Source organism: Amycolatopsis sp. ATCC 39116 (assembly GCF_000231075.2).
Taxonomy (GTDB): Bacteria; Actinomycetota; Actinomycetes; order Mycobacteriales; family Pseudonocardiaceae; genus Amycolatopsis_E; species Amycolatopsis_E tucumanensis.
On sequence record NZ_AFWY03000041.1, the window covers coordinates 1 to 54269 of the forward strand.

59 protein-coding genes and 2 pseudogenes (1 of these 61 running past the window's edge) are annotated in these 54269 nt (G+C 71.9%); 33 read left to right on the forward strand and 28 right to left on the reverse strand.

What is annotated here, in order from left to right:
* The 7 genes and pseudogenes from AMY39116_RS0330365 to AMY39116_RS0330390 form a co-directional block, all read left to right on the forward strand.
* Positions 1-554: pseudogene (locus AMY39116_RS0330365) on the forward strand (hypothetical protein); the annotation flags it as partial.
* On the forward strand, positions 551-1282 hold the full coding sequence (locus AMY39116_RS0330370) for an ESX secretion-associated protein EspG (protein ID WP_020421378.1): 732 nt from the start codon (positions 551-553) through the stop codon (positions 1280-1282). The pseudogene AMY39116_RS0330365 and the gene AMY39116_RS0330370, both read left to right, overlap by 4 nt.
* Positions 1283-1349: 67 nt before the next feature.
* Positions 1350-1694 (forward strand): hypothetical protein, encoded by a 345-nt coding sequence (locus tag AMY39116_RS0330375; RefSeq protein ID WP_235716251.1) that lies wholly within the window; start codon positions 1350-1352, stop codon positions 1692-1694.
* A 1-nt stretch (position 1695) separates the two neighbouring features.
* Complete coding sequence (locus AMY39116_RS44860) at positions 1696-2238, forward strand: WXG100 family type VII secretion target (RefSeq protein WP_051123629.1); 543 nt, start codon at positions 1696-1698, stop codon at positions 2236-2238.
* Positions 2239-3671: 1433 nt separating this feature from the next.
* Positions 3672-3887: pseudogene (locus tag AMY39116_RS45735) on the forward strand (transglycosylase SLT domain-containing protein); the annotation flags it as partial.
* A gap of 557 nt (positions 3888-4444) precedes the next feature.
* Positions 4445-5632: a pyridoxal phosphate-dependent aminotransferase gene (locus tag AMY39116_RS0330385; RefSeq protein ID WP_027936349.1), complete on the forward strand. Its 1188-nt coding sequence runs from the start codon at positions 4445-4447 to the stop codon at positions 5630-5632.
* A gap of 97 nt (positions 5633-5729) precedes the next feature.
* On the forward strand, positions 5730-5915 hold the full coding sequence (locus AMY39116_RS0330390; protein ID WP_017985728.1) for a hypothetical protein: 186 nt from the start codon (positions 5730-5732) through the stop codon (positions 5913-5915).
* On the opposite strand, the gene AMY39116_RS0330395 is transcribed toward AMY39116_RS0330390, so the two are convergent.
* Together AMY39116_RS0330395 and AMY39116_RS0330400 are read right to left on the reverse strand one after the other, a co-directional pair.
* On the reverse strand, positions 5912-6490 hold the full coding sequence (locus AMY39116_RS0330395) for an HAD family phosphatase (RefSeq protein WP_020421381.1): 579 nt from the start codon (positions 6488-6490) through the stop codon (positions 5912-5914). The two genes, AMY39116_RS0330390 and AMY39116_RS0330395, sit on opposite strands and share 4 nt — an antisense overlap.
* A complete protein-coding gene (locus tag AMY39116_RS0330400) occupies positions 6487-7500 on the reverse strand; it encodes a low specificity L-threonine aldolase (RefSeq protein ID WP_123687169.1) in 1014 nt (337 codons plus the stop codon). The genes AMY39116_RS0330395 and AMY39116_RS0330400 overlap by 4 nt, the downstream gene beginning before the upstream one ends.
* A 126-nt stretch (positions 7501-7626) precedes the next feature.
* On the opposite strand from AMY39116_RS0330400, the gene AMY39116_RS0330405 reads away from it, so the two are divergent.
* The 6 genes from AMY39116_RS0330405 (at position 7627) to AMY39116_RS0330430 (ending at position 12670) form a co-directional block, all read left to right on the forward strand.
* Positions 7627-8136, forward strand: a complete 510-nt coding sequence (locus AMY39116_RS0330405; RefSeq protein WP_020421383.1) for a SigE family RNA polymerase sigma factor — start codon at positions 7627-7629, stop codon at positions 8134-8136.
* Positions 8129-8815, forward strand: coding sequence for a hypothetical protein (locus tag AMY39116_RS0330410; RefSeq protein WP_020421384.1), 687 nt, complete (start codon positions 8129-8131; stop codon positions 8813-8815). Before AMY39116_RS0330405 ends, AMY39116_RS0330410 begins: the two co-directional genes overlap by 8 nt.
* 18 nt (positions 8816-8833) lie before the next feature.
* Positions 8834-9424, forward strand: a complete 591-nt coding sequence (locus AMY39116_RS0330415) for a TetR/AcrR family transcriptional regulator (RefSeq protein WP_020421385.1) — start codon at positions 8834-8836, stop codon at positions 9422-9424.
* Positions 9421-10845 carry an adenylosuccinate lyase gene (gene purB / locus AMY39116_RS0330420; RefSeq protein WP_020421386.1) on the forward strand — a complete coding sequence of 475 codons (1425 nt, stop codon included), beginning with the start codon at positions 9421-9423 and terminating at the stop codon, positions 10843-10845. The genes AMY39116_RS0330415 and purB overlap by 4 nt, the downstream gene beginning before the upstream one ends.
* Positions 10846-10933: 88 nt before the next feature.
* Complete coding sequence (locus AMY39116_RS0330425; RefSeq protein WP_020421387.1) at positions 10934-11128, forward strand: hypothetical protein; 195 nt, start codon at positions 10934-10936, stop codon at positions 11126-11128.
* A gap of 576 nt (positions 11129-11704) precedes the next feature.
* Positions 11705-12670: a YafY family protein gene (locus AMY39116_RS0330430; protein WP_020421388.1), complete on the forward strand. Its 966-nt coding sequence runs from the start codon at positions 11705-11707 to the stop codon at positions 12668-12670.
* Here the strand turns inward: AMY39116_RS0330430 and AMY39116_RS0330435 are convergent.
* Complete coding sequence (locus AMY39116_RS0330435) at positions 12661-13578, reverse strand: SDR family oxidoreductase (protein WP_020421389.1); 918 nt, start codon at positions 13576-13578, stop codon at positions 12661-12663. The genes AMY39116_RS0330430 and AMY39116_RS0330435 overlap by 10 nt on opposite strands.
* 96 nt (positions 13579-13674) lie before the next feature.
* Here AMY39116_RS0330435 and AMY39116_RS43890 point away from each other — a divergent pair, with 96 nt between their 5' ends.
* Complete coding sequence (locus AMY39116_RS43890) at positions 13675-14421, forward strand: DUF2334 domain-containing protein (RefSeq protein WP_020421390.1); 747 nt, start codon at positions 13675-13677, stop codon at positions 14419-14421.
* Here the strand turns inward: AMY39116_RS43890 and AMY39116_RS0330445 are convergent.
* Together AMY39116_RS0330445 and AMY39116_RS0330450 are read right to left on the reverse strand one after the other, a co-directional pair.
* On the reverse strand, positions 14340-14978 hold the full coding sequence (locus AMY39116_RS0330445) for an MBL fold metallo-hydrolase (RefSeq protein WP_020421391.1): 639 nt from the start codon (positions 14976-14978) through the stop codon (positions 14340-14342). The two genes, AMY39116_RS43890 and AMY39116_RS0330445, sit on opposite strands and share 82 nt — an antisense overlap.
* A gap of 21 nt (positions 14979-14999) precedes the next feature.
* Positions 15000-15935 carry a DUF5937 family protein gene (locus AMY39116_RS0330450; RefSeq protein ID WP_020421392.1) on the reverse strand — a complete coding sequence of 312 codons (936 nt, stop codon included), beginning with the start codon at positions 15933-15935 and terminating at the stop codon, positions 15000-15002.
* A gap of 268 nt (positions 15936-16203) precedes the next feature.
* Here AMY39116_RS0330450 and AMY39116_RS0330455 point away from each other — a divergent pair, with 268 nt between their 5' ends.
* The 4 genes from AMY39116_RS0330455 (at position 16204) to AMY39116_RS0330475 (ending at position 20724) form a co-directional block, all read left to right on the forward strand.
* Complete coding sequence (locus AMY39116_RS0330455; RefSeq protein ID WP_369794366.1) at positions 16204-17241, forward strand: MFS transporter; 1038 nt, start codon at positions 16204-16206, stop codon at positions 17239-17241.
* Between the two features lie 10 nt (positions 17242-17251).
* On the forward strand, positions 17252-18736 hold the full coding sequence (locus AMY39116_RS0330460) for an aldehyde dehydrogenase family protein (RefSeq protein ID WP_020421394.1): 1485 nt from the start codon (positions 17252-17254) through the stop codon (positions 18734-18736).
* A gap of 745 nt (positions 18737-19481) precedes the next feature.
* A complete protein-coding gene (locus tag AMY39116_RS0330470) occupies positions 19482-19913 on the forward strand; it encodes a L,D-transpeptidase (protein ID WP_020421396.1) in 432 nt (143 codons plus the stop codon).
* A 37-nt stretch (positions 19914-19950) separates the two neighbouring features.
* Positions 19951-20724 (forward strand): IclR family transcriptional regulator, encoded by a 774-nt coding sequence (locus tag AMY39116_RS0330475; RefSeq protein WP_027936352.1) that lies wholly within the window; start codon positions 19951-19953, stop codon positions 20722-20724.
* On the opposite strand, the gene AMY39116_RS0330480 is transcribed toward AMY39116_RS0330475, so the two are convergent.
* Positions 20719-22041 carry an aldehyde dehydrogenase (NADP(+)) gene (locus tag AMY39116_RS0330480; RefSeq protein WP_020421398.1) on the reverse strand — a complete coding sequence of 441 codons (1323 nt, stop codon included), beginning with the start codon at positions 22039-22041 and terminating at the stop codon, positions 20719-20721. The genes AMY39116_RS0330475 and AMY39116_RS0330480 overlap by 6 nt on opposite strands.
* Positions 22038-22985 (reverse strand): U32 family peptidase, encoded by a 948-nt coding sequence (locus AMY39116_RS0330485; protein WP_020421399.1) that lies wholly within the window; start codon positions 22983-22985, stop codon positions 22038-22040. The genes AMY39116_RS0330480 and AMY39116_RS0330485 overlap by 4 nt, the downstream gene beginning before the upstream one ends.
* A 167-nt stretch (positions 22986-23152) precedes the next feature.
* Between AMY39116_RS0330485 and AMY39116_RS0330490 the strand changes: the two genes are divergently transcribed.
* Positions 23153-24442 carry an MFS transporter gene (locus AMY39116_RS0330490; RefSeq protein ID WP_020421400.1) on the forward strand — a complete coding sequence of 430 codons (1290 nt, stop codon included), beginning with the start codon at positions 23153-23155 and terminating at the stop codon, positions 24440-24442.
* Here the strand turns inward: AMY39116_RS0330490 and AMY39116_RS43895 are convergent.
* Complete coding sequence (locus AMY39116_RS43895) at positions 24439-24912, reverse strand: YfbM family protein (protein ID WP_084506191.1); 474 nt, start codon at positions 24910-24912, stop codon at positions 24439-24441. The two genes, AMY39116_RS0330490 and AMY39116_RS43895, sit on opposite strands and share 4 nt — an antisense overlap.
* A 109-nt stretch (positions 24913-25021) precedes the next feature.
* Between AMY39116_RS43895 and purS the strand changes: the two genes are divergently transcribed.
* Together purS and purQ are read left to right on the forward strand one after the other, a co-directional pair.
* Positions 25022-25258: a phosphoribosylformylglycinamidine synthase subunit PurS gene (purS, locus tag AMY39116_RS0330500; protein WP_020421402.1), complete on the forward strand. Its 237-nt coding sequence runs from the start codon at positions 25022-25024 to the stop codon at positions 25256-25258.
* The gene (purQ, locus tag AMY39116_RS0330505; RefSeq protein WP_020421403.1) at positions 25255-25926 is read left to right on the forward strand and encodes a phosphoribosylformylglycinamidine synthase subunit PurQ; all 672 of its coding nucleotides are present in this window, start codon (positions 25255-25257) and stop codon (positions 25924-25926) included. Before purS ends, purQ begins: the two co-directional genes overlap by 4 nt.
* A 33-nt stretch (positions 25927-25959) precedes the next feature.
* Here purQ and AMY39116_RS0330510 read toward each other — a convergent pair whose 3' ends face one another.
* Both AMY39116_RS0330510 and AMY39116_RS0330515 read right to left on the reverse strand, forming a co-directional pair.
* Entirely contained in the window at positions 25960-27687 is a 1728-nt protein-coding gene (locus AMY39116_RS0330510; RefSeq protein WP_027936353.1) for an ABC transporter ATP-binding protein, read from the reverse strand.
* A complete protein-coding gene (locus AMY39116_RS0330515; protein WP_020421405.1) occupies positions 27672-29252 on the reverse strand; it encodes an ABC transporter ATP-binding protein in 1581 nt (526 codons plus the stop codon). The genes AMY39116_RS0330510 and AMY39116_RS0330515 overlap by 16 nt, the downstream gene beginning before the upstream one ends.
* A gap of 81 nt (positions 29253-29333) precedes the next feature.
* Between AMY39116_RS0330515 and purL the strand changes: the two genes are divergently transcribed.
* On the forward strand, positions 29334-31622 hold the full coding sequence (purL, locus tag AMY39116_RS0330520; protein ID WP_020421406.1) for a phosphoribosylformylglycinamidine synthase subunit PurL: 2289 nt from the start codon (positions 29334-29336) through the stop codon (positions 31620-31622).
* Positions 31623-31636: 14 nt separating this feature from the next.
* Here the strand turns inward: purL and AMY39116_RS0330525 are convergent, their stop codons facing one another.
* Entirely contained in the window at positions 31637-32071 is a 435-nt protein-coding gene (locus tag AMY39116_RS0330525) for a hypothetical protein (RefSeq protein ID WP_020421407.1), read from the reverse strand.
* Positions 32072-32225: 154 nt separating this feature from the next.
* Complete coding sequence (locus AMY39116_RS0330530) at positions 32226-32702, reverse strand: GNAT family N-acetyltransferase (protein WP_020421408.1); 477 nt, start codon at positions 32700-32702, stop codon at positions 32226-32228.
* A gap of 46 nt (positions 32703-32748) precedes the next feature.
* Here AMY39116_RS0330530 and AMY39116_RS0330535 point away from each other — a divergent pair, with 46 nt between their 5' ends.
* Complete coding sequence (locus AMY39116_RS0330535; protein WP_020421409.1) at positions 32749-33327, forward strand: helix-turn-helix domain-containing protein; 579 nt, start codon at positions 32749-32751, stop codon at positions 33325-33327.
* Here the strand turns inward: AMY39116_RS0330535 and AMY39116_RS0330540 are convergent.
* The 4 genes from AMY39116_RS0330540 to AMY39116_RS0330555 form a co-directional block, all read right to left on the reverse strand.
* On the reverse strand, positions 33324-34388 hold the full coding sequence (locus AMY39116_RS0330540; RefSeq protein ID WP_020421410.1) for a hypothetical protein: 1065 nt from the start codon (positions 34386-34388) through the stop codon (positions 33324-33326). The two genes, AMY39116_RS0330535 and AMY39116_RS0330540, sit on opposite strands and share 4 nt — an antisense overlap.
* A 162-nt stretch (positions 34389-34550) precedes the next feature.
* Positions 34551-35411 (reverse strand): lysozyme, encoded by an 861-nt coding sequence (locus tag AMY39116_RS0330545; protein ID WP_020421411.1) that lies wholly within the window; start codon positions 35409-35411, stop codon positions 34551-34553.
* Positions 35412-35599: 188 nt separating this feature from the next.
* On the reverse strand, positions 35600-36433 hold the full coding sequence (locus AMY39116_RS0330550) for a lysozyme (protein ID WP_084506192.1): 834 nt from the start codon (positions 36431-36433) through the stop codon (positions 35600-35602).
* Between the two features lie 94 nt (positions 36434-36527).
* Positions 36528-37151: a type VII secretion system-associated protein gene (locus AMY39116_RS0330555; RefSeq protein WP_020421413.1), complete on the reverse strand. Its 624-nt coding sequence runs from the start codon at positions 37149-37151 to the stop codon at positions 36528-36530.
* Positions 37152-37216: 65 nt separating this feature from the next.
* On the opposite strand from AMY39116_RS0330555, the gene AMY39116_RS0330560 reads away from it, so the two are divergent.
* Positions 37217-37597, forward strand: a complete 381-nt coding sequence (locus tag AMY39116_RS0330560) for a sterol carrier family protein (protein ID WP_039791850.1) — start codon at positions 37217-37219, stop codon at positions 37595-37597.
* Between the two features lie 45 nt (positions 37598-37642).
* On the opposite strand, the gene AMY39116_RS0330565 is transcribed toward AMY39116_RS0330560, so the two are convergent.
* Positions 37643-38476: an SAM-dependent methyltransferase gene (locus tag AMY39116_RS0330565; protein WP_027936356.1), complete on the reverse strand. Its 834-nt coding sequence runs from the start codon at positions 38474-38476 to the stop codon at positions 37643-37645.
* A gap of 153 nt (positions 38477-38629) precedes the next feature.
* Between AMY39116_RS0330565 and AMY39116_RS0330570 the strand changes: the two genes are divergently transcribed.
* The 6 genes from AMY39116_RS0330570 (at position 38630) to arfB (ending at position 43508) form a co-directional block, all read left to right on the forward strand.
* Complete coding sequence (locus tag AMY39116_RS0330570) at positions 38630-39508, forward strand: helix-turn-helix transcriptional regulator (RefSeq protein WP_020421416.1); 879 nt, start codon at positions 38630-38632, stop codon at positions 39506-39508.
* 226 nt (positions 39509-39734) lie between these two features.
* A complete protein-coding gene (locus tag AMY39116_RS0330575; RefSeq protein WP_020421417.1) occupies positions 39735-39974 on the forward strand; it encodes a DUF397 domain-containing protein in 240 nt (79 codons plus the stop codon).
* Entirely contained in the window at positions 39961-40341 is a 381-nt protein-coding gene (locus tag AMY39116_RS0330580) for a hypothetical protein (RefSeq protein WP_020421418.1), read from the forward strand. Before AMY39116_RS0330575 ends, AMY39116_RS0330580 begins: the two co-directional genes overlap by 14 nt.
* A 134-nt stretch (positions 40342-40475) precedes the next feature.
* On the forward strand, positions 40476-41990 hold the full coding sequence (gene purF / locus AMY39116_RS0330585; RefSeq protein ID WP_020421419.1) for an amidophosphoribosyltransferase: 1515 nt from the start codon (positions 40476-40478) through the stop codon (positions 41988-41990).
* A gap of 29 nt (positions 41991-42019) precedes the next feature.
* On the forward strand, positions 42020-43090 hold the full coding sequence (gene purM / locus AMY39116_RS0330590) for a phosphoribosylformylglycinamidine cyclo-ligase (RefSeq protein WP_017985765.1): 1071 nt from the start codon (positions 42020-42022) through the stop codon (positions 43088-43090).
* Complete coding sequence (gene arfB, locus AMY39116_RS0330595; RefSeq protein ID WP_020421420.1) at positions 43071-43508, forward strand: alternative ribosome rescue aminoacyl-tRNA hydrolase ArfB; 438 nt, start codon at positions 43071-43073, stop codon at positions 43506-43508. The genes purM and arfB overlap by 20 nt, the downstream gene beginning before the upstream one ends.
* Before the next feature lie 22 nt (positions 43509-43530).
* Here arfB and AMY39116_RS43900 read toward each other — a convergent pair whose 3' ends face one another.
* The 3 genes from AMY39116_RS43900 to AMY39116_RS0330610 form a co-directional block, all read right to left on the reverse strand.
* Entirely contained in the window at positions 43531-44799 is a 1269-nt protein-coding gene (locus tag AMY39116_RS43900; protein ID WP_051123631.1) for a nitrilase-related carbon-nitrogen hydrolase, read from the reverse strand.
* 73 nt (positions 44800-44872) lie between these two features.
* Positions 44873-45310 carry a VOC family protein gene (locus AMY39116_RS0330605; protein ID WP_020421421.1) on the reverse strand — a complete coding sequence of 146 codons (438 nt, stop codon included), beginning with the start codon at positions 45308-45310 and terminating at the stop codon, positions 44873-44875.
* A gap of 1 nt (position 45311) precedes the next feature.
* The gene (locus AMY39116_RS0330610; RefSeq protein WP_020421422.1) at positions 45312-45881 is read right to left on the reverse strand and encodes a DinB family protein; all 570 of its coding nucleotides are present in this window, start codon (positions 45879-45881) and stop codon (positions 45312-45314) included.
* A gap of 61 nt (positions 45882-45942) precedes the next feature.
* Here AMY39116_RS0330610 and AMY39116_RS0330615 point away from each other — a divergent pair, with 61 nt between their 5' ends.
* Positions 45943-46932: a YafY family protein gene (locus AMY39116_RS0330615; RefSeq protein ID WP_020421423.1), complete on the forward strand. Its 990-nt coding sequence runs from the start codon at positions 45943-45945 to the stop codon at positions 46930-46932.
* Positions 46933-47031: 99 nt separating this feature from the next.
* Here AMY39116_RS0330615 and AMY39116_RS0330620 read toward each other — a convergent pair whose 3' ends face one another.
* The 3 genes from AMY39116_RS0330620 to AMY39116_RS0330630 all read right to left on the reverse strand — a co-directional run bounded on the left by AMY39116_RS0330620 (position 47032) and on the right by AMY39116_RS0330630 (position 49080).
* Positions 47032-47922, reverse strand: a complete 891-nt coding sequence (locus tag AMY39116_RS0330620) for a Gfo/Idh/MocA family protein (RefSeq protein WP_020421424.1) — start codon at positions 47920-47922, stop codon at positions 47032-47034.
* 2 nt (positions 47923-47924) lie between these two features.
* Entirely contained in the window at positions 47925-48785 is an 861-nt protein-coding gene (locus AMY39116_RS0330625) for a 3-hydroxybutyryl-CoA dehydrogenase (protein ID WP_084022707.1), read from the reverse strand.
* A 97-nt stretch (positions 48786-48882) separates the two neighbouring features.
* A complete protein-coding gene (locus AMY39116_RS0330630) occupies positions 48883-49080 on the reverse strand; it encodes a DUF3073 domain-containing protein (protein ID WP_017985773.1) in 198 nt (65 codons plus the stop codon).
* 198 nt (positions 49081-49278) lie between these two features.
* Here AMY39116_RS0330630 and AMY39116_RS0330635 point away from each other — a divergent pair, with 198 nt between their 5' ends.
* Positions 49279-50178 (forward strand): hypothetical protein, encoded by a 900-nt coding sequence (locus tag AMY39116_RS0330635; RefSeq protein WP_020421426.1) that lies wholly within the window; start codon positions 49279-49281, stop codon positions 50176-50178.
* Here AMY39116_RS0330635 and AMY39116_RS0330640 read toward each other — a convergent pair.
* The 3 genes from AMY39116_RS0330640 to AMY39116_RS0330650 are packed head-to-tail and all read right to left on the reverse strand — an operon-like array spanning position 50171 to position 52188.
* Positions 50171-50416 (reverse strand): hypothetical protein, encoded by a 246-nt coding sequence (locus AMY39116_RS0330640; RefSeq protein ID WP_020421427.1) that lies wholly within the window; start codon positions 50414-50416, stop codon positions 50171-50173. The genes AMY39116_RS0330635 and AMY39116_RS0330640 overlap by 8 nt on opposite strands.
* 34 nt (positions 50417-50450) lie before the next feature.
* Positions 50451-51011, reverse strand: a complete 561-nt coding sequence (locus AMY39116_RS0330645) for a hypothetical protein (protein ID WP_027936357.1) — start codon at positions 51009-51011, stop codon at positions 50451-50453.
* Between the two features lie 49 nt (positions 51012-51060).
* The gene (locus AMY39116_RS0330650; RefSeq protein ID WP_020421429.1) at positions 51061-52188 is read right to left on the reverse strand and encodes a folate-binding protein YgfZ; all 1128 of its coding nucleotides are present in this window, start codon (positions 52186-52188) and stop codon (positions 51061-51063) included.
* Between the two features lie 30 nt (positions 52189-52218).
* Here AMY39116_RS0330650 and AMY39116_RS0330655 point away from each other — a divergent pair, with 30 nt between their 5' ends.
* Positions 52219-53064 (forward strand): aminodeoxychorismate lyase, encoded by an 846-nt coding sequence (locus tag AMY39116_RS0330655; RefSeq protein ID WP_020421430.1) that lies wholly within the window; start codon positions 52219-52221, stop codon positions 53062-53064.
* Here the strand turns inward: AMY39116_RS0330655 and AMY39116_RS0330660 are convergent.
* Both AMY39116_RS0330660 and pxpB read right to left on the reverse strand, forming a co-directional pair.
* Positions 53055-53918, reverse strand: coding sequence for a biotin-dependent carboxyltransferase family protein (locus tag AMY39116_RS0330660; RefSeq protein WP_020421431.1), 864 nt, complete (start codon positions 53916-53918; stop codon positions 53055-53057). The two genes, AMY39116_RS0330655 and AMY39116_RS0330660, sit on opposite strands and share 10 nt — an antisense overlap.
* Positions 53915-54269 carry the 3' portion of a 5-oxoprolinase subunit PxpB gene (gene pxpB / locus AMY39116_RS0330665; RefSeq protein WP_020421432.1) on the reverse strand. It continues 257 nt past the right edge of the window, so only the last 355 of its 612 coding nucleotides appear in the window; its start codon lies beyond the right edge, outside the window; it ends in the stop codon at positions 53915-53917. Before pxpB ends, AMY39116_RS0330660 begins: the two co-directional genes overlap by 4 nt.

The window sequence follows — 54269 nt, forward strand, 5'->3', positions numbered from 1 at the left end:
CGCCCGGCACCGGGCTCGGCCCGGGTGCCGGGCTCGGCGCAGGCACCGGAAGCGGCGCGGGCGCGGCGGGCGGAAGCGGCGCGGGCGGCGGAAGCGCCTCAACACCTGCCGAAGAAGCGCTCGGCAGGGGCCGTTCCGCGGGCGCGATGCCGCCCTCCACCACCTCCCCCAATGCGGTCGGCCCCGGGTTCGCCGCCGTGCGGACGCCCTCCGGGCTCAGCGGGCTCGCCGAGGCCGCCCCCGCGCTCGGCGCGGCCGGGGCGAGCGGGGCGCTGGCGGGCGAGGGCGAACGGCAGAGCCGCGTCGGGCGGAACACCGCGGGCAACCGCATCCACCAGATCCCCTCCGACGACCTGCCCGAGGAGGAGGAAGCCCGCCTCGCCCGGCGCGGCGGCCACACCCCCGACTCGGCGACCACCCGGTCGATCCTGGAACCCGCCGCACCGCAGGACGGCGAGGAGGACGCCGGGCACGTCCGCCGCTTCGGTGTCGACGACAACGACCTGTTCACCGACCGGCGGGACGTCTCACCGGACACGATCGGCGACCGATGAGCCTCGTCCTGACGACGCTCGAGTTCGACGTCCTGTGGGAGAGCCTGCGGCTGCCCCGCGCCCACCCGGCGCTGCGAGTGCCGAGCCCGGGTCGCACCCACACCGAGCGGCGGCAGCTCGCGGGCCGCGCCTGGGAGATGCTCGCCGACCGCGGGCTCGCGCGCGGGCAGCGGGCCGTCGGCGAGATCGTCGACATGGCGACGTTGCTGGCGAACCCGCAGGTCGCGATCGACGTGTGGGTGTGGACGGACCGGGAGATCCGCGGCCTCGCGGTGTCCAACGGCGGCCAGGCGCTGCTCGCGGTGGTGGACTCGGGCGAGGTGTGGCTGATCCCGGCGCGGCCGAACGCGCTGGCCGAGTCGGCGGTGTCGGTGGCCGGTGAGCAGCCGGCCGGCGTCGGGCACTCGGTGAGCCTGCCGCTCAGCACGCTGCGGGCGGCCGACGCGGACGCGAAGGGCGACCCGAAGTCGTTGGTCACCGCCCTGGAGGACCGGGGCGTCGAGCTGTGGGAGGCGCAGGAGCTGGCCGGGATGCTGGTCGGGATGACCACCCGCGGGCAGTTCGGCGTCGAGCGGGAGGGGCGGCGCGCGGGCCCGGTGGTCGCGTTCTACGACACCGACGCGGGCCGGTACCTGCTGCAGGTGGGCGGGCAGGACTGGGCGACGGTCGCGCCCGCGGACAACCAGCTGCTGGTCAGCCGGGTCGCAGAGCTGCTCGACGAGGCGTGAACCACCGGATGGTGGAACTTGGCGGATTCCGCGTACAGGCTGCGACAACCGTCCTACAGTGAGCGACGTGCCTGAGAGTGATCCGGATTCGCTGGAGCATGTGGCCGGGCAGGTCGAGGCAATCCACGAGCAGTTCAAGAAAGCCAAGGACAAGGTCACGGGCGTGACCGGGGAGAACCCGTTCGGCGCCATCAAGCGCCCGGACGAGCTGGAGCCGGGCGAGCACCCGTCGGACGGCATGGTGGACGCGCTGGGGTCGTTGCGCGACGGCGTGCACAAGCAGTTCGACGCGGCTGCCGAGCTGATGAGGTCGACCGGCAGCGCCCTGCGCGACGCGGCGCGGGCGTTGCGCGAGACCGACGACGCGGCGCGCGACAGCGTGACCGTCAAGGACGGAAGCCTGCAGGTCTGACATGGTCGCCGCACCGGGGATGCCGCCCGAATGGAACGACGTGGTGGCCCGCGCGCAGCAGGTCGAGAAGCTGAACCCGGCGGGGATCCAGGCCGTCGCGGACCAGTTCACGCAGGCGTCGAAGGACTCCGCGGACCACTCGGTGGCGCTGCGGAACGCGACCGCGGCGCTGGGCGGCGGCACGTGGACCGGCCCCGCGGCCGACGCGTTCTTCGCCTACGTCAAGCAGATCGGCGACGCGGGCAAGAAGGTCAACGACCACCTCGACGAGGTCGCGCGGGAGTTGTCCGGTCTGCAGACGTCGCTGGCCGACGTCAAGGGCCGGATCGACACGATCAGGCAGCAGGCCCAGACGGACATCGAGAAGGCCAACAGCGACGCGGTGACGAACGCGAACGCGGCCGAGGCGATGGAGCACGAGGTGCGCGAGGGCAACCGGGCGCCACGATGCCCTCGCCCACGTCGGCCGAAATCATGGCCGCGAACGCGCAGAAGACGAGCGGCATCGCGGCCGGCGCCCGGGACCAGATCCAGGGGTTGTTGAGCAGCGCGAACGAGCAGATCAACCGGGTGATGGGCCTGGTGCGCAAGGAGGTCCAGGGCGGGTACGCGTCGGTGCCCCCGCTGGGCGACAAGCCGAAGACGATGAAGAGCACGGGCGGACTGCGTTCCGGCTCCGGCGGCGGTGGCGGCGCGGGTGGCGGTGGTGGCGGCGGGCTGGGCCCGAGCGGCGGCCCGCCGAGCAGCCAGCCCCCTGGCAACGTGCGGCAGTGGATCGAAGAGGCGATCCGCATCCTGCAGGCCGCCGGAGTGCCGGTCACGGAAGCGGACATCGACAAGATCTGGACGATCATCGAAAAGGAGTCGAGCGGCAATCCCAACGCGATAAACCTTTGGGACTGCGTACCGCTGGACACGATGATCCTGACCCGGCGCGGCTGGCTGAAGCACGACGAGGTCCGGACCGGTGACGAGACGATCGGGTACGACCCGGAGACGGGCCGCAGCCGGTGGACGCGCATCACGCGCGTGGTGCACCACGCGGACGCTCAGCTGGTCCGGCTGCACAACTCGCGCTGGTCCGCCCGCACGACGCCCAACCACCGCTGGCTGAGCTTCCCCCGGGTGCACGTGACGCGACCGGACCTGCCGGTGCGTTGCCCGGAGTGCGGCTGGGAGCCGCGCGGCCGGGTGCAACCGGCGAACGGGGTCGCGGTGCACCGCCGGAAGGTGCACGACATCGCGACGGGCGCCCAGCGGAACGTGCACACCACCGACGGCCGGTTCGTCACGAGCGGCGAACTCACCAGCCGCGACCGGCTGCTGCTCGCCGCACCGGCCGACACCCCGTCCTGCCTGGACGTCACCGAACGCGAGGCCGCCATCCTGGGCTGGATCGCCGGGGACGGGCACGTGGAGACCCGCCTGCACCGGCCCAGCATGTCGATCGCCCAGTCGAAGCCGCCGATGGTGGCCAAGCTGCGTGAGCTGCTGGCCGGGGTGCCGCACGCCGTGTACGTCGACGACCGGGGTGGTTGCGGGCCGCGCCACCAGTTCCGGCTCGACCCCGGCTACGCCCGCGACCTGCTCGCGCGGGCGGGCCACCCGAAGTCGGACGCGGTCCGGCAGGTGCTGGCGATGTCGGCGGAGCAGCGCATTGCGTGGCTCGACGCTCTCGTCGACGCCGAAGGCACGGTGACGGCCGGCCGCGTGGTGGTGTACCAGGCACCCGGCACGGTGCTGGAAGCCGCGACGCTCGCCGCCTACCTGTCGGGGAAGCGGCCCCGCGTCCTGCACTCCCGGCGGGCGGCGAAACCGGAGACGTGGCAGGCCGAAGCGTCGCTGCACCTCAACACCCCGATCATCACCGGCGCGTTCCTGAAGACCGAGGACGCCGGCCGCGGTGACGTGTGGTGCGTGACGACGGACCTCGGCACGTGGACAGCGCGCGAGTGCGACCACATCTTCCTCACGGGCAACTCGAACGCCGCGGCGGGGCACCCGTCCAAGGGGTTGATGCAGTGCATCGACTCGACGTTCAACGCGCACAAACTGCCCGGCCACGACGACATCTACAACCCGGTCGACAACATCATCGCCGGAGTGCGGTACACGTTCAGCCGGTACGGCGGCTTTGATGGGCATCCGGGCCTGAAGGCAATGGCCGCAGGTGGCGGCTACCAGGGCTACTAGCCCGCGAACAAAACCCGTGCTGGGTGGTCATCCCGTCGCCTGACACCGGCGCGATCACCTTGAGCCAGGGCCGCAACCTGCGTGCTTTCCGGCGGCCGAACATGCCAACCTTGCGGCCCTGGCTCAAGGTGATATGCACAAAACGGAAGGCGACGGGATGACCACCCAGCCACCCACTCACGGTGAGCCGAGGCACCCAACCCCTGGTCATCCCGGAGCCTGCCCGTCCGGCGAGGACTCTTTTGATCTTTAGAGCCGCGCTGTCGCGCGGAAACAGCGCCTCACGGCGCCGGAAGGTCACCTTCCGACCACCCCCGCCCGCGATGCCTGATTGTGTTTCAGTCGCCGAGCAGCCGTGTCAAGGCGGGAAAGCGTGCCTTGACACGGCTGGTCGGCGACCAAAGATCGGCTGTGGATCGGGGGCGGGGGAGGTCTGGTTGGGGTAGTCGGCTGCTTTGCGTTGCCGACTGGCGGTTGGTCGGTGCTGTTGCCGGGGGCGGTTGGCGCGCGGTAGGCCGCTGCGACGTGCGCCGCTACGGTCGACTTACCCTGAAACCATGGTCGCCTCAGCCTCGTTCCCCGGTCCGGCCAAGCGGGCGGACGTCGCGCCCTTTCACGTCATGGAGGTGCTCTCCGCGGCCGCCGCCCGGCAGCGGACCCATGGGGACGTCGTCAGCCTCGCCGCGGGGCAGCCCAGCGCGGGCGCGCCCAAGCCGGTCCTGGAGGCGGCCGCGCGCGCCCTACGGGACCAGAACCTCGGGTACACCGTCCAGCTCGGCATCCCCGAGCTGCGCGAAGCCATCGCCGGGCACTACGACCGCCGCTACGGGATGACCGTCAGCCCGGAGGACGTCATCGTCACCACCGGGTCCTCGGGCGGCTTCATGTTGTCGTTCCTGTCCGCCTTCGACGCCGGCGCCCGCGTTGCCATGGCCCGGCCCGGCTACCCGGCCTACCGCAACCTGCTGTCCGCCCTCGGCTGCGAGGTCGTCGAGTTCGCCACCGACGAGAGCACCCGCTTCCAGCCGACCGTCGACCTGCTCGACGAGCTCTGCCCGCTCGACGGGCTCATCGTGGCCAGCCCGACCAACCCGGCCGGGACCGCGCTGCCGCCGGGCGAGCTGGCCGCCATCGCGGGCTGGTGTTCGTCCCGCGGGGTGCAGCTGATCAGCGACGAGATCTACCACGGCATCTCCTACGGCACCGAACTCGGCTGCGCCTGGCAGTCCACCACCGAATCGATCGTCCTCGGCTCGTTCTCCAAGTACTTCGCCATGACCGGATGGCGGCTGGGCTGGATGCTCGCCCCGAAGCGCCTGCACCGCGCGGTCGACGTGCTCACCGGCAACCTCAACATCTGCGCACCGGCGCTCGCCCAGCACGCGGCCGTCGCCGCGTTCGAGCCCGACTCCTACGCCGAGCTGGACGGGCACGTCGCGCACTACCGGCGCAACCGCGACCTGCTGCTGGACGGCCTCGCGGGCATCGGGCTGACCCGCGTCGCCCCGGTCGACGGCGCGTTCTACGCCTACGTCGACGTCTCCGAGCACACCACCGACAGCCTGAGCTGGTGCCAGCGGCTGCTCGCCGACACCGGCGTCGCGATCACGCCGGGCATCGACTTCGACCCCGTGGACGGCGGGAAGTTCGTCCGGTTCTCGTTCGCCGGCTCCGAGTCCGACGTCACCGAGGGGGTCGCGCGCCTTGGCCGCTGGCTCTCCGGGGGAACCCCCAGTTTTCCCTGAACGTTGACCAGAACGCGGGCGTCCCGGCACGAAACCGTGCCAGGCTGCCTGTAGCGGGCCGAACGAGCCCGCGGTGGCACAACCGGAGGGGAATGCCATGTTCTGGAAGATCGTCGGCGCGCTGCTCGTCGCCTGGCTCGCGTTCATGGTGATCGGCTCGGTGATCGGGTTCGTCTTCAAGGCGATCCTGTGGATCGCCGTGATCGGCGGCGTCGGCTTCCTCGGTGCCGCGGCCTACAACGCGATCAAGAACAACAAGGAGCGCAAGCAGATCCGCCCCTAGAGCAGAGCGCGCGCCGCGTCGGCCCCGTCCCACACGTGCGCGCGCAGGCCTGCCGCCCGCGCTCCATCCACATTGGACTGGCGGTCGTCGAAGAAGACGCAGTCGCCCGCCCGCACGCCAAGGCGGGCGACGAGCAGTTCGAAGATCTCCGCGTCCGGCTTGGCCACACCGACGTCGCCGGAGAACACCCGGACGCGGAAGTGCCGCATCCAGTCCTGCCGCTCGGCGAACCGGGCGAACGAGGACGGCGCGTTGGACAGCAGCGCCAGCGGCACCCCGGCCTCGCTCAGCCCGGCCAGCAGCTCCAGCGACGACTCCCGCACGTCCGACCAGCCGCGGATGTCGATCTCGGTCAGCCGGTCCGATGTGGACTCGTCGACGGGCACGCCGAGCGCCTCGCCGACCCCGCCCCAGTACTCCAGGTCGGAGCTGCCGCGGTCGTAGGCGTCCCGCAGCCGCCAGTAGTGCGGCTCGAACTCCGCCGGCGGCACCCCGAGCGTCGCCGCGAGGTCCGGCAGCGCGGTCGTCCGGCCGCAGATCACCTCGCCGTAGTCGAACACCACCCAGCCGGTCACGGGTGACCACCGGCCTTGATGCGGCGCAGCGCCTCGTCCACGTCGGCCGGGGAGACGTCCCGGTGCAGCACGAACCGCACCTTGCCCGCCATCGGCAGCGCCAGCACACCCTGGGCCTGCAGCGACTCCAGCGTCACCGCGATGTCGGCGACCGGCGCGAGCACGATGTTGGTCTCCGGGGTGTCGGCCTGCCAGCCCAGCTCACGCAGCCCGTCGGCCAGCCGCCGGGCCTTCTCGTGCTCCGCGGCGAGGTCCGGGACCCGGTCCAGCGCGACCAGGCAGGCCGCGGCGAGCACGCCGATCTGCCGCATGCCGCCGCCGAGCATCTGCCGCATCCGGCGCGCCCGCTCGACGAACTCCCGGCTGCCCGCGACGACCGACCCGGCCGGCGCGCCCAGCCCCTTGCTGAAGCACGCGGACACGCTGTCCACGCCCACGGTCAGCGCGGCGGGCGGCAGGCCGAGCGCGACGGCCGCGTGCCAGACGCGGGCGCCGTCGAGGTGGACCTGCAGCCCGGCCTGCCGCGCGGTGGACAGCAGCTGGGCGTGCTCGTGCGGCGGGATGACCGCGCCACCCGCCGCGTTGTGGGTGTTCTCCAGGCACAGCAGGGTGGTGCGCAGCGCGTAGTACGGCCCGCTGCGGGTGCCGATGGCCGCCGCGACCGTCTCCGGCTTGGGACGGCCGGGGCCGCCGTCGTGCGGCAGCGCTTCGGGCATGCCGCCGGCGAGCCAGGCCGCGGAGCCCAGCTCGTTGTTCAGGACGTGCGCGTTGTTCGGGGCGAGGAACCGGTCGCCGCGCTTGAGGTGGACGGACAGGGCGATGAGGTTGGCCATCGTGCCGCTGGGCGTCCACAGCGCCGCCGGCATGCCGAGGACCGCGGCCGCGCGCTCCTCGAGCTCGCGGACCGTGGGGTCGACGTCGATGACGTTGTCGCCGACCTCAGCGGACGCCATCGCTCTGCGCATCTGCTCATCCGGACGGGTGACGGTGTCAGAGCGGAAGTCGATCAACTGGGTGGCTGCTGAGGTCACAGTCAGATCACATCACACCGTTCAGATGATCTTCAAGAAGGTGCAACCCACCGTCGGCGCAGTTCCGTCTTTACGCCGAGACGTCGGAGCGGAGAGCCTTAGCGCGTGGACGAGGGTGACGAGCGGGACTTCGCGGAGTACTTCGCGGCCAAACGCGACTCCGTGCGCCGGACCGCGTACCTGCTCTGCGGCGACTGGCACCGCGCGGACGATCTCGCGCAGACGGCGTTCGTGGCGCTGCACCGGAAGTGGAACCGCATCCGGGATCGCGCCGCGACCGACGCCTACGTGCGGAAGACGCTGGTCCGGGCGTCGATCGACGAGTCGAGACGGCCCTGGCGGAGGGAGCGGCACGTGGAGCAGCTGCCCGAGCCCGAGCCCGCGGGCACCCGGCTGGACGACCAGGTCGCCACGCGCGCGGACCTGCTCGCCGGGCTGCGCGCGGTGCCGCCGAAGCAGCGGGCCGTGCTGGTCCTGCGGTACTTCGAGGGGCTGGACGTGGCCGGCGTGGCGAAGGTCCTCGGCTGCAGCGAGGGGAACGTGAAGAGCCAGACCGCGCGGGGACTGGCGAACCTGCGCGACGCGCTGGGCGAGGAGGTGGAAGCCGGTGGATGAGCACGAGCTGACGGAGTTGTTCCGGTCCGCGCCCGGTGAGCCGCCTCCGGCCGGGTTCGACGTGCGGGACGTGCGGACGGCCTCGGCGCGGGTCACGGCGCGGCGGCGCACGACGCTCGCCGTGGCGTCACTCTGCGTGGTCTTCGCCCTGTTCGGCGCCGGAATCGCCGGATTCGTCCAGTCCCGGACCACCCAATCGACTCAAGTCCAGGGGCAGGAGCAACCGGCGAACGCGCCGGAGCGTCTCCCGTCCGCCGTGCCCCAGCTTTCCGGTCCCTCCGCCATGCAGGGAGGAGAGGGCGCCGGGGAGAACGGCCCGCGGGCCGACAGCACCTCCGGGTGCGACAAGGTGGACCGGGAGCTCGCCACCGCCCTCGCTGGCGAGCTCCCGGCCACCGGGATCACCGGGCCGGACGCGGGCGACGTGTGCACGCCGGGTTCCCGCTCGGCGAGGTACGGCGTCGCCGAGAACGGCCGCACCGGTTCGGTGTCGGTGACCGTGCTGCCGCCGGGCGCCAGCGTCCAGCTCGCGAAGCTCGCCGACGGCGCCGTCGTCGACCAGCGGCTGACCGCGGGCGGCGGGACGGTGATCGTGCTGAGCGTGCCTGCCCCGGGCAGCGCGGCGCCGCTGGCGGACGACGTCCCGAAGATCGCCACCGCGCTCGCGCAGAGGTTCTAGCTGGTTAGATGGGCGGCCATGACGTCCGGAGCGAGCACGCCGAAGGGTGAGCGCAGGCGGGCGGCCCTCGTCGAGGCCGCGGCCGAGCTGCTGGTCGAAGGCGGTTTCGACGCGATCCGGCACCGTGCGGTCGCCGAGCGGGCCGGGCTGCCGCTGGCCTCGACGACGTACTACTTCGACTCGCTCGACGATCTCATCAGCGCCGCCGCCGAGCACCACGGCCGCGCCGAGCTGGCGAAGGGACACGCGCAGCTGGACAAGCTGCCGACCGAGCACCGCCGCATCGACAGCGTCGTGGAACTGGTGCTGGACCAGCTGCTCGGCGAGGACCCCGGCTACGAGGCAGTGCTGCTGCGGTACGAGCGGCTGGTGGCGACCGGGCGGCGGCCCTACCTGCGGCCGTTGATGCGGGCGCTCGGCGCGGAGCTGCGGGAGCTGCTGACGGAGATCTTCGCCCGGTCCGGGCTGGTGATCGAGCGGGACCGGCTGGAGGAGCTGATCGCGCTCGTCGACGGCGCCGTGGTCAACGCCTTGATCGAGGTGGACCCGGATCCGCGGGCGGTGGCGCGGGCGAGGCTCGCTCGCGCGCTATCTAAGCTTGGGTCGTGACGAAACCGCAGATCCCGAACGTCCTCGCCGGTCGATACGCCTCTCCCGAGCTGGTCTCGCTGTGGTCGCCGGAGAACAAGGTGAAGCTCGAGCGCGAGCTGTGGATCGCGGTGCTGCGCGCCCAGCGCGACCTGGGCGTCGAGGTGCCGGACGGGGTCGTCGAGGACTACGAGCGGGTGCTGGACCAGGTCGACCTTGGCAGCATCGCGGAGCGGGAGCGCGTCACCCGGCACGACGTGAAGGCGCGGATCGAGGAGTTCAACGCGCTGGCCGGGCACGAGCACGTGCACAAGGGCATGACGTCGCGGGACCTGACGGAGAACGTCGAGCAGCTGCAGGTCCGGCGGTCGCTGGAGCTGATGCGCTCGCGGGTGGCCGCGGTGCTGGCCCGGCTGGCGGCGCTGGCGGCCGAGCACGCGGAGCTGGTGATGGCCGGCCGGTCGCACAACGTGGCCGCGCAGGCGACGACGCTGGGCAAGCGCTTCGCGACGGCGGCGGACGAGCTGCTGGTGGCGTTCGACCGGCTGGACGACCTGATCGGGCGGTACCCGCTGCGGGGGATCAAGGGCCCGGTGGGGACGGCGCAGGACATGCTGGACCTGCTGGGTTCGGCGGAGACGCTGGCCGAGCTGGAGAACCGGATCGCCGCGCACCTGGGGTTCGCGCGGACGTTCACCAGCGTGGGGCAGGTGTACCCGCGGTCGCTGGACTTCGACGTGCTGTCCGCGCTGGTGCAGCTGGCCGCGGCGCCGTCGAGCCTGGCGAAGACGATCCGGTTGATGGCCGGGCACGAGCTGGTGACCGAGGGGTTCAAGCCGGGGCAGGTCGGCTCGTCGGCGATGCCGCACAAGATGAACACGCGGTCGTGCGAGCGGGTCAACGGGCTGGCGGTCGTGCTGCGCGGCTACCTGTCGATGATCGGCGAGCTGGCGGGCGACCAGTGGAACGAGGGGGACGTGTCGGATTCGGTGGTGCGCCGGGTCGCGCTGCCGGACGCGTTCTTCGCGCTGGACGGGCTGCTGGAGACGTTCCTCACGGTGCTCGACGAGTTCGGCGCGTTCCCGGCCGTGGTGGCCCGCGAGCTGGAGCGGTACCTCCCGTTCCTGGCGACGACGAAGGTGCTGATGGCGTCGGTGCGGGCCGGGGTGGGCCGGGAGACCGCGCACGAGGCGATCAAGGAGCACGCGGTCGGGGTGGCGCTGGCGATGCGCGAGAAGGGCGCCGACAACGACCTGCTGGACCGGCTCGCCGCCGATTCGCGGCTGCCGCTGGACCGCGCCGGGCTGGAGCAGTTGCTCGCCGACCGGATCTCGTTCACCGGCGTGGCGCCCGCGCAGGTGGCCGCCGTGGTGGCGCGGGTGGAGGACGTGCTGGCGCGGTTCCCGGAGGCCGCGAAGTACGTGCCGCAGCCGATCCTCTGACCGCCGGGAAGCTGGGCGGTGGCTCGCGGGGCCGCGCGGTTGCCCGCGAAGCGGGCGGCGCGTCGCGCCGGCTCGCGGGCGGTGGTTGGTGACGCCGCGCGGGCGCTGGTTGGTGGCGTTGGGCGGGCGCTGGAAGGTGACGCTGGACGGGCGCCGGTTGGTGGCGTTGGGCGGGCGCTGGAAGGTGACGCTGGACGGGCGCCGGTTGGTGGCGTTGGGCGGGCGCTGGAAGGTGACGCTGGACGGGCGCCGGTTGGTGACGCTGCGCGGCGCCGGTTGGTGACGCTGCGCGGCGCCGGTTGGTGACGCTGCGCGGCGCCGGTTGGTGACGCTGCGCGGCGCCGGTTGGTGACGCTGCGCGGGCGCCGGTTGGTGACGCTGGGCGGGCGCTGGAAGGTGGCGCTGGTTGGCGGTGACGCGGCCTCGCCCCGTTGGGCGAGCGGTTGCGGTGACGTTGCTGCTCGATGAAGGACCGTTCGTGTCGATGAAAGGCCCGTTCGTGCCTGCGCGGGCGGGCATCTCTCGCGGCGGTGGCGGTCGGTCGGATGGAATGGGATGGCGTGAACGGTCCATTCATCCTCGCGCGAGAGGCACCTGTCGTCGCTGCGCGAGAGGGCCAACGACGCCGGCCTCGATGAACGGCCCGTTCACATCGGCGCGAATGGGCACCTCACACGGTGCCGAGGTGCACTCGCGACTCCACGACATGCCCCTTCGCGCACTCGCGAGATGCCCACTCACGCGCCGATGAACGGTCCGTTCAACGACGCACCCACCCAAGCACCCCCCAGCCCACTCAGGTGCCGCCCGCCGCCGCCACGTCCCACCCCGATCCGGCATCTCCGGCATCATCGAGGGCATGCGCGCGGAACGTCTGGTGGCCCTGCTCTTCACCCTGCAGAGCAGGCGCAGCGCGACCGTCCCCGAGCTGGCCGACGCACTCGGCGTTTCGGAGCGCACCATGCACCGCGACATCGCCGCCCTGCAGGCCGCCGGGGTTCCACTGTGGACGGAGACCGGGCGGTACGGCGGCGTGCGGCTCGTGGAGGGGTGGCGCACCCGGCTGGACGGGCTCACCTCCCGCGAAGCCGTCGCCATCTTCGCGATGGGCGTGCCCCGCGCGCTGGCCGAGCTGGGTCTCGGCACCGCCGTCTCCGCCGCCCACGCCAAGGTCAGCGCCACCCTCCCCGCCCCGCTGCGTGAGCAGGCCCAGCATCTCGCCCAGCGGTTCCACCTCGACGCGCCCGGCTGGTTCAAGTCCGAAGAGGACGCCGAGCACCTCGCGACGATCGCCCAGTCCGTCTGGGAGCAGCGCCGCGCCGCGATCACCTACCGGCGCGGCGACCACACCGTCGAACGCCTCCTCGAACCGCTTGGCCTCGTCCTCAAGGCCGGCGTCTGGTACCTCGTCGCCCGCATCGAGCACAGCATCCGCACCTACCGCGTCAGCAAGGTCACCGCCGTCGAGCTCACCGACGAGCGCTTCGAGCGGCCCGCGGACTTCGACCTCGCCGGCTGGTGGCAGCGCTCCTCCACCCAGTTCGAGCGCTCCCTGCAACGCCACCCCGTCCGGCTGCGCCTGTCCCGCTGGGGCGTGCAACAACTCCCGCGGGTCCTCGACCCCGACCTGGCCATCGCCGCCCTCGACGCGGCCGGACCACCCGACCCCGAAGGCTGGGTCGAGGTCACCGTCGACCTGGAAGAACCGGCCATCGCGGCGAGCATGCTGCTCGGCCTGGGCCCCGACGTCGAGGTCGTCGAGCCACCCGCCGTGCGCGCCGCGTTCGCCGACGCCGCACGGCGGATGGCCGACCGTCACCGGTAGCCGGTCGGGTCCGCGGGCTTGCCCGCGTCCTGGACCTCCACGACGTACCGCCAGCCGTCCGGCCTGCTGCCGTCCACGTCGTCGAACTCGTAGATCTTCGCCAGCTGCCCGCTGTTCAGCGTCTGCCCGTGGAACCGGTGCCGCTCGGGGTCCGCCGCCAGCGACGCGACCGCCCTGCCCACGAACACCGGCGACTCGGAAATGCAGAAGTGCGGCTCCTTCGCGAGCGCGTCCCGCCAGTTCTCCTCAGTCACGCCGTAGTGCTCCAGCATCGCCTCCGACCGCAGCCAGCCCGGCGTCATCGCCACCGCCGTCGCGCCGTGCGGGGCCAGGTCGTGCGCTTCCGCCTTGACGATGCTGTGCGACGCCGCCTTCGCCACGTAGAACCCGATCGACGTGCCCTCCCGGAACCGCGAGTTGTACTCCTCAGTCCCGTCGGTCATCTCCACCACCAGCCCGCCCTGGTTGCGGATCACCAGCGGCAGCAGGAAGTGGCTGGTGATGATGTGCGCGTCGATGCCCAGCCGGATCGACCGCAGCGCGTGCTCCAGCGGCAGGTCCCACACCGCCTGGCCCCACCCGATGTACTCGTCGCCGCCCCAGATGCCGTCGACCAGGATGTCCAGCCGCCCCTGCTCGCGGTCGACCCGCTCGGCCAGCGCCCGCACCTGCTCCGGGTCGAGGTGGTCGACGCGGATCGCCGCGCCCTTGCCGCCCGCGTCGGTGATCCGCTCCAGGGTGCCCTCGATCGTCTCCGGCCTGCCCACCTCGGAGCGGTGCTCACCGGAGGTCCGCCCGGTGACGTACACGAACGCGCCCCGGCGCCCCAGCTCGATCGCGATCGCCCGGCTCGCCCCGCGCGTGCCACCGGCGACGAGGGCGACCTTCCCACTCAGTTCGTTGCTCATACGTCCACCGTGTCGGTGAACCCTGTCAGATCCCGTCATGGTTGCCGTCACCCGCGGGTAAGGGGTTCGTCATGACGATCTGGTGCGGTGGGTGACATGGACGCCCGTCTGCTGGTCTCGCTGTCCGGCATCGGTCCGCGGACGCTGCACCGCTGCGCCGAACTCGCGGCCGAGCTGGACCGCCGAAACGTCCCCCTGTCCCTCCTCTTCGCGCCGCGCACCGAGGGGTCGCAGGCCGTCACCGCCTGGGTCCGCGAGCGCACCAGCCGCGGCGACGGTCTCCTGCTGCACGGCTACGACCACCGCATCCCGCCCAGCCACCGGGCGGTCAGCCTGCACCGCAAGGCCGAGTTCGCCGGCCTGCCCGCGCACGAGGCCCGGCTGCGGATGATCGCCGCGAAGGCCGCGCTGGAGAAGCTCGGCCTCGGCGCGGACGGGTTCGCGCCGCCGCGGTGGCTCGCCTCGCCCGGCACGCTCGCCGCGGCGGGCGAGCACTTCGCGCTGTGCGCCGACCTCGCCGCCGTGCACGACCTGCGCACCCGCACCGTGCACCGCTCGCGGGTCCAGTCGTTCGCGGCGCACAACCACCGCACCGAGACCGTGCGCGCGTTCGCGCTCGTGCTCGCCTCGGCGCGGGCCGCACGACGTGGTGGTCTCGTGCGCCTGGGGATCGACGCGGCCGACCTCGCCCGGCCCGGTCTCCGGCACGCCTTCCTCGACGCGGTCGACGTCGCGCTGGAGAACCGGGCCTTCGGCACGACCTACGGGAGCTTGACGTCCTCGCCGCGCGTCGGTGCGCGCACCTCGGTGCCCTCCGGGGCGAGGTTGGTGAACAAGCCGTAGTGCATCGCCGGGTTCGCGAGCACCGCCTCGTGGATCGGCACGGCGACGCGCGGCGCGACCGCCCGCAGGTAGTCGACGGCCTCGCCGGCCTTGAGCCACGGCGCGCCGGTCGGCAGGCCGAGCACGTCGATCTTCTGCTCGGGCACGAAGAACGAGTCGCCGGGGTGGTAGAAGGCGCCGTGGTCGACGATGTAGCCGACGTTCGGGATGACCGGGATGTCGGAGTGGATCACGGCGTGCTGCCCGCCGACCACGTTCACCGCGGCGCCGCCCGCCTCGAAGGCGTCGCCCGGGTTGACGACCTGGAACTCCAGGCCCAGCTTCTGCACGGTCTCCGCCGAGCCCGGGTCGACGACCAGCTTCGCGTCCGGGTTGGCTTCGAGCAGCACCGGCAGCCGTTCGCTGTCGATGTGGTCGAAGTGCTGGTGGGTGATCAGGACCGCGTCCAGCTCGCGCTCGCCCTCGAAGCCCTCCGAGAACGCGCCGGGGTCGAGCAGGATCCGCGCGTTTTCCGTCTCCAGCAGGACACAGGCGTGTCCGAAATGGACGATTCGCATCAGGTGCTCCTCCGCGTGGGTTCAGGACCAGCCTAGGCCCGCCAGAATGGCGTCGCCAAGATCGCTTCGGCGGTACCGGACCTCGTGTCCGGATCGCGCCGACGTGAGGATCCCCACGTCTCGCAGCGCGGTGACGTGCGCGGACACGGTGCTCGGCGCGAGGCCCAGCCGGCCGGCGAGCGCCGACGTGGACAGCGGTTCACCGAGGGCGATCAGGACGGCGGCCTTGGTGCGGCCGAACACCGCGGCGAGGCGGGCGTCGTGGTCCGGACGGCCGCCCCACAGCCCGGCGACGCCGCGGGCTGGGTAGAGCAGCGCGGGCTGCCAGGGCGGGACGGTGACCACGCCGACGCCGGGCCAGGCGAAGACGGCGGGCAGCAGGAGCAGCCCGCGCCGGCCGAGGCGGACCCGTTCCCGGGACCGGGATTCGACCAGGACCGTGCCGTCGACGAGCCGGACGCGCCGGTGCAGGTCCGCGAAGACGAGCGGCAGACCGCCGTCGGCGAGCCGGCGGGAGCGGTGGGCGATGTCGGCGGCGAGGACGTCCCGCATCCGCGGCCAGTGCGGCGCGACCAGCTCGGACCAGACGAGCGCCATCTGGTCGGCGAGCAGATCGCGCGCCTTCGCCGGGTTTGGGGGCAGGCCGCTGAGGTCGGCGTCGACCATGGCCAGCTCGGCGGCGACCTGCCGCGGCGGCGTGCGGCGGATGCGGTCCAGCTGCGCCTCGGCCGTGGTGTGCGGGCCGTCGGGTGGCGGGCTGAGGAAGTCGGTGATGTAGCGGCGGCCGGACAGGACGCTGCGCAGCTCGGCGATCGGCAGGTCGGCGCCGGTCAGCCACGGCGGGTGCACGGGGTGCGCGCGGAGGCCGAGCCCGACCTGGACCGCGCCGAGCGCCTCCTCCAGCGGGGAGATGCCGAAGCGGACCGGGCTCGCGGCGGTGAGGACCAACTCGATCATGGCGGGCCGACTTTCGGGGATTTCCGAATCAGTATGGGCGCGGGAGGGGCGGCGGAACAGTCGAAAGGGTGCGAATCGAGGCGGACGGGTGGGGTGGCGGCGGGCGCCTCCCGGGTGCTGGCGACGACGCACTTCGTCGAGGTGGGCAGCGAGCCGGGTTGGTCGTCGCGCCGATGCCGGGTCAACCGGGTGCCGAGGAGGTCCGCCGGTGAATCGCGCGTATTGGCGCTGGTCCGTGGGCGCTCAGCTGTACCGCCTGCCGATCGCCATGGGGCCGCTTGCCTTCACCTCCGTCGCCACGGTCGTCACCGGGTCGTACCGGCTCGGCGGGGTGATGGTCGCCGTGCTCGTGGGGGCCGAGATCGTCGGCGCGGTGCCGTGTGGGCGGCTGCTCGACCGGATCGGCGTGGCCCGCGGTCTGGTGCTCCTCCTGCTCGCCGCCGGCACGGCCATGGCGGCGCTCGTCGTCGCCGCCGGGACCGGATCACACGGGCTGCTGGTCGCGCTGGTCGTGGTGCCTGGGCTCGTCGTGGGCGGGCTGTCCGGCGGCTTCCGCACGCTGCTCGGCTCCGTCGTGCCGGACGACCAGTTGCCGCGCGCCGTCGCGATCGACTCGATGCTCTTCGAGGGCATCCTCATCGCCGGGCCGCTGCTGGTCGCCGCCCTGAGTCCGGCCGGCGCGCTCGCCCCGCTCGCCGCCATGGCCGCGGCCTACTTCGCCGCGGCGCTGGCCGTGCCGCGGGCCGTCGCGACCGGCCCGCCGAGGCCGGCGAAACTGCCCGTCCGGAGCGCGCTGCCCTGGCTCGCGTGCCTGTTCGCGCTGGGCCACCTGCTCGCGACCGTCGAGGTCGCGCCGTTGCCGCTGGTCCAACGGCTCGGCGCGGACCCGGCGCTGGCCGCGGTGGTGATCGTCGTGCTGAGCGGGGCCAGCATCGCGGGTAGCGCGGTCTTCGCGTGGCGACGGCCACCGGCCGGGCGGCGGCAGGCGGCGACGGCGCTGGCCGGGTTCATGGCGGGCGGCGCGGTGCTGGCCGCGGACCTCGGGTGGGCCGGGCTGCTCACCGGCGCGGCACTGATCGGCGCGGGCACCGGGCCGCTGCTGACCATCGCGTCCGTGCGGCTTCAGCGGTTGCTGCCGGAAGGCCGTCGCGCGGAGGGGTTCTCGGCCGCGTTCGTCGTGCAGGCGACCGGGTTCGGGCTCGGGTCGCTGAGCGTCGGGGTGCTGCCGTTGTCGCTGGCGCCCACACTCGGGGTAGTGAGCTCGGCCACCGCTTGTGCCATGCTGGCGTTACTGAACAGTAGTTAGGAGGCCAACGATGACCGCCGTGGAGCCGAAGCCGGCCGTCCAGGACACGTTCGACTCGCTGAACCCGGCCACCGACGAGGTCGTCGGGACCCACCCGGTGCACACCGCGGAGGACGTCCAGGCCGCGGTCGCCGCCGCGCGGACCGCCGCCGGCTGGTGGGCCGGCCTCGGGTTCGAGGGCCGCGCCGACCGCCTGCGCCGCTGGAACGGGATCATCACCCACCGCCTCGCCGAGCTGTGCGACGTCGTCAGCAAGGAGACCGGTAAGCCCGCCGGCGACGCGCAACTGGAGGCCGTGCTCGCGATCGAGCACATCCACTGGGCCGCCCGCAACGCGCGCAAGGTGCTGGGCCGCAAACGCCGCTCGGCCGGACTGCTGCTGTCCAACCACACCGCGACCGTCGAGTACCAGCCGCTGGGCGTGGTCGGCGTGATCGGGCCGTGGAACTACCCGGTCTACACGCCGCTCGGCTCGATCACCTACGCCCTCGCGGCCGGCAACGCCGTGGTGTTCAAGCCGAGCGAGTACACCCCCGGCGTCGGGAAGTGGCTGGTCGACACCTTCGCCGAGGTGGTGCCCGAGTACCCGGTGCTGCAGCTGGTCACCGGCTTCGGCGCGACCGGCGCGGCGCTCGTCGGCGCGGGCGTCGACAAGATCGCGTTCACCGGCTCGACCGCGACCGGCAAGAAGATCATGGCCGCGGCCGCCGAGACCCTCACGCCGGTGGTCATCGAGGCCGGCGGCAAGGACCCGCTGATCGTCGACTCGGACGCCGACCTGGACGCGGCCGCCGACGCCGCCGTGTGGGGCGCGTTCTCCAACTCCGGGCAGACCTGCATCGGCGTGGAGCGGGTGTACGTGCACGAGCGGGTCTACGACCAGTTCGTGGACAAGGTCGTCGCGCTGACCCGCGGGGTGAAGCCGGGCCAGCAGTACGGGCCGATGACCATGCCGTCGCAGCTGGACGTGGTGCGCAGGCACATCGCGGACGCGCTGGCCCGCGGCGGCCGGGCGCTGACCGGCGGCGCGGACGCGGTCGGCGACCGGTTCGTCGAGCCGACCGTCCTGGTCGACGTGCCGGAGGACTCCGCCGCGGTGCGGGAGGAGACGTTCGGCCCGACCATGACGATCGCCAAGGTGCGCGACATGGACGAGGCGGTCGAAAAGGCGAACGCGACGGTCTACGGGCTCGGCTCGACGGTGTTCTCCCGCGCCAACGCCACACGACTGGCCCAGCGGCTCAAGGCCGGGATGATCTCGATCAACGCGCCGTTCTCGTTCGCCGGGGCCGCGTCGCTGCCGTTCGGCGGGGTCGGCGACTCCGGCTTCGGGCGGATCCACGGCCCGGAGGGCCTGCGCGAGTTCGCCCGCCCGAAGGCGGTCGCCCGCCAGCGCTTCGCGGTGCCGATCAAGCTCACGACCTTCGCGCGCACCGAGAAGACGGACAAGCTGGTGAGCAAGCTCGTCACGGGCTTGTACGGCCGGAAGCGGTGACGCCCTCGCCGACATGTTCGCGACGCGCCTTGGAGTCGGACTCCAAGGCGCGTCGTGTTTTATCCGCGCGTCGCGGCTTTCTCCGGGCCTTTCGCATTATGGTTTGCGCGGAGATCCGATGAGTGCCACTTGAACCTCTCGAACTGAATTGTCAGGTCGAGAGGCCCCGCGAGTTGCTCGCGGGGCCACTGGCAGCTGCGCGGCGGCTGTCCTCGCATTCGGAAGGATCTCACTATGCCGAGAGATCGGCGCGGGAAGGCTGCTTCGCCGTGCATGTGCGCGGTGTGCAGGCTGCGGCGGTGGAACAGCAGGACCAGAGGCGAGATCCGATGGATCGTTCTCCTCGCGGCCCTGCTGGCCCTTCATCAGGACGAGTGGCCGCTCGTCCTGCCGCACTGCCTGCTTTGAGCAGGCCACCCAGGGGCGGGCATCAACTCGATGTCCGCCCCAGCCACTAAAAACGAACAGCAGGCCGGTGTTGCGGTTGAGACCGCAACACCGGCGGCCTGTTGCGTTTCCAGTAGGCACAGTATCGCACATACCTCCATTCCAAGTGGAGATTGAATGCAGATAAGAGCCCTCTGACGTGCGAACTTCGATTTCGTGCTCGGCGTGTCGTGACTGGAGAACTGTTGCGCAACCCCGTGCCGCCTGAACGCAACCGCCGCAACCCGTGATCGCAACCACCTGCGCTGGCATCCATCAACAGGATGAGTGAACTTCTCGTCAATGGGTAACCATCCGTATGCGAAAGATCATCGGTATCGCGGCCGGAGCGGCGCTCCTCGGCTCGATCGGGATCGCCGCTCCCGCCGCGCACGCAGCGGAAACACCGTGCAGCCCGCGGGCGAAGGCGTGCCTGCAGCTGCACACGAACCAGGCCTGGCTGACGAACAACGGTCAGGTGACCCGCGGGCCCGTTCCGGTCACCGTGGGCAAACCAGGCTACGAGACGCCGGTGGGCACGTTCAAGGTCCAGTACCGCGACATCGACCACTACAGCAAGGCCTACGACGCCCCGATGCCGTATTCGGTGTTCTTCACGACCACCGGCGTGGCGTTCCACGAGGGCAGCCTGCGTGAGCAGTCGCACGGGTGCGTGCACCTCTCGCGCGCCGACGCGAAGGCCTTCTACCAGACCCTGCGCACGGGTGACGTGGTCGAGGTCGTGAACTGAGTCCGGTATTTCGGACGAGGCGGGGTATCGTGCGGTCATGCCCCGTCTCGTACCGGCCGTGCTCCGGGCCGCGGACATCCTGGAACTGTTCCTCGACGAACACGTCCGCCTGTCCGCGACCGAGATCGTCGAGCGCCTGGGCCTGCCCCGCTCCACCACGCACGAGCTGCTGACCACCCTCGTCGCCCGGAAGTACCTGGACCGCCAGGCCGGCGAGGAGACCATGTACCGCCTCGGGCCGAAGCTGCTCGAACTGGGCGCGCGCTACCAGCAGCGGCTGGAGTTCGGCGTCGAGGCGGACGCGGTGGCCCGGCGGGTCGCGGCGCAGTGCGACGAGACCGTGCACGTCGCCGTGCTGGACGGGCTCGAGGTCGTCTACGTGTCCAAAATAGACTCGACTCACTCGGTGCGGCTGATCTCCGCGGTCGGCCGCAGGTTGCCGGCCAACTGCACCGCCGTGGGCAAGGTCCTGCTCGCCGGGCTGTCCAGGGAGGAGGTCAGCCGCCGCCTCAAGGGGCACCGGCTGACCGCGCTCACCGAGCACAGCATCACGTCCCGCCCGGAGCTGCTCGCCCAGCTGGACGCGGTCCGCGTGACCGGCGTCGCGCACGAGCGGAGCGAGTCCAATCCGGACGCCGGTTGCGTGGCCGCCCCGGTGGTGGACTCGCGCGGCGAATGGGTCGCCGCGATGAGCATTTCCATCCCGACCTCGCGCCACGACCAGGAATCCTGGCGCCGCTGGGAAAAGCTCGTGCGCGAGGGCGCAGCCGAGCTCTCTCAGCGCCTCGGCGGCCGCCCTCCGGAGCTATAGGCCCAGCACCCGATCCGGCACGTTCTGGAACGCGACCGGGCGCCGGAACCGGTCCACGGCCGCCGTGCCGACCGAGGTGTGCAGCGGCGCCGTGGTCGCCGGGTACGGGCCGCCGTGGTGCATCGCGCGCGTCACGGCCACCCCGGTCGGCCAGCCGTTCCACACCACGCGCCCCACGTGCTCGGCCAGCTCGTCGACCAGTTCGGCCGCCACCGGGTCGTCGTCCTCCGCCTGCACGGTTCCGGTGAGCTGCCCGTCGAGGGACCGGACGACGTCCAGCATTTCGGATTCGGTCGAGTACTCCACCACCAGCGAAGCCGGCCCGAAGCACTCGGTGCGAAGCGCCTCGCCGTGCTCCAGCAGCGCCTTCGCTGTCGTGGCCAGCAGCGTGGGCGCCTCGCCCCCGTCGACCAGCGTGCGCACCTCGGCGTGCCCGACCAGCCGGCCCAGCACGGCCGCGTAACCGCTCGCGATGCGCTCGTTGAGCAGCGGCGCGGCAGCCACCTGGCGCACCCGCTCGGCCGCCGCCTCACCGATCCCGGACCCGGCCGGGACCACGAACAGCCCGGGCTTCGTGCACAGCTGACCAGCGCCCATCGTGAACGAGTCCACGTACCCGGCCGCGATCTCCGCGCCACGCGCCCGCGCCGCCGCCTCGGTGACGAACACCGGGTTCACGCTGCCGAGCTCGCCGTAGAACGGGATCGGATCCGGCCGCGACACCGCCAGGTCGTACAGCGCCCGCCCAGCGGTCGGCGAACCGGTGAAGGCCGCCGCGCGGACGCGGGGATCGGTCAGCGCGGCCCGGCCGTCCTCCTCGCTGTGGATCAACGCGAACACGCCCTCCGGCAGCGCGGCCCGCACGATCTCGCCGGTCGCGTCGGACAGCCGCGGGTGACCGGGGTGCGCCTTGAGCACCACCGGGCAGCCCGCCGCGAGCGCCGACGCGGTGTCCCCGCCCGCGACCGAGAACGCGAACGGGAAGTTGGACGCCGCGAACACCAGCACCGGCCCGATCGGACGGTGGGTCAGCACCAGCTTCGGCCGCGGCGCGGGCGGCCACGAGGGGTCCGCCTCGTCGACGACCGTGCGCGGCTGGACCTCGTCGGCCAGCAATCGGAGCTGGAAGCTGGTGCGCACGACCTCGCCACGCAGCCGCGCCTCCGGGATGTGGGTCTCTTCCTGCGCGATCGGCACGAGTTCGTCCGCGGCGGCGTCGATGCCGTCCGCGACCTTCCGCAACGCCGCGGCGCGATCGGCGCGCGCCCACGACCGGGCGGCGTCGGCGGCCGCTTCGAGGATGTCGTCCAAGCTCATCGGGTCACCTCCGCGACGGTGGCGGGCACGGCGAGGTCGGCGGCAGGCAGGGCCGAGCCGACGGCCTCCGGCGCGTGCCGGTGGAGCAGTTCGAGGCCGATCTCAGCACGACGCACCCGCTCGCGCACCAGCGCGACCGCGGTCGGCGTCAGGTGCGTTCCGCTGGGGTAGATGTTCGGCGCGTTGCGCAGCCCGAACTTGAGGTAGACCGGCGCGGCGACCCGCACGATCTCGGCGATCTCAAAGTGCCGGACGAACCCGCCGAGATCGTCGGGCGCCTCGATGTAGACGTCCAGCGGCAGGTCGACGGCCGCGCGGATCGCGGCGAGCTGGGCCAGGCTCAGGTCGGTCGGCACGTTGTAGGTGGTGGCCCCGGCCTGTTCGGCGAGCCGGATCGACGCCGGGTTGGCCAGGCCCATCTGCACGCTGACCTTGAACCGCATGTCGACGGGCAGCTCCCCGGCCGCGCGCATGCGGTCGGCGACGCTCAGCACGCCGAGGTCGGTGACCAGCACGCTGCGGATCCCGGCCTCGGCGGTGCGGCGGATGTCCTCCAGCACGTGGACCAGCTGCTCGGCGCCCCGCGCCTGCGCGGCGAACGGCCCACCGCCGGGCGCCAGGGACGCGGCGCCGGTGTCCCACCCGGCGACCGGGCGGGCGAACAGGCTCACCTCGACCTCGCGCGCCCGCGCGAGGTCGGCCATCGCGGCCAGTTCCGGCCGCGTCAGCAGCATGCCGCCGCTGCCCTGCGAGACGCGGTGCACCACGACCCCGCGCGCGTCGGCCTCGGCGTAGACGGCTTCCAGCGCCTCCGGTCCCTCGACGCTCGGGATCTCCACCCGGTACTGGGCGCCGTCCGGGAACCGCTTGGGGCTCGTCGGCAGCTCACCCGGGTCGCCGGGCGGCAGGCCCAGGGTGCGCAGGAAGTCGCGGGTTCTGTCCACGGTTCACCACCGTTGTTCGAAATTTCGGATGCGGTTCGTAGTCCCGGACGACGTTAGGCGCTGGCCGAACCGCGGTCAAGACGGTTGACATCGCCCGAATCCCGACTTTAGGTTCGGAGGGCCGAACGTCATCCGAGATATCGGACGAGCAGACAACGGAGTCACCCGTGCCCCCAGCCATCCTGCGCAAGATCACCCTGCGCCTGCTGCCCTTCCTCGGGCTGCTGTACGTGATCGCCTACATCGACCGGTCCAACGTCGGGTTCGCGAAGCTGACCCTGCAGTCCGAGCTCGGCCTGTCGGCGACCGTCTACACGCTCGGCCAGGTGTTCTTCTTCGTCGCCTACGCGCTGCTGGAGGTGCCGAGCAACCTCGCCCTGCACCGCTACGGCGCGAACCGGTGGATCGCCCGGATCATGCTCACCTGGGGCCTGGTCACCGTCGCGACCGCGCTGGTGTCCACCACCTGGCAGTTCTACCTGGCGCGGTTCGCGCTCGGGGCGGCCGAGGCCGGGTTCTTCCCCGGCGTCATCTACTACCTGACCCGCTGGTTCCCGGAGAGCCACCGCAGCAAGGCGATCGGACTGTTCATGCTGGCCGGCCCGGTGTCGTTCATCATCGGCAACCCGGCGATGGGCGCGCTGAACGACCTGCACGGCGTCCTCGGCCTGGAGGGCTGGCAGTGGATCTTCGTCGCCACCGGCATCCCCGCCGTGCTGCTGACGCCGATCGTGCTCTGGGTCCTGCCGAAGTCGCCCGAGACCGCCAAGTGGCTGACCGACGACGAGCGCACCTGGCTGACCGGCGAGCTGCGCCGCGAGGCCGAGGCGGCCGGCGCCCAGCCGCACAGCCCGTGGGCGGTGCTCAAGGACTCGCGCGTGCTGGCGATGGCCCTGTTCTTCCTGTGCTTCCCGCTGGCCACCTACGGGCTCGCGTTCTGGCTGCCGACGATCGTCAAGGGCTTCGGCGACCTGTCCGGGTTCGGAGTCGGTGCGGTGTCGGCGATCCCGTACGTGTGCGTCATGGCTGGTCTTCTCGTGGTGCCGCGACTGGCCAACCGGCGCGAGGCGCCCTTCGGCTGGCTCGCGTTGATGCTCGGCTTCTCGATCGCCGGGTTCGTCGTCGCCGCGACCGCGAGCGCCCCGTGGCTGCAGATGATCGGGCTGTGCGTCGCGTCGATCGGCGGCTACGCGGCCCAGCCGGTGATGTGGGGCCTGGTGCCGAAGTTCCTCGCCGGGGCGACCGCGGCCGCGGGCATCGCCGCGATCAACGGCATCGGCAACCTCGGCGGCGGCTTCGGCCCGATGGGCATCGCGGCCATCGTGGACGCCACCGGTTCCGCCGCGACCGGCCTGTACTTCCTGATCGCGGTGTCCGTGCTCGGCTTGATCGGCACGTACGGGCTGCGCCGGGTGCTGCGCCGCCGCGCGGACACCGCGAAGGTGCTGACCGGTTAGAAGGAGAAGCAGCCGATGGCGGCGTTGCCGTCGCGGGCGACCGCGTCGAAGAACTCCCGCAGCTTCGCGTAGTTCTCCGAGAGGTACTCCAGCTCCTCGGCGGGGTGGGTGTCCCAGATTCGCGGGTAGATCCCGCGGGCCATCATGTCGGCGGGGTCGTAGTGCTCGGCGAGCCGCTCGAACGGCGCGGCGTTCAGCGACTCGGCGATGCTCTTGACCACCTCCGGCGGGAACCCGTTGAACTCGTCGCCGTCGTGCTCGATCGGGTCGCCGTCCATGCGCAGCTCCACCCCGACGCCCGCCTCGTCGAGGAGGTACTGGATGCCGTCCCAGGCCTTCTCGATGAAGGCGTCGCGGGCGGTCTCGTCGTCGCTGAGCTCGTCGTACAGCTCTTCGGCCTGCTCGCTGTCACCCATCACGCCGTCCAGCCGCTCCGGCGTGACCTCGACGTACCCCAGTGTCATTCCCATCCGCAGAAGGTATCCAGGTCACACCCGCCACCACCCTGGGCGGGGGTGGCGCCGACCGCGGCTAGACTCGGGGAGTACCGCCTACCTGCGATTACTGGAGCGACCCGCCGTGGCCCGTGTGGTGGTTGACGTCATGCCCAAGCCCGAGATCCTCGACCCGCAAGGTCAAGCCGTCGCCGGGGCGCTGCCGCGGCTGGGCTTCACCGGGGTCACCTCGGTGCGCCAGGGCAAGCACTTCGAGCTCGAGGTCGACGACTCGGTCGACGACGAGACGCTCGCCAAGATCGCCGAGGGCTTCCTCGCCAACCCGGTGATCGAGGAGTGGACCGTGCGGAGGCTCTCGTGAAGATCGGGGTCATCACCTTCCCCGGCACCCTGGACGACGTGGACGCGGTCCGCGCCGCCCGCTACGCCGACGCGGAGGCCGTCAACCTGTGGCACGCCGACGAGGACCTGCGCGGCGTCGACGCGGTGATCGTGCCGGGCGGCTTCTCCTACGGCGACTACCTGCGCTGCGGCGCGATCGCCCGCTTCGCCCCGGTGATGTCGTCGGTCGTCGACGCGGCCAAGGGCGGCATGCCGGTGCTCGGCATCTGCAACGGGTTCCAGATCCTGTGCGAGGCCGGGCTGCTGCCGGGCGCGCTGGTGCGCAACAAGAAGCTGCACTTCGTGTGCCGCGACCAGTGGCTGCGCGTGGAGAACAACACCACGGCGTGGACGACCCGGTACGAGGCGGGCGCCGAGATCCTGGTGCCGCTCAAGTCGGGCGAGGGCGGCTACGTCGCCGACCAGTCCACGCTGGACGAGCTGGAGGGCGAGGGCCGCGTGGTGTTCCGCTACGTCGGCGAAAACCCGAACGGCTCGCGTGACGACATCGCGGGCATCTGCAGCGCCAACGGCCGCGTCGTCGGCCTGATGCCGCACCCCGAGCACGCGATCGACGCGCTCACCGGCCCCAGCGACGACGGGCTGGGGATGTTCCTCAGCTTGGTCGACAGCCTCGTCAAGGCCTGATGGTCCCCGGAGGCGCCCGCCTCCGGGGAAACCTCAGCCCACGTGCGCGGCCGTGACCAGGCGCGAGTACGGGCCGTTCGCGGCGAGCAGTTCGGCGTGCGTGCCCAGCTCGGTGATCCGCCCGGCCTCCAGCACCGCGACCCGGTCGGCCGCCGCCGCGGTGTGCAGCCGGTGCGCGATCGCGATCACGGTCCGGCCGTCCAGCACCCCGCTCAGCGACCGCTCCAGGTGACGCGCCGACGAGGTGTCCAGCAACGACGTCGCCTCGTCGAGCACCACCGTGTGCGGGTCGGCCAGCACGACCCGCGCCAGCGCGAGCTGCTGCGCGGTCGCGGCGGGCACGGCCAGCGCGCCCGAGCCGAGCTTCGTCTCCAGGCCGTCCGGCAGCCCGCCGAACCAGTCGCGCAGCCCGACCGCGGCCAGCGCGCGCACCAGCTCCTCGTCCGGCCACGAACCCGCAGGCAGCGTCAGGTTCTCCCGCAGCGTCCCGGAGAACACGTGGTGTTCCTGGGTCAGCAGCAGCACCTCGCCGCGCAGCACGTCCTCGGCCAGCTCGGACACCTCCGCGCCGCCGATCGTCACCGAACCCGAACCGGGCGCGGCGACCCCGGCCAGCAGCCTGCCGAGCGTCGACTTGCCGGCACCGGACGGGCCGACGATCGCCAGCCGCTGCCCCGGCGGCACCCGCAGGTCGATGCCGTGCAGCACCTCGCGGCCTGCCGAGTAGCCGTAGTGCACGTCGCGCACCACGATCTCCTGACCACGCGGCTCCGGTCCGCCGGCCCGCTCAGCCTCACCGCGAACTCCCAGAACCCGGCGCAGCGCGGTGCCGGACACCTGCAGGTCCTCGACCCACCACATCGCCTCTTCGAGCGGCCCGGCCAGCGCCTGCACGTACACCACCATCGTGGTGATCGTGCCCAGCCCGACCAGGCCCTCGCCGTACGCCCAGCCGCCGAGCAGCAGCACCGCCGCCACCGGCGTGACCTGCGCGATCTGCATCCACGGCAGCCACCCGACGGTCACCCCGCGCAGCCGCTGCTCGCCGCGGATCGCCCCGGCCAGCGTGCGGTTCCCGAGCGCGATCCGCCGCCCGGTCAGCCCGAGCGCCTCCGCCGTGCGAGCGCCCTCAGTGGTCTCGTGCAGGCTCGACTGCACCTCCGACCACTGGTCGAGCATCTCCTCGACGATCCGCGGCGCGCGCCGGACGTACCAGCGCATCGTGAACACCACGATCGGCACCGCGACCAGCAGCCCGAGCGACAGCAGCGGCGAGGTGACGATCATCCCCGCGACCGTCAGCACGATCGTGATCAGCGCGATCGAGATCTCCGGGATCGCGTTGCGGACCGAGAAGTCGATCCGGTCGGCGTCCGTGGTCGCGCGGCTGATCAGGTCACCGGTGCCTGCCGCCTCGACCGTGCCCAGCGGCAGCCGCAGCGCGCGCTCGACGAACCCCTCGCGGGTCTCGGCCAGCACGCGCTCGCCGAGCATCCCGGCGCGGAAGCGGGCGAGCCGCTTCAGCACCGCCTGCACCACCAGGATCACCACGAACGCGAGCGCGAGCAGGTCGATCCGGCTGTCCCCGGCCACCGCGAGGTCCACCAGGCGCCCGAGGATCTGCGGGCCGGCCAGCCCGGCGATCGTGGCCAGGCCGAACAGCCCGATCACGACGCCGAACTCGCGGCGGTTCACGCGCAGCAGGTCCCGCGCCCAGCGCCGGGCCTCGGCGCCGGTCGCGAGCACTAGCTTGAAACGCATGTGATCACCTCGTCCGCCACCGCTTTCCACAGTGGACTTTCCGTGAAGACGACGGTCGTGCGGCCGCGGCGCAGCTCGGTGACCCGCTCGGTGATGCGGGCCTCGGTGTGCGCGTCGACGGCCGAGGTCGGTTCGTCGAGCAGCAGGGTGTCGGCGTCCAGTGCCAGCGCGCGGGCGAGGTTCAGCCGCTGCCGCTGGCCGCCGGACACCTCGCGGCCCCGCTCGCCGATCAGCTCGTCGAGCCCGTTCGGCAGGCCTTCGACGATGTCCTCGGCGTCGGCGGCCCACAACGCGACCTCCGCCCGCTCGGCCGGGATCAGCTGGTCCCGCAGGATGCCGGAGAACCACAGGTCCTGGTTGTGCGCGTAGACCACGCGCGCCCGGAGTTCGGCCAGCGCCACGTGGTCGGCGGGCACGCCGGACACGAGCACCCGCTCGCCGGGCTCAGGGTCGGCGAACCGGGCCAGCCGCGCGGCCAGCGCCTCGGCCTCCGGGCCGGCGTCCACGACGGTCAGCTTCCCGGCCACCGCGGTGAAACCGGAGGTCGTGTCGTGCAGCTCCAGCGGCCCGTCCGGCAGCGCGACCGGCGCGTCCGGCTCGGACAGCAGCGGCCGCAGGCTCAGCACGCCGCAGACCTTCTTCGCCGACACCATCGCCGAGGAGAACGCGGCGGTGAACTCGGTCGCCGTGCTCACCGGCACCACCAGGAACACCGACGAGGAGTAGAACGCCACCAGCTCGCCGACGCTGATCGTGCCCGCCGCGACGAACCGCGCGCCGACCCAGGTGATCGCCACGGTGACCAGGCCGGGCAGCAGCACCTCGGCGCCCACCAGCCACGACTCGCTGCGCGCCACCTCGACGCCCGCGCGCCGGACCCGCTGGCTGGCGCCGCGGAACCGGCCGAGGAACTGCTGCTCGCCGCCGACGCCGCGGAGGATCCGCAGGCCCGACACGATGTCCGCGGCCAGCGCGTTCACGCTGGACAGCTCCTCGCGCTGCACGCCCTTGCGGCGCTGCAGCGGCGCGACCAGCTTGCCCATGCTCAGCGTCGCGAGCGGGACCCCGACCAGCGCGATCACGCCCAGCAGCGGCGACATGCCGATCAGCACCAGGCTGACGGTGAGGAAGGCCACCACCGAGCCGAACAGCCGGCCGGTCACCTCGAACACGTTGCCGATGTGGTTGATGTCCGAGGAGGACACCGCCATCACGTCACCGGTCCCGGCCTGCGGGCGCAGCGACGCGCCGAGCCGCGCGGTGTGCTCGACGACCGCACGCTGCGTCATCGCCGCGCCGTGGATCCACATGGTGTGCACGGCGAAGATCAGCGCGCCTGCGCACACCGCCTGCGCCACGCCGAGCAACACGACGAGGCCGACCCCGCCGAGCAGCTCCTCGCCCGCGCGGATGTCCTCGACCACCCCGCCGATCACGAGCGGCAGCAGCGCGCCGGGCAGCAGCCACAGCGCGCCCAGGACGCACGCGGACACGGCGAGCCACGGCCGCGCCCGCAGGAGCGCGCCCAGGAATCGCAGTGGCGTGAGCCGGGACGGGAGGCGCATGACAACAGACGGTAAGTGCCCCAGCTCACCTCACGCGACCGATTTTCTGCCGGTCAGAGCGCTGCAAGTACCCTGGAGGCCGTGACCGACACCCTGGCCATCGACACGACCGAGCGGGCCGCGGAAACGCCGGACCTCCCGCAGCCCTACCGCGAGCTCGGGCTCGCCGACGACGAGTACGCGCGCATCCGCGAGATCCTGGGCAGGCGGCCGACGGACGCCGAACTGGCCATGTACTCGGTGATGTGGAGCGAGCACTGCTCGTACAAGTCGTCGAAGAAGCACCTGCGCTACTTCGGCGAGACCACCACCGAGGAGATGCGCTCGAAGATGCTCGCCGGGATCGGCGAGAACGCCGGTGTCGTCGACATCGGTGACGGCTGGGCGGTCACCTTCAAGGTCGAGAGCCACAACCATCCGTCCTATGTGGAGCCCTACCAGGGCGCCGCGACGGGTGTCGGCGGCATCGTGCGCGACATCCTGGCGATGGGCGCGCGGCCGCTCGCGGTGGCCGACTCGCTGCGCTTCGGCCCGGCCGACGCGCCGGACACCCGCCGCGTGCTGCCGGGTGTCGTGGCCGGCGTCGCCGGGTACGGCAACTGCCTCGGCCTGCCCAACATCGGCGGCGAGGTCGCCTTCGACGCCAGCTACGCGGGCAACCCACTGGTGAACGCGCTGTGCGTGGGCGCGATGCGCACCGAGGACCTGCACCTGGCGTTCGCGTCCGGCACCGGCAACAAGATCATCCTGTTCGGCGCGCGGACCGGTCTGGACGGCATCGGCGGCGTGTCGGTGCTGGCCAGCGACACCTTCTCCGGCGACGAGAACTCCGGCGGCCGCAAGAAGCTGCCGAGCGTCCAGGTCGGCGACCCGTTCACCGAGAAGGTGCTCATCGAGTGCTGCCTGGAGCTGTTCCAGCAGAAGCTCGTGGTGGGTATCCAGGACCTCGGCGGCGCGGGCCTGTCCTGCGCGACGTCGGAGCTGGCCGCGGCCGGCGACGGCGGCATGCACGTCGAGCTGGACAAGGTGCCGCTGCGCGCCGAGGGCATGACCCCGGCGGAGATCCTCTCCAGCGAGTCGCAGGAGCGGATGTGCGCGGTCGTCGAACCGTCCAAGGTGGACGCCTTCCTCGCGGTGTGCGCGAAGTGGGACGTCATCGCCACCGTCATCGGCGAGGTCACCGACGGTGACCACCTGGTGGTCACCTGGCACGGCGAGACCGTGGTGGACGTGCCGCCGCGCACCGTGGCGCACCAGGGCCCGGTGTACGACCGGCCGGTCGCCCGTCCGTCCACTCAGGACGAGCTGCAGGCGGACACGCCGGAGAAGCTGCACCGTCCGTCCACTCCGGACGAGCTGCGGGAGACGCTGCTGAAGGTGGTCTCGTCGCCGAACCAGGCGTCGAAGGAGTGGGTGACCGACCAGTACGACCGGTACGTGCGCGGCAACACGGTGCTGTCGCAGCCGTCGGACGGCGGCATGATCCGCATCGACGAGGAGACCGGGCGCGGTGTCGCGGTGTCGACGGACTGCAACAGCCGGTTCGTGTACCTCGACCCGTACGCAGGGGCGCAGATCGCGCTGGCCGAGGCGTACCGCAACGTGGCGACGACGGGCGCCACCCCGCTGGCGGTGACGGACTGCCTGAACTTCGGCGCGCCCACGGACCCGGGTGTGATGTGGCAGTTCGAGCAGGCCGTGCACGGCATCGCCGACGGTTGCGCGCAGCTCGGCATCCCGGTGACCGGCGGCAACGTGAGCTTCTACAACCAGACCGGTGAGACGGCGATCCTGCCGACGCCGGTGGTCGGTGTGCTCGGCGTGATCGACGACGTGCGGCGGCGCATCCCGACCGGGATCGGCGCCGAGGCGGGCGAGACGCTGCTGCTGCTCGGCGAGACGCACGACGAGTTCGGCGGTTCGGCGTGGGCGCACGTGATCCACGGGCACCTGGGTGGGCTGCCGCCGAAGGTGGACCTGGAGCGCGAGCGGCTGCTGGCGGAGATCCTGGTCGCCGGTTCGCGGGACGGGATGATCTCGGCCGCACACGACCTCTCCGACGGCGGCCTGGCGCAGGCCCTGGTGGAGATGGTGCTGATCGGCCAGTGCGGCGCGCGGGCCCTGCTCGACGAGGACGCCGACCCGTTCGTGCAGCTGTTCTCGGAGTCCACCGGGCGGGTCCTGGTGGCGGTGCCGCGGACCGAGGAGCTGCGGTTCACGGAGATGTGCACGGCCCGCGGGCTTCCCTGGCGCAAGGCGGGCGTCGTGGACCCGGAGGCGGGCGGCCTGGAGATCCAGGGCGTGGCGACCTTCGGGATGGAAGAACTGCGCGACGCGTTCGAGAGCACGCTCCCGAAGCTGTTCGACTGACGGTTCAGCGGGCGCTACTGCCGCAAGGCGGTGGCGCCCGCGAACTCGGCGCCGTCGACGGTCGCGCCGCGCCGGAACTCGGCGTGCGTGAAGTCCACCTCGTTCGCCGAGCGCATGCCGTCGAACCCGGCGCGTTCCCGGAAGACCGCGCCGGCGAAGGTGACCGGGCCGCGCGGTTCCGCGCAGGTGAAGTAGACGCGGCCGCGAAACTCGGTGCCGCTGAAGTCCGTGCGGTGCAGTAGTTGCGCGCGCTGCATCAGCAGCCGCCCGATGACCCGGCCGGAAAGGTCGAGGCGGTTCGTCCTGGCCCCGGACAGGTCCAGGTCGAACGTCGGCGCCGCGTCGGCGCGCTTCGGGAGCAGGTCCCGGATGAGCCGCTGCGCGGCGACCCGGACCACCTCCTCCCGTCGGGCCTCGGCCTCGTCGGTTTCGTCGCCGCGGAGTTTCACCGACTCGACGAAACCATGACGGCGTTCGGCGCAGCTCCAACCGGCGCCGCGTCGGCCCCCCAGACCGTTCCCCGACCCGCGTGTCGTTCAGCCGCACCGCGTTCGCCACGGGCGGCAGAACCACGCCAGCGCAGCGGCCCCCAGCATCGGAACTCTAGATCAGGCTCTTCTGCAGCAGGAGCGTGTCGAGCCAGCGGTCGTGCTTGTAGCCGACGTTGCGCAGCACCCCGACGTCGGCGAAGCCGCGGCGGCGGTGCAGCGCGGGTGAGGCCGGGTTGCGCTCCGGGTCGGCGATCACCGCGATCACCTCGCGGATTCCGTTCTCCCGGCAGCGGGACAGGAGCGCGTCCAGCAGTGCGCCGCCCACGCCGCGGCCCGTCGACCACGGGGCGAGGTAGATCGAGTTCTCCGCCGTGCGGCGGTAGGCCGGGCGCGTCTTCCACGGCGAGCAGTACGCGTAGCCGGCGACACGACCGTCCACTTCGGCCACCAGGAACGGCAGGCCCGCGTCGGTGATGGCGGTGAAGCGGCGGGTCCACTCGGCCAGGTCCGGCGGCTCCAGCTCGAACGTCGCGGTGCTGGTGCGCACGTAACCCTCGTAAATCGCGGCGATCGCCGGCAGGTCGGCCACCCCCGCCGCTTTTACTATAGGAGAATCGAGCACTACTATAGGGTACATGGATCTCGGCGCACTGGGCACGCGCATTCAGACCGCCCGCACCGGGCGTGGCATGACCCTGCAGGGGCTCGCCGACCGGTCGGGGGTCAGCGTCAGCATGTTGTCCGCGGTCGAACGGGGCTCGAAGGCGCCGACCGTCGTGGTGCTGGACCGGATCGCGCAGGGGCTCGGGCTGCCGCTGTCGGACCTGCTCACCGAGCCGCCGCGGATGATCGTGCGCCGGGCCGCGGACCAGGACGTGGTCGACGAGCCGGGCGGGTGGCAGCGGACCATCCTCACCCCCGTCGTGCCGGGGGTGAACTTCGAGTGGATCCGCTCGACGCTGCCCGCCGGCTGCGAGGCCGGCACCTACCCGCCCTACGCGGCGGGCTCGCACGAGTTCATCTACGTGCAGTCCGGCGTCCTCACGCTGACGATCGACGAGGACACCCTGGAACTGGAAGAGGGTGACAGCCTCTACCTGCCGGCAGACGTCACCCTCTCCTACGCCAACCACGCCGCGACGCCCTGCACGTACTACGTCGCGGCGCTGATCATGCGGCCGAGGCGCCCCGGCCTCGGCCGCCGATCCGGCTAGAACACCCCGAACACCGAGACGCAGAAGCCCTCGCCGTCGAAGTTCTCCGCGAAGAACAGGCCGGTGACCTGCTCGCCCTGCTGCGTGCCGGTCAGGTCGCCGGACACCATGGTGTCCGTGGCGCTGTCGTAGGTCGGCGTCACGTTGGCGCGCTTCTCGGCGGCCTCCCGCGCGTCGTCCTTGTTGTCCTGCGTCGCGTCGGAGCAGACCAGCGAGGTCACGCCGTTGACGTCACCGGCGGCCATCTTGGCCAGGAAGTCCTCGACCATCGCCTTGCCGTTGCTGCCGCCGGTGCCCCCGGTCGACGACGAGCTGCTGGACGACGTCGGGGTGCGGCTGCTCGACGAGCGCGAGGTGGACGTGCGGGTCGAACCGCCGCTGCCGGACGCCCTGGTCTCCAGGTCCTTCCAGCACCACTTGCCGTTGACCTTCGCCAAGGTGCCGGTGCCGGTGCCGTCCTCGCCGCCCGCGGTCGCGGTGAACTCGACGGTCGCGGTGTCGCCGTTCTCGGTGACCTTGCCCATCGTGATGCTGTCGACGTCGTTGACGTCCTCGATCGCCGCCGTGACCGACCGGTCCGCGTCCGCGCACTTCAACGCGTTGAGCGCGTTCTTGTCGTGGTTCTTGATCCCGTCGATCACCTGCTGGGCGACCGCCTGGGGACCCTCCTCCTTGTCGCCGAGGAAGAAGCCCGGCACCCAGAACCCGGTGATGCCCAGCGCCGCCAGCACGACGACGAGACCGACCGACAGGCCGATCCACAGGCCCTTCTTGCTGCCGCCACCACCGGGCGGCGGGCCACCGTAGCCGAACTGCGCGGTCTGCGGGTAGTTCGGGTCGTAGCCCGGGTACTGCTGGCCGTAGCCCGGCTGCTGCCCGTAACCGGGCTGCTGGCCGTACTCGGGCTGGCCGTAGGGCTGCTGGCCCGGGTACTGCTGGCCGCCGTACTGCCCACCCTGCTGCGGAAAGCCCCCGGACTGCGGGTAGCCGCCCTGCTGCTGGCCGTACGGATCTGGTTGCTGACCGTAATCCGGCTGTCCCGGCTGCGGTGGGTAGGTCATCGACGTCGCCCTTCCTGGATCGCTACGCCCTGCTCGGACGTATCGGCGCCGAACCTGGTTCCCCCACGCCCGGACATCGCACTGATCACGGGCATTGTGCCTGGCGACTCCGACAAAAGCGAAGGAGACTCCCACCACGGACGGGCGGGAGCCCCCTCGCGGTCAGCCCTTCGAGGTGGCGAGCACCTGCAGCCGGTCGTACGCGCCGTTGAAGGTGTTCTGGTCGATCGGGCTCGACGAGTACTGCCAGAACGTGTGGAAACTCCAGTTGTGCGGCAGGGTTCCCACCGTCGAGGCGTAGCGCGCGATCCACAGCGGGTTCGTCGCCGCGAACGCCCCGTCGACGCACTGGCTCCACCAGTTCGTGCTGGTGTAGATCACCGGGTACCGCCCGGTGCGGGCGTGGTAGGTGTCACTGAAGTCCTTGATCCACGCGGTCATCGCGCTCTTCGACAACCCGTAACAGGTCGAGCCGTACGGGTTGTACTCCATGTCCAGCGCGCCCGGCAGCGTCTTGCCGTCCGCCGACCAGCCCCCGCCGTGGTCGACGAAGTAGTTGGCCTGCGCGGCGCCGGACGCCGTGTCCGGGGTGGCGAAGTGGTAGGCGCCGCGGATCATGCCGATGTTGTAGGAGCCGTTGTACTGCTGCGCGAAGTACGGGTTGGTGTAGTACGTGCCCTCGGTCGCCTTGACGTAGGCGAACCGCTTGCCCTGGCCCCAGTAGTTCGCCCAGTCGACGTTGCCCTGGTGGCCGCTGACGTCGATGCCCTCCACCGTCGCCGCCGCCGCGGTGTCGCCGGCGGCGGCGGCCTGCGTCTCCGCGGTCGAGTGATCGCCCTCGACGCGCGCGATCTGCGAACCCATCGGGTGATCGTAACGAGCGACGTAGTCGTCGACCGGCATCCCGTCGACGGTGGCCGGAGCCGCGCCGGCCGGGGCCAGGGCGCCGAGCACGAGCACGGCGACCGACGCGGCGGCGGCGGACGTGGCGAACCGCCACCATCTCTTGCGTGGAGCAGACATACCCGAGTCCTTTCCATTGCCCTCGCGGAGGACGGTCTTGGTTGCAGGGAGACCGTCCAGGCCGTGATTCTTGATGACGACTTGCCGCTTTGTCACCAAATCCCGTGAATTTCGGATGACAGGTGGGTGATTCCCGCATGTCGTCGGCGACGGACCGACTTTCGTAGTAACTCGACCGGATTACGACGTCAGTTGTTCGTGGCGAAACCCTTGACCTGGTCCAGCGGCCCGTTGAACAGGTTCTGATCGCCCGGCAGCACCCCCGAGTCGGCGAACTGCCAGATGAACTGGCGCGACCACCCGGCGGGCAGCGGGCCGACGGTCGGCTGGTAGCGGGCTATCCACAACGGATTGTTCTGCCCGAACCCCGCGTTGTTCCCGGTGCACTTGTTCCACCAGTTCGTCGAGGTGTAGATGACCGGGAAGCGGCCGGTGCGGGCGTGGTAGGCGTCCGAGAAGTCCCGGATCCACTCGCCCATGCGCTTGGCGTCGAGGCCGTAGCAGGCCTCGCCGTACGGGTTGTACTCCACGTCGAGCGCCCCGGGCAGCGTCCGCCCGTCCGGGGTCCAGCCGCCACCGTGGGCGAGGAAGTACTCGGCCTGCTCGCGGCCGCCGGAGACGTCCGGGCGCGCGAAGTGGTAGGCGCCGCGGATCATCCCGATGTTGTAGGAACCGTTGTACTGCTGGGTGAAACGCTTGTTGATGAACCCGGTGCCCTCGGTGGCCTTGACGTAGACGAACCGGCCGCCGGCGCCCCAGGCGCTCGGCCAGTTCACGTCACCCTGGTGCCCGCTGACGTCGTGCCCCAGCGCGCCGGAATCCGCGTTGTACCGGGGCGGATCGCCCTTGCCCTCGACGGCGGCGATCTGCGAACCGGCGAAAGTGCTTTCCGCCTTCGAGTAGTCCGGTGTGGACGCGGCGGACGACCCCGCTCCGCAGACGGCGGTCGTCCCCAGCGCCACGGACACGAGCAGCGTGCCCAGGCGCAGTTTCGAACTCCAGAATTGCACGGCGACTCCCATCCTCCGATGGTCGTCACCATGCCTCGATGGAGCCCTTTTTGCGAGTCGGCTTAGCTCGAAAGCGTGATGCGACTGGCTTAACCGTGCGGAATGTTTAGTCTTTTTGCTCCTGCTCGAGCGCGGCCACCAGGTGCTCGGCCGGCACCACCGCGGTCACCACGTCGTGCGGGTTGATCGCCACCGCGTGACCCGCGAGCAGCGGCACCATGTCGCGGCCGAGAACCGCCCGCGCGTGCGGCCATTCCGGCGGCACCAGCGACTTCGACGTGTAGGCCGGCACCAGGACGCGGCCGTCGGTGTTGTGGAACCCGATGACGGTGCGCTGCATGGGCGCGAGCGCGTAGACGAACAGCGTCGAGTCGAGGATCACCGGCGGCAGGTCGCTCGCCGGCCGGTGGTTGGTCCGGACCAGCTGCAGCAGCCGCTCCAGGTCGTTGCGCGGCTCCGGGAACCCGAGCGCCTTGGGCGACGGCCGGTAGCGGTCGTTGGGGTGGAAGTCCTCCACGATGTTGCCGCTGCCGTTGACCGGGTACGCGCCGACGACGGCCCACGACGGCACCGGCCCGTTGGGGTCGAACGCCTCGTCGATCACGTAGAGCCAGCTGTTCGGGTTCGCCCTGGCGTTGGCGCGCATCTCCTCGGTGATCTTGGGCTTGCCCGTCTTGTGCTCGGGCTGAGGATTGGGTAGAAGGCGATCCGCCTCGTCCCGCTGCGCCATGTGCGAACCCCGTGTTTCCGCGTCACCTTGCTCACGTCTGCTGCTGTGCACTCTACTGTTTGACCATGCCCGCACCGCGTCCGGTTGACCCCGCTGAGTTGAGAGCCGCGCTGCAGGTCGTTTCGGCTTGGTTGAGCGGAGAAGCCGACCGGCCGGCGCGCCCGGAGCTCGCCGCGGCCGTCCGGCTGAGCCTGCGCACGCTCGCCCAGGACGCCCCCGGCAAGAGCGTCGAGGTGCGGGTGCCGCCCTTCGCGGCGGTGCAGTGCGTCGAGGGGCTGCGGCACACCCGCGGCACGCCGCCGAACGTGGTCGAGACGGACCCGCGGACGTGGCTGGAACTGGCCACGGGTCGTCTCGAATGGACGGACGCGGTGCGGGAGGGCCGGGTCACCGCGTCCGGGACCCGGGCCGACCTCTCGCACTGGCTGCCGCTCGTGCGTCTGTAGGACCACCGACGCAGCTCGCACCGCCAAGCAAGCCGCCACTCTCGCTTACGGCTTGCGGCCGACACCGCCCGCGATGCACTGGCGGACGAGGTTCAGGGGCTGCAACCGCGGGCCGTCCGGCCACCAGTCGTCGCACAGGACGAGGCCCGGCTCGACCATCTCCAGGCCGGGGAACAAGGCCTGGATCTCCTCCCTGGTCCGGAACCGGCCGCTGCCCATCGGGCTGTGGACGAACTTCTCCTCCATCTTCGCGGCCAGCTCGGCGTGCTCCGGCGTGCCCGGGTTGTAGAAGTGGGCGATGGAGACGTACGAGCCGGGGGCCAGCGCGTCGATGTAGGTCGCCATCTTCTCGCCGCCGTCGTCGCCGAGGTAGTGGTGCCAGGTGCCGATCTGCAGCAGCGCGATCGGCCGGGAGAAGTCGAGGAACTCGCGGATCTCCGGGTGCTCCAGGATCTGCTCCGGCTGGAAGATGTCCGCGGCGACGAAGTGGGTGCGGTCGTTCTCTTCGAGCAGCGCGCGGCCGTGCGCGAGCACCACCGGGTCGTTGTCGACGTAGAGGACCTTCGCCTCCGGGTGCACCCGCTGCACGACCTGGTGGGTGTTCTCGGCCGTCGGCAGCCCGGAGCCGAGGTCGAGGAACTGGTCGATGCCCGCCTGCATGGCCAGGAACCGGCAGGAGCGGATCAGGAAGTCCCGGTTGGCCCAGGCCAGGTCGTTGACCTGCGGGGCGACGGTGCGGACCTGCGCCAGCACCTGCCGGTCGATCTCGTAGTTGTCCTTGCCGTTGAGCGCGGCGTCGTACACGCGCGCGATGCTCGCCCTGGTCGGGTCCACACCTACGGGAACTGCACTCGGATAGGGAGCGGTGGCACCGGACATCGCGGTCTCCCGGGCGTATCGAATGTGAATGGAATTGTCGGACCCACGTAGGGTAAGGGGCGTGCCGCGCCCGGTAAATCCACACCGCGCTTGACTGCGGCCCACCGCGCTGTAAGTTGGATGACTGGTGATTTCTGCGAGGAAGGGTCTTTGATGGCTCCCATCGACCTCCCCGGCTCCGAACAGGCCACCGGCCCGACGGCTCGGCGGATGATCCTCGGCACCCAGCTCCGCCGCCTCCGCGAAAAAGCCGGCATCACACGCGCCAAGGCGGCGTGGGAGATCCGCGCGTCCGAGTCGAAGATCAGCCGGATGGAGCTGGGCCGCGTCGGCTTCAAGGAACGCGACGTCACCGACCTGCTGACCATGTACGGCGTCCACGACCCCACCGAGCGGGAGTGGGCCGTCAAGATGGTCAAGGAGTCCAACCAGCCCGGCTGGTGGCACCCCTACAACGACCTCGTGCCCGGCTGGTTCGACAACTACATCGGCCTGGAGGAGGCGGCCTCCCGGATCCGCACGTACGAGCTGATGTTCGTGCCCGGTCTGCTGCAGACGGAGCGCTACGCGCGCGCGGTGATCAGCCACGGCGACCCGGACAGCCGGGACGAGGGCGTCGAGCGCAAGGTGGGCCTGCGGATGCGCCGCCAGAAGCTGCTCACCGGGCCGAAGCCGCCGCGGCTGTGGGCGGTGCTCGACGAGGCCGTGCTGGAGCGCCCGTTCGGCGGCGCCGGCGTCCTGAAGCAGCAGATCAGCCACCTGCTGGAGCTCATCGAGCTGCCCAACGTGACCATCCAGGTCATCCCGTTCGACATGAGCGGGTTCGCCGCGGAAAGCGCCTTCTCGCTGCTGCAGTTCGCCGAGCCGGACCTACCGAACATCGCCTACGTCGAGCACCTCAACGGCGCGCAGTACCTGGAGAAGCCGGAGGACCTGGAGGTCTACGGCCGCGCCTTCGACCGGCTCGCCGTCGACGCGGAAACACCCGATCGGACGCGGCAGATGCTGTTGAAGAAGCGGGAAGAGCTTTAGGCGAAATGGATGACGACGAGTAGTCGCAACGAGGCCATCGAGGCCAGTTTTCGTCACCCGATCGAATTACACGGCCCGCACCATTCCTCACCCTCCGATCTGGGATTACTCTCGGCCGTGCACGTGCATTTACCCGTGCAGTAACCAGTGGTAGCGTGATCGCCACAAGGCCAGTGCACGTGCATTTGCACCGCGCAGATGCACTGACCCGGAAGGTTGGGGAAGTATGGCTGAGCAGTTCGTGAACGGCATGCCCGCCGGCGCCCTCACCGGCGCGTCCTGGCGCAAGAGCGCACGCAGCGGAGCCAACGGCAACTGCGTTGAGTTCGCCCAGCTGTCCACGGACCGGTACGCCGTCAGAAACTCCCGCTACCCCGAGGGCCCCGCGCTCATCTACACCCGCGACGAATGGGCCGCGTTCGTCGCGGGGGCGAAGGACGGCGAGTTCGACGATGTCCTCAACTGACACGGCCAAGTCCGTCGACGACCTGCTGCAGGACCTGATCGCCCGCGGATACCAGTTCGTGCACCCGCGCGACGCGAAGGGCGCCGTGATCGCGGTGGTCGGCGTCCGCGCGCACGACGCGGTGATCGACGTCGTCCGCCTCAACGCCGAGGACGACGTGGTCGCCACCCGCATCCCCGGCGACGAGGACGACGTGCTCGCCCCGCGGACGGTGCTGTGGCGCACCACGGGCGAGGCCGCTCCGGTGCTGGACGAACTGCTCGCCCTGCCGGACGACGCCGCGGCGCCGCCGGACGATTCGGCCGGTCGCGGCGGCTGCTGGGTGCCCACCGGCACCGGCCGCTCCACCTGGCTCGCCGCGAGCTGACCCGCGAACCGCTCCCGTGAGGGGGAGTCGGCGCCCGGTGGTCAGTGGCCAGCGCCACTGACCACTGGGCGTCACTTCGATCGTCCACGACCTACACTTGAGTAGGCCTGCCCTCGTCTCCAGGGAGCACTTTCGTGGTTTCCCACCACATCGACGACCAGCCCGAGCGCGAACCGCGAGAAGAGTGCGGTGTCTTCGGTGTCTGGGCCCCCGGTGAAGAAGTCGCGAAGATGGCCTATTACGGCCTGTACGCGCTCCAGCACCGTGGGCAAGAAGCCGCCGGCATCTCGGTCTCGGACGGCAAGCAGATCGTGGTCTTCAAGGACCTCGGACTGGTCAGCCAGGTGTTCGACGAGCAGGTGCTCTCCTCGCTGCAGGGGCACATCGCGGTCGGCCACTGCCGCTACTCCACCACCGGGTCCTCGACCTGGGAGAACGCACAGCCGATGTTCCGCCACACGGCGACCGGCAGCGGCATCTCCTTCGCCCACAACGGCAACCTGGTCAACACCGCCGAGCTGCGGGACCGCACCCGCGCCGCGGGCCTCAAGCCGCACCGCGAGCTGACCGGCTCCTCCAGCGACTCCGACCTGGTCGTCGGCCTGCTCGCGGACGCCGCCGCGGACAAGGGCACCGAGGCCGCCGCGCTGGACCTGCTGCCCACCCTGCGCGGCGCGTTCTGCCTGGTCTTCGCCGACGAGTCGACGCTGTACGCCGCCCGCGACCCGCACGGCGTGCGCCCGCTGGTGCTCGGCAGGCTGGAGCGCGGCTGGGTCGTCGCGAGCGAGACCGCGGCGCTGGACATCGTCGGCGCGTCGTTCGTCCGCGAGGTCGAGCCGGGCGAGCTGATCGCCATCGACGCCGAGGGCCTGCGGTCCTCGCGCTTCGCGAGCCCGGAGCCCAAGGGCTGCGTGTTCGAGTACGTCTACCTGGCCCGCCCGGACACCTCCATCGCAGGCCGCAGCGTGCACGCCACCCGCGTGGACATCGGGAAGCGGCTGGCCGCGGAGAACCCGGTCGAGGCCGACCTCGTCATCCCGGTGCCGGAGTCCGGCACGCCCGCCGCGATCGGGTACGCGCAGGCCAGCGGCATCCCGTACGGCCAGGGGCTGGTCAAGAACGGCTACGTCGGCCGCACGTTCATCCAGCCCTCGCAGACCATCCGCCAGCTGGGCATCCGCCTCAAGCTCAACCCGCTGCGCGACGTGATCCGCGGCAAGCGGCTGGTCGTCGTGGACGACTCGATCGTCCGCGGCAACACCCAGCGCGCCCTGGTGCGGATGCTGCGCGAGGCCGGCGCGCTCGAGGTGCACGTCCGGATCGCGTCGCCGCCGGTGCGCTGGCCGTGCTTCTACGGCATCGACTTCGCGTCCCGGGCCGAGCTGGTGGCCAACGGCGCCGACCTGGAGGGCATCCGCCGCCTCATCGGGGCGGACTCGCTGGGCTACGTCTCGCTGGACAGCCTGGTCGCCGCGTCCGAGCAGCCGAAGACCCGGCTGTGCACGGCCTGCTTCGACGGCCAGTACCCGATCCCGCTGCCGGACGACGCGCTGATCGGCAAGTACGTGCTGGAAGGGCTCGACCCGGCGGATGCCAGGACCGTCACCCAGGCCGGGTACGGTGCTGAGGATGCCGTCCGGCGTCCGTGAGTCCAGTCGAGTTCAGGAGTCCGCTTGCCGTGAGCGAGTCCACGAGCGCAACCTATGCCGCAGCCGGCGTCGACATCGAAGCCGGTGACCAGGCGGTCGAGCTGCTGAAACCGCACGCGGAGCGCGCGAGCAGGCCCGAGGTGCTTGGCGGGGTCGGTGGGTTCGCCGGGTTGTTCTCCCTCAAGCTGGACCGGTGGAAGGAGCCGGTGCTCGCGTCGTCCACCGACGGCGTCGGCACGAAGATCGCGGTCGCGCAGGCGCTCGACAAGCACGACACGGTCGGCATCGACCTCGTCGCGATGGTCGTGGACGACCTGGTCGTCACCGGCGCCGAGCCGCTGTTCCTGCAGGACTACATCGCCGTCGGCCGGGTCGTGCCGGAGAAGATCGCCGCGCTGGTCGCGGGCATCGCCGAGGGCTGCGTCCAGGCGGGCTGCGCGCTGCTGGGCGGCGAGACCGCCGAGCACCCCGGCCTGATGGGCGAGCACGACTACGACATCTCGGCCACCGGGGTCGGCGTGGTCGAGGCGTCCGAGGTGCTCGGGCCGGAGCGGGTGCGCCCCGGTGACGTGGTCATCGGCATGGGCGCGTCCGGGCTGCACTCCAACGGATACTCGCTGGCCAGGCACGTGCTGCTGGAGATCGCACGGATGCCGCTGGAGGGGCACGTCGAGGAGTTCGGCCGCACCCTCGGCGAGGAGATGCTCGAGCCCACCCGGATCTACGCGAAGGACTGCCTGGCGCTGGCCGCCGAGGCCGACGTGCGCACGTTCGCGCACATCACCGGCGGCGGGCTGGAGGCCAACCTGGCGCGGGTCATCCCGGCCGGGTTGCGCGCCGAGCTGGAGCGCAGCACCTGGACGCCGGCGCCGGTGTTCGCGTTGATCCAGCAGCGCGGCAAGGTCGAGCGGGCCGAGATGGAGAAGACGTTCAACATGGGCGTCGGCATGGTCGCGGTGGTCGGGTCCGAGGACGTCGACCGGGCGCTGGCCGTGCTGACCGCGCGGCACGTGCCGGCGTGGGTGCTGGGCGAGATCCGCACGACCGAGGACACCGAGGCCCCGCGCGCGGTGCTGACCGGTGACCACCCCCGGTTCTGACCTGCAGGTTTCCCGGCGGCTGGTGATCCCGGCCGCCGAGCTGCGCGAACGGTTCTCCCGCTCGTCCGGGCCGGGCGGTCAGGGCGTGAACACCACGGACTCGCGGGTCGAGCTGGCGTTCGACGTGGCCCGGTCGCCGTCCATCCCGGACGACCTGCGGCCGCGGCTGCTGGAGCGGTTGCGGTCGCGCCTGGTCGACGGGGTGCTGACGATCGCGGCCAGCGAGCACCGCGCGCAGCTGGCCAACCGCGAAGCCGCGCGTGAGCGGCTGGTGGCGGTCCTGCGCGCGGCGGCCGCGCCACCCCCGCCGCCGCGCCGCCCCACCAAGCCGTCGCGTGGTGCCAAGGAGCGACGGCTGGCGGAGAAGAAGCGCCGGGGCGACGTCAAGCGCGGCCGTCGCGGAAGGTTCGAGGATTAGGTCCGCCGGGCCGCGGCCACGGTCAGCCCGGCGAGCGCGGCCAGGCACAGCCAGGCGAAGATGTCGCCGATCGTGCCGTAGATCGTGCGCGTGCCGTGCGCCGGCACGTAGGCCACCATCGTCGGGTCCTCGCCGCCGTGGAAGTAGTCGGTCGAGGCCGGCACGCGGCCCAGCGGGTCGAGCGCCTCGGACAGCCCCTCCATCGTCGGCCGGACCACGGCGAAGCCGTTCTCGATCGCGCGGAACCGGGCGGTGCGGGCCTGCCCGTCCTTGATGCCGTTCCAGTCGGGTGGGCCTTCCGGTAGGTCCACCGCACCGAACCGTTCGGGGCGAACAACACGCTCTCGTTCCGCACGAACGGCGCCGATCCGGTGTAGACGGTCAGGCCTGCCGACAGGTGGATGCCGTGCTGCCGCGCGAACTCGCCGAACCGGGTGAGCAGCGCCTGCTCGTCGCGGTCCATGGTCACCACGGCGGACTCCGGCCAGACGACCAGCTTCGCCCCGGCGCCGGCCTCGCGAGCGCTGCGGGCCAGCAGGTCGTCCACGACGTGGCCGAACGCCTCCTGCAGCACGGCCGGGTCGGCCTGGCTCATCGCCTCGACGGACTCGTACGGGGCGATGCCGTCGAGGGTCCGCTGCCAGGCCTGCGGCGCGGGAGCGACGCCCGCGACCCGCACGGTCTCGCCGCCCGGTGCGGCGGCGATCAACCGGATGCCGCCCGCCGCGAGCACGACGGCCAGGACACCGGCGAAGGTGACGACCGCGGTCCGCCACCGGCGCCGGTGCTCCCAGCAGGCCAGCGCCACCGGGGCGAACCACGCGACCAGGAAGCTGACGCCGTAGACGCCGGTGACCGACGCCAGCTGGGCCAGCGGCAGGTTGCCGTGCTGGGTCACGCCGAGCACGCCGACGATGCCGCCGACCGGGGCCGCCGTCGAGACCAGGTACTCGACGGTGACCTTGGCGAGCGGGAACACCAGCGTGGCGGGCAGCGTCCCCAGCCGGGGCGCGGCCAGCCGGTCGGCGAGGAAGGGCAGGCTGCAGCCGAGCCCGAGCGCGGCGGCGATCGGGACGAAGACCGGGCTGGTGAGGTCCGCGTGCCAGAGCCAGACGCCGACGTCCAGCGTCACCACCAGCCACGCCCACAGCCAGGCCACCCACCAGCGGCTTTGCCTGGTGAAGCGCAGCAGGAGGACGTTGCACAGCCAGGCCGCCAAGGCGATGTCCCAGCGGGCGTTGATCGCGAACACCGACAGCACGCAGCCGCCGATCAGGTAGGGGTAACGCACGCCCGCAACGCTAGGAACGATCTTGGGCCCGGTGACTGCGGTGAGCCATCCACCCCGCTGTGGTGATCCACAGCTAGTCCAGGCAGAACTCGTTGCCCTCGATGTCGGCCATGACGATGTGCCCGAACGCCATCGGCGGCGCCGGCTCGTGGCGGTGGATCCGCTTCGCGCCGTGGGTGGTCAGTCGTTCGGCTTCCGCTTCCAGCGCTGCCATCCGCTCGTCGCCCTGGAGGCCGGGGGCCGCGCGCACGTCGAGGTGCACCCGGTTCTTCACCGTCTTGCCCTCCGGCACCTTCTGGAAGAACAGCCGCGGTCCCTTGCCGTCCGGGTCAACCACAGCGGACGCGTCGTTGCGCCGCTCCGGTGGCGCGCCCATCGCCTCCAGCGCCTGTTCCCACGAGTCGAAACCGGCCGGCGGGGCCTGCAGCTCGTAGCCGAGCGCCTCGGCCCAGAACGCGGAGACCGCGGCCGGGTCGGCGCAGTCGAAGGTGACCTGGATTTCGCGTGCCATGTCAGTTCGCCTCCTGGCGGATCCGGGTGTGCAGGTACAGGTCGCGCAGCAGCGACACTTCGGACAGGTGGTGGATCAGCTCGCGGTTGATGTGCAGGACCAGCGCGGCCATCGGCCACTCGGCGTACGGCCCCTCGGCCTCGCCGCACGGGCGCGCGAGGCCCTCCTCGCCGAGCGACTCCACACCCTTCATCCACATCGCGTACTCGGCATCGAGCTGGGCGAGCGCCTCGGCGGCGGTCGGCGCGTACTCGAACGACTGGTAATCGGTGGGGGTGCGGCCGAAGTGGGCGGCGTTGCGCATCGCGAGCACGCCGACGATCACGTGCCCGAGGCGCCAGGCGATCGTCGTGATCGGGGCCGGGTCGGGTTCCGGGAACGCGAAGTCGATGGTCACCGACCCGGCCCCGGCCTGCACCGGCGCGGTGCCGGCGCCACGCGGGCGCACGTTCCAGCTGTCCGGCGCGGGCTCCCAGAAGTACTCGTCGTCGGTGAGGCCGGCGAGGCGGTCACGCAGCTGATGGGTCCAGTGCCAGTCGATCTGGTCGCGGAGCAGTCGGTTGAGGTTCATGGCGACAGCATGCAACCAATAGCGGACAGGTTCCTTCCGCGATCTGTGGAACCATTCCGGCATGAGCGTGGAAGCCACCGTCGAGCGGGTGTTGCGGCTGCTGGCGCTGCTGCAGCGGCGGCCGTCCTGGACCGCCGCCGAACTCGCCGCTGAGCTGGGCGTCACCGACCGGTCGGTGCGCCGTGACGTCGAACGGCTGCGCGCGGTCGGCTACCCGGTGCACGCCACCGCGGGTGTCGGCGGCGGTTACCAGCTCGGCGCGGGCACCCGGCTGCCGCCGCTGCTCCTCGACGACGAAGAGGCCATCGCGACCGCCGTGTCGCTCCGGCTGGCCTCCGGCGGCACGGTCGCCGGGGCAGGTGACGCGGCACTGCGGGCGCTCGCGAAGCTCGACCAGGTCATGCCGCCCCGGCTGCGTGCCGAGGTGCGGGCGGTGCACGGCGCCACCGAGACACTGGTGGCCGGCATCGAGATCGACGCGGAACTGCTGGTCACGCTCGCCCGCGCGTGCCGGGACGCGGTGCGGGTGCGGTTCCGGTACTCCAGCCGGGGCAGCGAGGACCTGGAGCGCACGGTCGAGCCGGTGCGCATGGTCGCCACCAACCGCCGCTGGTACCTGATGGCCTGGGACCTCGACCGCGACGACTGGCGCACCTTCCGGCTGGACCGGATGCGCGAGGTGACGGCGACGACCTGGCGCTTCCGGCCGCGGGAGCACCCCGACCCGGTGGCGTACGTGCAGCGGTCGGTCAGCGCCGCGCCGTACCGCTACCTCGCCAAGGTGCGGCTGCGGGCCAGCGCCGAGGAGGTGCGGGACCTGGTGCCGCCGCAGGTCGGGCGCGTCGAGGAGGACCGGGACGGGTGGTGCCTGCTCGTCGCGGGCGGTGACCAGCTGGACTGGCTGGCCGTGCACGTGGCCCGGCTGGGCTACGAGGCGGAGATCCTCGAACCTCCGCAGCTGCGCGAGGCCGCGGCCCGGCTCGCCGAACGCGTCGCCGCGATGGCCGGGGAGCCTCAGACCCCCGCCGGGCGCTTGCCGGGCGCGGACTGACGCGGCGGGCTCCGCCGGCAGGCCAGGAACCGCCACGCGAACAGGGCGGACGGACCGCCGATGATCGTGACGGGAAAACGGCAGGTCCGGGATCGTGTGTCAGCGCGCGAGTGACAGGGCGCTTTCCAGCAGCCGCTGGATGTGCAGGCCGCGGTGCACGTCGCACGGGTGGGAGGTGGTGCCGGTGTCGACCATCGCGGCGAAGTCGTCCAGCATCGCGGTGTAGGACTGGGCGGCGCCGCCCTCCTTGCGGCCCAGCGTGCGGTAGCCGTGCTCGCCGTAGACCGCGAACTCGACGACCGTCGGCCGCATCGGCAACCGCAACGACAACGTGGCCGAACTCAGCGCGCCACCCGCGTGCTCGAACACCACGTGCCACAGGTCGCTGGGCCCGCGATGCGCCGAGCGCACGCGCTCGATCGTGCCGAGCGCGGCGTCGAGCAGGTCGAAGGCGTGCGGCCCGACGTCGGCCAGCGTGCCGCCGTCCGCCTGCCGCCACGGCGAAGCCGCGTACGCGCCGCCGAGCAGACCGCCGGACAACCACCGCACGCCACCGCCGCTCCAGCCGCCAGCCGCGGCGAGGCCGGCCAGCCAGTCCCGCGTCGCGGTGGCGTAGCGCAGGGTCAGCATCACCAGGCTCGCCACGCCCGCGCCGGCCACGGCGTCGGCCAGCCGCTCGGCGCCCGCGACGTCCGCGGCGATCGGCTTCTCCAGGATGACGTGCTTGCCCGCCTTGGCCGCCTCGACCGCCAGCTCGGCCTGCGTCGACGGCGGCACCGCGAAGGCGACGGCGTCGACCTGGCCGAGCAGGTCGTCCAGGCTGGTGCACACCTCGGCGTCGTACGGCTGCGCCAGCTCCCGGGCCGCCTCCTCGCGGCGCGTGAACACCGCGCTCAACCGGGTCGACGGGTGGTCGGCCAGGCCGGGCGCGTGCACGGTGCGGGCCCATGGACCCGCGCCGACCAGCCCGACGCGCAGCGGTTCGTCCACGATCAGGAGTAGGAGTAGAAGCCGCGGCCGCTCTTCTTGCCCAGCAGCCCGGCGTCGACCATGCGCAGCAGCAGCGGCGGCGGCGAGTAGAGGGGCTCCTTGAACTCCTCGTACATCGACTCCGCGATCGCCTTGATCGTGTCCAGTCCGATCAGGTCGGACAGGCGCAGCGGACCCATCGGGTGCGCGGTGCCCAGCTCCATGCCGCGGTCGATGTCCTCGGCCGAGGCGAAGCCCGACTCGATCATCCGGATCGCCGACAGCAGGTACGGCACGAGCAGCGCGTTCACGATGAACCCGGCGCGGTCCTGCGACCGGATCACGGTCTTGCCGAGCGAGCCGGTGACGTGCTCGTCCGCGCGCTTCACGGTGTCCTCACCGGTCAGCAGCGACGGCACCAGCTCGACCAGCGGCAGCACCGGGACCGGGTTGAAGAAGTGGATGCCGATCACCTGCTGCGGACGGCTCGTCGCCATGCCCAGCTTCATGATCGGGATGGATGAGGTGTTGGAGGCGAACACCGCGTCCGGCCGCTCGACGATCTTGTCGAGCGAGCGGAACACCTCGACCTTCGCCTGCTCCTGCTCGATCACGGCCTCGATCACGAGGTCGCGGTCGGCGAAGGAGGCGATGTCGGTGGTGAAGGTGAGCCGCCCGAGCGCCGCGTCGGCGTCCTCGGCGCTCAGCTTGCCCGCCTTTACCGCGCGTTGCAGCGACTTCTCGATGCGCGCGCGACCGGCGTCGAGCGCCGGCTGGTTCACCTCGGTGATCGTCACGTCCGCACCCGCACGCGCGTGCACCTCGGCGATCCCGGAGCCCATCAAACCGGCTCCGACCACGCCTACTCGCTGGATGTCCGCCATCGCACCTCTCCAGTTCCGGCGCCCGACGACGCATGACACAGCACACGAGGGCGGGTTCCGGTCACGACCGGACCCACCCTCGTGTGCTGGTCAGACGTCAACGACGGTAGTCGTCGTACTCGTCGGCGTACGGGTCGTACGGGTCCTCGTACTTCTCGTCCTCTTCACGAGGATGAGAATTGGAGGACTGTCCTGACAGCTCGCGCTGAAGCGCAGCGAAATCTGTGTCGGGAGTGCTGTACTTGAGCTCTCGCGCCACCTTCGTCTGCTTGGCCTTGGCCCGGCCGCGCCCCATGGCTCGACCCCCTCGCACAGGGAACGGGGCGGCCGGGGGAATCGGCGGCCCCGCATCGTCTCGACAATTGGTTCCTGGTGACACCGTACCCTGTCCGAGGGGTCCAATGCGACGTGGCTTCGTGTGCTTGTCACGACAGTGTCGGGGATTGCGCCGGTCGGTGGTCGCGACCGGGCGGCGACGTGCCACGATTCAACGGTGCTCCGACCGTTCGTGGCCTACCTCCGGGTGTACGAGCCCCTGTCCGCGTTCGGCGACCCTCCCCCCGCGGGGCTGCGCAAAGCCGTCGAACAGGCCCAGCTGAGCCGCGCGGCCGCCGCCGAGCGGGAACAGCTCATGTGGCTGAAGTCACAGACCACGAGTCCCGTCCGTTTGCTGCCGGGCGAGTTGCCCGGCGGGCGCGCGCTGCCGAGTTCCGACGTGCTGGTGCTCGACCCGGCCGAGGTGCCCACCGACACCGGCGCAAAGGTCGGGCCCGGCCCGCTCGTGTGCCCGCTGGAGGTGCGGGCCCGCTCCGCCGCGGCGCTGGTGAGCTTCCTCGGCGACGCGCACCCGTCGCTGCACGCCGCGGTGATCGACTCGACCGGGGTGAGCGAGGAGAAGCTGAAGGCCAGGGCCAGCTCGGCGCTCGGTGATCTGCCGCAGGCCGCCGTGCACGTCCTGTCCACCACCTGGACCGTGCCGCTGCCGTGGTTCGCGCTGGTCGACCCCAAGCACCGCAGGCTGAACCTGGGCTCGGGCCCGGACGACCCGGAGCGCGAGGTCTCCTGGCGCGTGGCGATGGGCGACGCGACCCAGCGGGTGGCCGAGGCGCGGGAGCTGGTGGAGGAGACCCTCGGCGACTCCGGCCCGGCGCGGATCCTGGCGGAGACCGCCCGGTGGCTGACGAACTTCGACCCGGCGTCGGCGGTCGAGCTGGACTACGGCGGGCTGGTGCAGCTGATCGCCGACCCGGTGCTGGAGTCGGACACCAGCGCGGAGGAGGTGCACAGCATCATGGACGCCCTGCGCTCCGGCGACGTCGAGCAGATCGCCGAGCTGTTCACCGACCTGCGTGACTACTGGAGCGAGCTGGCGGCCCGGGAGCACTTCAACTAGGACGACCGCACCGCGGTGACGAACCGGACGTCGTCGGAAGCCAGGCGGCCACGTCGTCGGGCTCGCCGGGCCGCCCCGGCGGCACCCCGGCCCGGTAGGCGACGTCGCCCACGGTGTGCACGGTGATCTGCCGCCGGTCGGCCCCGGCGGGGTCGGTCACGTGGGCGGCGGTGCGGCCACCGGCCTCGGTGATCTCGGCGACCACCTTGCCGGCGCCGTCGTGGTCGCTGCGGGCCACGGCCGCTGGACGCCCCGGTGAACCGGGGCGATCGTCAGGCGTCGTCGGCGCGTTCGGCGGCCAGCAGGTCGTCCACGTTGGCCGAGCCCTTCGCGTAGCGGGCGGCGATCTCGGCGTTCAGCTGGTCCACCACGGCCTGCACCTCGCGACGGCGCTGCGACACCGACGCCTCCTCGCCCCGGTAGTCGTCGAGGGTCGCGGCCAGCTTCTCGTCCGAGAGCGCGCCCACGTCGGTCAGGTCGGCGTTGCCCACCAGCGCCTCGGCCTGGCGCCGGTACTCGCCGGCGCGGGAGGGCTCCAGCTGCTGGTACCGCCCCGAGCCGCGCGCCGGGCGCAGCGCGTTGTCGGACAGGATCGTGGCGAGCTGGTCCACGATGCTCTCACCGCCGGAGCGCCGCCGCTCCTGCTCGGCCCGCACGATGTCGATCCGCGCGTGCAGCAGCCGCCGCAGGTAGGAGAGATCGGTCTCCTCCTGGGCAGCCTCGTCCCGGCGCTCACGCAGCTGCCCGAGCGACAGGTCGGCGAGACCCCGCACGTAGGCGGGGTCCAGGACACGGTCGATGCGACGGCGTCCGCCCGGCCGGACTTCGATCACCGGGACATAGTGCTCCATGCCGGGCCCCGGCGCCAGGGCGGGTGCGTTATCACCCGCGCAGGCGAGCGGCGGCCTCCCGGCCCGGCGCGGCGCCCTCGGCGGGCACCGAATCGGGGTCGACCGCGGCCTGCACGACCCGGTCCTCGTCCCCGGCGAGCAGCTCGGCGTCCACCGGCGCGGACCGCTTGACCAGGGCCAGCGCGATCGGGCCCAGCTCGTGGTGCTGCGCGACGCTGCCGACCCGCCCGACGACCCGGTCGCCGAGTTTCACCGGGTCCCCGGTCTCCGGGTAGATCTCCGGCGAGCCGTCCAGGTGCAGCAGCACCATCCGGCGCGGCGGGCGGCCGACGTTGAACACCTTCGCCACGGTCTCCTGCCCGCGGTAGCAGCCCTTGGCGACGTGCGCGGCGCTGCCGATCCAGTTCACCTCGTGCGGGATCGTCTTCGCGTCGGTGTCCACACCCAGCCGCGGCCGCAGCGACTCGACCCGCAACGCGTCGAACGCCCACGTGCCCGCCGGGCGCGCGCCCGCGTCGGTGATGCGGCGCCACCAGTCGGCCAGCTCGTCGCGCGGCACGGCCAGGTCCACGCTGGACCGTCCGGGGCAGGGCATGCGCCGGGCGAAGCCGCGGCCGACCGGCACGACGGAGTACGGCTCGGCGCCCAGCTCGATGTCCAAAGCGGACAGCACCCGGCCCGCTTCCGGGCCGAGCACGGTGAGGATCGCCAGCTCGTCGCTGACGTCCTTGATCTCCACCTGCGACCAGAACTTCATCGCTTCGAGGTACTCGCGCAGGGTCTGCTTGCCGCCCTTGGGCAGCGCGCTGGTCGCCTCCGGCCCCGGGTCGGTGTCCAGGTACACGGCCTCCCCGACGTGCGCGAGGACCATGTGGGTGTCGACGTGCCCCTGGCTGTCCAGCACCAGCGCCTCGGTGCCGGTGCCCTCGGCCAGCTCGGTGACGTGCTGCGAGATCACCAGGTGCAGCCAGGACAACCGCTCCGGGCCGGTCACCTCCAGCACCTCGCGGTGCGATCGGTCGACGACGGCGACGCTGCGCGCGGCGGTGCGCTGCTCGGCGAACGGGTCGCCCCAGTGCCAGGGCACGCCCTGCTCGGAGTGGTCGTCCGGCGGCGCGATGGCGCCCGGCGCGGCGAGGAGCGGAGAAACGAGCGGCATACCCCGATGTTAGGTGAGTACGGTGACCGCATGCGCGTACTCGCTTTCCTGAACGGGAACCTGGCCGATCCGGACGAACCGCACATCCGGGTCGAAGACCTCGGCCTGATGCGCGGCGACGGCGTCTTCGAAACGGTCCTGGTAGCCGACGGCAAGGCACGCGAGCTGCGCCCGCACCTGGACCGGATGGCGCGGTCGGCGTCCATGCTGGACCTGCCGGAGCCGGACGACGCGGCGTGGCAGCGGGCCGCGCAGGCGGTGATCGACAACTGGGCCGGCGGCCGTGAGTTCGCGCTGAAGCTCGTCTACACCCGCGGCACCGACCCCGAGGGGGAGCCGACGGCCTTCGCGCTCGGGATCGAAATCGACCCGAAGGTGTTGCGCGCCCGCGACGAGGGGGTCGCCGTGGTGACCCTGGAACGCGGCATCGACCCGGGGCTGGCCGAGCGCGCGCCGTGGCTGCTGCTGGGCGCGAAGTCGCTGTCCTACGCGGTCAACATGGCCGCCGTGCGGGAGGCCGCCCGCCGCGGCGCGGACGACGTGATCTTCACCGCCAGCGACTTGAACTCCGTCCTGGAGGGGCCGACGTCGAACGTGATCGTGGCGCGCGGCGGGACGCTCTACACGCCGCCTGCCGGCATCGGCATCCTGCCCGGCACCACGCAGGCGGCGGTGTTCCGCGCCGCCGAGCGGGCGGGCTGGTCGACCAAGATCGAGATGATCCGGACGCCCGACCTGCACACCGCCGACGGGGTGTTCCTCGCGTCGTCGGTGCGGAAGCTGACCCGCGTGCACACCCTGGACCACCAGCCGCTGCGCGACTCCTCGGCGATCCACGCCGAGCTGGCGCAGGCGTACGAAGCCCTCTACGCGTAGGGGCGGAAGCGGATCGTCGTGCCCGGCCGGGCCTGCGCGAGCGCGGGCAGCGCCCGCGGCACGACGACGGCGATCACCGGGTAGCCGCCGGTGGTCGGGTGGTCGGCGAGGAACACCACCGGCAGGCCGTTCGGCGGCACCTGGATCGCGCCGGTGATCACGCCCTCGCTGGGCAGCTCCTCGCCCTCGCGCGCGCCGGTGCGCCGCAGCGCGGGACCGTCCAGGCGCAGGCCGACGCGGTTGGACTCGCTGGTCACGGTCCACGGCACGGACAGCTGGTGGGCGGCGTCGCCGAACCAGTCGTCGCGCGGGCCGAGCACGACCGGGACGACCAGGGCGGGCGGGTTCGGCGGGGCGGTGACGGTGTCCGCGCCGTCCGGGATCCCGGCAGGCGCGCCCAGGGGCACCACGTCACCCGGCTCCAGCGGCGGCGGCCCGATCTCGGACAGCACGTCGCGGGACCGGCTGCCCAGCTCGGGTTCGACGTCGATGCCGCCGGAGACGGCGAGGTAGCAGCGCAGGCCGGTGTCCGGCCGCCCGATGGTCAGGGTCTGCCCGGCGGCGAGGTGGACCGGCACGTGCGAGCCCGCCGGGCGGCCGTCGACGGCGACGGCGACTGGCGGGCCGGTGACCGCGACCGTGCAGGACGCGCGGGCCGTCACGGTGAGCCCGCCGAGCAGCGCCTCGATCCCGGCCGCGCCCTCCGGGTTGCCGACGAGCCGGTTCGCCAGCCGCAGCGCCGGGACGTCGAGGGCGCCGGACGGCGGCACGCCGAGGTGCGCGTGCCCGGGGCGGCCGAGGTCCTGCACGAGCGCGAGCGGACCGGTCGCGACGACCTCCAGCGCGCGGCTCACCCGATCCTCCGGAACCGCACGCGGTCGCCGGGCGCGAGCAGGGCGGGCCGCTCGGCGCGGCTGTCGAACAGGACGGCGTCGGTGTGCCCGAGCAGGCGCCACCCGCCGGGCGACGAGCGCGGGTAGACGCCGGTGAACTCGCCCGCGATGGCGACCGACCCGGCCGGGACGCGCGTGCGTGGAGTGTCCAAACGCGACTGGCGGAGCGGTTCGGGCAGCCCGGTGAGGTAGCCGAAGCCGGGGGCGAACCCGGTGAACGCGACGGTGTAGGTGGCGCCGGTGTGCAGTTCGACGACCTCGGCGGCGGTGATGCCCGCGGTGCGCGCGACCAGGTCGAGGTCCTCGCCGTCG

Excerpts from the sequence above, each read along its gene's own strand:
- AMY39116_RS0330370 (WP_020421378.1), top strand. The coding sequence starts at position 551 with ATGAGCCTCGTCCTGACGACGCTCGAGTTCGACGTCCTGTGGGAGAGC.
- AMY39116_RS44860 (WP_051123629.1), top strand. The coding sequence starts at position 1,696 with ATGGTCGCCGCACCGGGGATGCCGCCCGAATGGAACGACGTGGTGGCC.
- AMY39116_RS0330385 (WP_027936349.1), top strand. The coding sequence starts at position 4,445 with ATGGTCGCCTCAGCCTCGTTCCCCGGTCCGGCCAAGCGGGCGGACGTC.
- AMY39116_RS0330390 (WP_017985728.1), top strand. The coding sequence starts at position 5,730 with ATGTTCTGGAAGATCGTCGGCGCGCTGCTCGTCGCCTGGCTCGCGTTC.
- AMY39116_RS0330415 (WP_020421385.1), top strand. The coding sequence starts at position 8,834 with ATGACGTCCGGAGCGAGCACGCCGAAGGGTGAGCGCAGGCGGGCGGCC.
- AMY39116_RS0330430 (WP_020421388.1), top strand. The coding sequence starts at position 11,705 with ATGCGCGCGGAACGTCTGGTGGCCCTGCTCTTCACCCTGCAGAGCAGG.
- AMY39116_RS0330435 (WP_020421389.1), bottom strand. The coding sequence starts at position 13,578 with ATGAGCAACGAACTGAGTGGGAAGGTCGCCCTCGTCGCCGGTGGCACG.
- AMY39116_RS43890 (WP_020421390.1), top strand. The coding sequence starts at position 13,675 with ATGGACGCCCGTCTGCTGGTCTCGCTGTCCGGCATCGGTCCGCGGACG.
- AMY39116_RS0330445 (WP_020421391.1), bottom strand. The coding sequence starts at position 14,978 with ATGCGAATCGTCCATTTCGGACACGCCTGTGTCCTGCTGGAGACGGAA.
- AMY39116_RS0330450 (WP_020421392.1), bottom strand. The coding sequence starts at position 15,935 with ATGATCGAGTTGGTCCTCACCGCCGCGAGCCCGGTCCGCTTCGGCATC.
- AMY39116_RS0330455 (WP_369794366.1), top strand. The coding sequence starts at position 16,204 with ATGGGGCCGCTTGCCTTCACCTCCGTCGCCACGGTCGTCACCGGGTCG.
- AMY39116_RS0330460 (WP_020421394.1), top strand. The coding sequence starts at position 17,252 with ATGACCGCCGTGGAGCCGAAGCCGGCCGTCCAGGACACGTTCGACTCG.
- AMY39116_RS0330470 (WP_020421396.1), top strand. The coding sequence starts at position 19,482 with ATGCGAAAGATCATCGGTATCGCGGCCGGAGCGGCGCTCCTCGGCTCG.
- AMY39116_RS0330475 (WP_027936352.1), top strand. The coding sequence starts at position 19,951 with ATGCCCCGTCTCGTACCGGCCGTGCTCCGGGCCGCGGACATCCTGGAA.
- AMY39116_RS0330480 (WP_020421398.1), bottom strand. The coding sequence starts at position 22,041 with ATGAGCTTGGACGACATCCTCGAAGCGGCCGCCGACGCCGCCCGGTCG.
- AMY39116_RS43895 (WP_084506191.1), bottom strand. The coding sequence starts at position 24,912 with ATGGGAATGACACTGGGGTACGTCGAGGTCACGCCGGAGCGGCTGGAC.
- AMY39116_RS0330510 (WP_027936353.1), bottom strand. The coding sequence starts at position 27,687 with ATGCGTTTCAAGCTAGTGCTCGCGACCGGCGCCGAGGCCCGGCGCTGG.
- AMY39116_RS0330515 (WP_020421405.1), bottom strand. The coding sequence starts at position 29,252 with ATGCGCCTCCCGTCCCGGCTCACGCCACTGCGATTCCTGGGCGCGCTC.
- AMY39116_RS0330535 (WP_020421409.1), top strand. The coding sequence starts at position 32,749 with ATGGATCTCGGCGCACTGGGCACGCGCATTCAGACCGCCCGCACCGGG.
- AMY39116_RS0330540 (WP_020421410.1), bottom strand. The coding sequence starts at position 34,388 with ATGACCTACCCACCGCAGCCGGGACAGCCGGATTACGGTCAGCAACCA.
- AMY39116_RS0330545 (WP_020421411.1), bottom strand. The coding sequence starts at position 35,411 with ATGTCTGCTCCACGCAAGAGATGGTGGCGGTTCGCCACGTCCGCCGCC.
- AMY39116_RS0330550 (WP_084506192.1), bottom strand. The coding sequence starts at position 36,433 with ATGGGAGTCGCCGTGCAATTCTGGAGTTCGAAACTGCGCCTGGGCACG.
- AMY39116_RS0330555 (WP_020421413.1), bottom strand. The coding sequence starts at position 37,151 with ATGGCGCAGCGGGACGAGGCGGATCGCCTTCTACCCAATCCTCAGCCC.
- AMY39116_RS0330560 (WP_039791850.1), top strand. The coding sequence starts at position 37,217 with ATGCCCGCACCGCGTCCGGTTGACCCCGCTGAGTTGAGAGCCGCGCTG.
- AMY39116_RS0330565 (WP_027936356.1), bottom strand. The coding sequence starts at position 38,476 with ATGTCCGGTGCCACCGCTCCCTATCCGAGTGCAGTTCCCGTAGGTGTG.
- AMY39116_RS0330570 (WP_020421416.1), top strand. The coding sequence starts at position 38,630 with ATGGCTCCCATCGACCTCCCCGGCTCCGAACAGGCCACCGGCCCGACG.
- AMY39116_RS0330575 (WP_020421417.1), top strand. The coding sequence starts at position 39,735 with ATGGCTGAGCAGTTCGTGAACGGCATGCCCGCCGGCGCCCTCACCGGC.
- AMY39116_RS0330580 (WP_020421418.1), top strand. The coding sequence starts at position 39,961 with ATGTCCTCAACTGACACGGCCAAGTCCGTCGACGACCTGCTGCAGGAC.
- AMY39116_RS0330605 (WP_020421421.1), bottom strand. The coding sequence starts at position 45,310 with ATGGCACGCGAAATCCAGGTCACCTTCGACTGCGCCGACCCGGCCGCG.
- AMY39116_RS0330610 (WP_020421422.1), bottom strand. The coding sequence starts at position 45,881 with ATGAACCTCAACCGACTGCTCCGCGACCAGATCGACTGGCACTGGACC.
- AMY39116_RS0330615 (WP_020421423.1), top strand. The coding sequence starts at position 45,943 with ATGAGCGTGGAAGCCACCGTCGAGCGGGTGTTGCGGCTGCTGGCGCTG.
- AMY39116_RS0330625 (WP_084022707.1), bottom strand. The coding sequence starts at position 48,785 with ATGGCGGACATCCAGCGAGTAGGCGTGGTCGGAGCCGGTTTGATGGGC.
- AMY39116_RS0330630 (WP_017985773.1), bottom strand. The coding sequence starts at position 49,080 with ATGGGGCGCGGCCGGGCCAAGGCCAAGCAGACGAAGGTGGCGCGAGAG.
- AMY39116_RS0330650 (WP_020421429.1), bottom strand. The coding sequence starts at position 52,188 with ATGCCGCTCGTTTCTCCGCTCCTCGCCGCGCCGGGCGCCATCGCGCCG.
- AMY39116_RS0330655 (WP_020421430.1), top strand. The coding sequence starts at position 52,219 with ATGCGCGTACTCGCTTTCCTGAACGGGAACCTGGCCGATCCGGACGAA.